Annotated in this window: 58 protein-coding genes; 31 read left to right on the top strand and 27 right to left on the bottom strand. The window is 35.9% G+C overall.

Annotation, left to right across the window (positions count from 1 at the left end; translation table 11 throughout):
• Positions 1 to 18: 18 nt before the first annotated feature.
• The 18 genes from EGH73_RS04795 (at position 19) to EGH73_RS04710 (ending at position 17,943) form a co-directional block, all read left to right on the top strand.
• Positions 19 to 1,149: a GNAT family N-acetyltransferase gene (locus EGH73_RS04795; protein WP_123280905.1), complete on the top strand. Its 1,131-nt coding sequence runs from the start codon at positions 19 to 21 to the stop codon at positions 1,147 to 1,149.
• Positions 1,150 to 1,216: 67 nt separating this feature from the next.
• On the top strand, positions 1,217 to 1,402 hold the full coding sequence (locus EGH73_RS04790; RefSeq protein WP_089767659.1) for a hypothetical protein: 186 nt from the start codon (positions 1,217 to 1,219) through the stop codon (positions 1,400 to 1,402).
• A 119-nt stretch (positions 1,403 to 1,521) separates the two neighbouring features.
• On the top strand, positions 1,522 to 1,893 hold the full coding sequence (locus tag EGH73_RS04785) for an NADH-quinone oxidoreductase subunit A (RefSeq protein WP_072996407.1): 372 nt from the start codon (positions 1,522 to 1,524) through the stop codon (positions 1,891 to 1,893).
• A gap of 80 nt (positions 1,894 to 1,973) precedes the next feature.
• Positions 1,974 to 2,534, top strand: a complete 561-nt coding sequence (locus EGH73_RS04780; RefSeq protein WP_089767657.1) for an NADH-quinone oxidoreductase subunit B — start codon at positions 1,974 to 1,976, stop codon at positions 2,532 to 2,534.
• Between the two features lie 35 nt (positions 2,535 to 2,569).
• A complete protein-coding gene (locus tag EGH73_RS04775; protein WP_089767656.1) occupies positions 2,570 to 3,064 on the top strand; it encodes an NADH-quinone oxidoreductase subunit C in 495 nt (164 codons plus the stop codon).
• A gap of 75 nt (positions 3,065 to 3,139) precedes the next feature.
• Positions 3,140 to 4,363, top strand: coding sequence for an NADH dehydrogenase (quinone) subunit D (nuoD, locus tag EGH73_RS04770; protein ID WP_089767654.1), 1,224 nt, complete (start codon positions 3,140 to 3,142; stop codon positions 4,361 to 4,363).
• Between the two features lie 138 nt (positions 4,364 to 4,501).
• Entirely contained in the window at positions 4,502 to 5,011 is a 510-nt protein-coding gene (locus EGH73_RS04765; protein WP_089767652.1) for an NADH-quinone oxidoreductase subunit NuoE family protein, read from the top strand.
• A 64-nt stretch (positions 5,012 to 5,075) separates the two neighbouring features.
• A complete protein-coding gene (gene nuoF / locus EGH73_RS04760) occupies positions 5,076 to 6,431 on the top strand; it encodes an NADH-quinone oxidoreductase subunit NuoF (protein WP_123280904.1) in 1,356 nt (451 codons plus the stop codon).
• A 44-nt stretch (positions 6,432 to 6,475) separates the two neighbouring features.
• Entirely contained in the window at positions 6,476 to 7,324 is an 849-nt protein-coding gene (locus tag EGH73_RS04755) for a hypothetical protein (RefSeq protein WP_123280903.1), read from the top strand.
• A 42-nt stretch (positions 7,325 to 7,366) separates the two neighbouring features.
• Positions 7,367 to 8,395, top strand: coding sequence for a 2Fe-2S iron-sulfur cluster-binding protein (locus EGH73_RS04750; protein ID WP_089767647.1), 1,029 nt, complete (start codon positions 7,367 to 7,369; stop codon positions 8,393 to 8,395).
• Between the two features lie 34 nt (positions 8,396 to 8,429).
• Positions 8,430 to 9,491, top strand: a complete 1,062-nt coding sequence (gene nuoH / locus EGH73_RS04745; protein WP_089767645.1) for an NADH-quinone oxidoreductase subunit NuoH — start codon at positions 8,430 to 8,432, stop codon at positions 9,489 to 9,491.
• Positions 9,492 to 9,566: 75 nt separating this feature from the next.
• Complete coding sequence (locus EGH73_RS04740; RefSeq protein ID WP_123280902.1) at positions 9,567 to 10,121, top strand: NuoI/complex I 23 kDa subunit family protein; 555 nt, start codon at positions 9,567 to 9,569, stop codon at positions 10,119 to 10,121.
• On the top strand, positions 10,121 to 10,618 hold the full coding sequence (locus EGH73_RS04735) for an NADH-quinone oxidoreductase subunit J family protein (protein ID WP_089767642.1): 498 nt from the start codon (positions 10,121 to 10,123) through the stop codon (positions 10,616 to 10,618). Before EGH73_RS04740 ends, EGH73_RS04735 begins: the two co-directional genes overlap by 1 nt.
• A 3-nt stretch (positions 10,619 to 10,621) precedes the next feature.
• Positions 10,622 to 10,942: an NADH-quinone oxidoreductase subunit NuoK gene (gene nuoK, locus EGH73_RS04730; RefSeq protein ID WP_089767640.1), complete on the top strand. Its 321-nt coding sequence runs from the start codon at positions 10,622 to 10,624 to the stop codon at positions 10,940 to 10,942.
• A 6-nt stretch (positions 10,943 to 10,948) separates the two neighbouring features.
• Positions 10,949 to 12,862, top strand: a complete 1,914-nt coding sequence (gene nuoL / locus EGH73_RS04725) for an NADH-quinone oxidoreductase subunit L (protein WP_123280901.1) — start codon at positions 10,949 to 10,951, stop codon at positions 12,860 to 12,862.
• Positions 12,863 to 12,865: 3 nt separating this feature from the next.
• The gene (locus EGH73_RS04720) at positions 12,866 to 14,365 is read left to right on the top strand and encodes a complex I subunit 4 family protein (RefSeq protein WP_123280900.1); all 1,500 of its coding nucleotides are present in this window, start codon (positions 12,866 to 12,868) and stop codon (positions 14,363 to 14,365) included.
• Between the two features lie 83 nt (positions 14,366 to 14,448).
• On the top strand, positions 14,449 to 15,831 hold the full coding sequence (locus tag EGH73_RS04715) for an NADH-quinone oxidoreductase subunit N (RefSeq protein ID WP_123280899.1): 1,383 nt from the start codon (positions 14,449 to 14,451) through the stop codon (positions 15,829 to 15,831).
• 258 nt (positions 15,832 to 16,089) lie between these two features.
• Positions 16,090 to 17,943, top strand: a complete 1,854-nt coding sequence (locus EGH73_RS04710) for a CocE/NonD family hydrolase (RefSeq protein WP_123280997.1) — start codon at positions 16,090 to 16,092, stop codon at positions 17,941 to 17,943.
• A gap of 37 nt (positions 17,944 to 17,980) precedes the next feature.
• Here EGH73_RS04710 and EGH73_RS04705 read toward each other — a convergent pair whose 3' ends face one another.
• Positions 17,981 to 18,973 carry an LLM class flavin-dependent oxidoreductase gene (locus tag EGH73_RS04705; RefSeq protein WP_123280898.1) on the bottom strand — a complete coding sequence of 331 codons (993 nt, stop codon included), beginning with the start codon at positions 18,971 to 18,973 and terminating at the stop codon, positions 17,981 to 17,983.
• A gap of 166 nt (positions 18,974 to 19,139) precedes the next feature.
• Here EGH73_RS04705 and aqpZ point away from each other — a divergent pair, with 166 nt between their 5' ends.
• Positions 19,140 to 19,853: an aquaporin Z gene (gene aqpZ, locus EGH73_RS04700; protein ID WP_123280897.1), complete on the top strand. Its 714-nt coding sequence runs from the start codon at positions 19,140 to 19,142 to the stop codon at positions 19,851 to 19,853.
• A gap of 47 nt (positions 19,854 to 19,900) precedes the next feature.
• Here the strand turns inward: aqpZ and EGH73_RS04695 are convergent, their stop codons facing one another.
• From EGH73_RS04695 to EGH73_RS04665, 7 genes are all read right to left on the bottom strand, one after another.
• The gene (locus tag EGH73_RS04695; protein WP_123280896.1) at positions 19,901 to 20,446 is read right to left on the bottom strand and encodes a hypothetical protein; all 546 of its coding nucleotides are present in this window, start codon (positions 20,444 to 20,446) and stop codon (positions 19,901 to 19,903) included.
• Between the two features lie 11 nt (positions 20,447 to 20,457).
• Positions 20,458 to 21,051 carry a DUF5715 family protein gene (locus tag EGH73_RS04690; RefSeq protein WP_089767627.1) on the bottom strand — a complete coding sequence of 198 codons (594 nt, stop codon included), beginning with the start codon at positions 21,049 to 21,051 and terminating at the stop codon, positions 20,458 to 20,460.
• A gap of 73 nt (positions 21,052 to 21,124) precedes the next feature.
• Complete coding sequence (locus EGH73_RS04685) at positions 21,125 to 22,108, bottom strand: LuxE/PaaK family acyltransferase (protein ID WP_123280895.1); 984 nt, start codon at positions 22,106 to 22,108, stop codon at positions 21,125 to 21,127.
• 21 nt (positions 22,109 to 22,129) lie between these two features.
• On the bottom strand, positions 22,130 to 22,894 hold the full coding sequence (locus EGH73_RS04680) for a UDP-2,3-diacylglucosamine diphosphatase (protein ID WP_123280894.1): 765 nt from the start codon (positions 22,892 to 22,894) through the stop codon (positions 22,130 to 22,132).
• A gap of 14 nt (positions 22,895 to 22,908) precedes the next feature.
• Positions 22,909 to 23,112 (bottom strand): hypothetical protein, encoded by a 204-nt coding sequence (locus EGH73_RS04675; RefSeq protein ID WP_089767622.1) that lies wholly within the window; start codon positions 23,110 to 23,112, stop codon positions 22,909 to 22,911.
• A gap of 4 nt (positions 23,113 to 23,116) precedes the next feature.
• Positions 23,117 to 23,740 (bottom strand): DUF3575 domain-containing protein, encoded by a 624-nt coding sequence (locus EGH73_RS04670; protein WP_245985419.1) that lies wholly within the window; start codon positions 23,738 to 23,740, stop codon positions 23,117 to 23,119.
• Positions 23,740 to 24,909, bottom strand: a complete 1,170-nt coding sequence (locus tag EGH73_RS04665) for a thioredoxin family protein (protein ID WP_123280893.1) — start codon at positions 24,907 to 24,909, stop codon at positions 23,740 to 23,742. Before EGH73_RS04665 ends, EGH73_RS04670 begins: the two co-directional genes overlap by 1 nt.
• 318 nt (positions 24,910 to 25,227) lie before the next feature.
• On the opposite strand from EGH73_RS04665, the gene EGH73_RS04660 reads away from it, so the two are divergent.
• From EGH73_RS04660 to EGH73_RS04650, 3 genes are all read left to right on the top strand, one after another.
• Positions 25,228 to 25,944, top strand: coding sequence for a DUF3822 family protein (locus EGH73_RS04660; RefSeq protein WP_123280892.1), 717 nt, complete (start codon positions 25,228 to 25,230; stop codon positions 25,942 to 25,944).
• 139 nt (positions 25,945 to 26,083) lie between these two features.
• On the top strand, positions 26,084 to 26,650 hold the full coding sequence (locus EGH73_RS04655; RefSeq protein ID WP_123280891.1) for an RsmD family RNA methyltransferase: 567 nt from the start codon (positions 26,084 to 26,086) through the stop codon (positions 26,648 to 26,650).
• 13 nt (positions 26,651 to 26,663) lie between these two features.
• Complete coding sequence (locus EGH73_RS04650; protein ID WP_089767615.1) at positions 26,664 to 27,107, top strand: glucosaminidase domain-containing protein; 444 nt, start codon at positions 26,664 to 26,666, stop codon at positions 27,105 to 27,107.
• A 126-nt stretch (positions 27,108 to 27,233) separates the two neighbouring features.
• On the opposite strand, the gene murI is transcribed toward EGH73_RS04650, so the two are convergent.
• The 5 genes from murI to EGH73_RS04625 all read right to left on the bottom strand — a co-directional run bounded on the left by murI (position 27,234) and on the right by EGH73_RS04625 (position 32,650).
• The gene (gene murI, locus EGH73_RS04645; protein WP_123280890.1) at positions 27,234 to 28,064 is read right to left on the bottom strand and encodes a glutamate racemase; all 831 of its coding nucleotides are present in this window, start codon (positions 28,062 to 28,064) and stop codon (positions 27,234 to 27,236) included.
• Positions 28,065 to 28,295: 231 nt separating this feature from the next.
• Positions 28,296 to 29,405: a radical SAM family heme chaperone HemW gene (gene hemW, locus EGH73_RS04640; protein WP_245985436.1), complete on the bottom strand. Its 1,110-nt coding sequence runs from the start codon at positions 29,403 to 29,405 to the stop codon at positions 28,296 to 28,298.
• 97 nt (positions 29,406 to 29,502) lie between these two features.
• The gene (locus EGH73_RS04635) at positions 29,503 to 30,471 is read right to left on the bottom strand and encodes a PorP/SprF family type IX secretion system membrane protein (protein ID WP_184808073.1); all 969 of its coding nucleotides are present in this window, start codon (positions 30,469 to 30,471) and stop codon (positions 29,503 to 29,505) included.
• 19 nt (positions 30,472 to 30,490) lie between these two features.
• Entirely contained in the window at positions 30,491 to 31,555 is a 1,065-nt protein-coding gene (locus EGH73_RS04630) for an RluA family pseudouridine synthase (protein ID WP_123280887.1), read from the bottom strand.
• Positions 31,556 to 31,603: 48 nt separating this feature from the next.
• Positions 31,604 to 32,650: a PASTA domain-containing protein gene (locus tag EGH73_RS04625; RefSeq protein ID WP_123280886.1), complete on the bottom strand. Its 1,047-nt coding sequence runs from the start codon at positions 32,648 to 32,650 to the stop codon at positions 31,604 to 31,606.
• A gap of 129 nt (positions 32,651 to 32,779) precedes the next feature.
• On the opposite strand from EGH73_RS04625, the gene hpt reads away from it, so the two are divergent.
• From hpt to EGH73_RS04605, 4 genes are all read left to right on the top strand, one after another.
• Positions 32,780 to 33,334 (top strand): hypoxanthine phosphoribosyltransferase, encoded by a 555-nt coding sequence (gene hpt / locus EGH73_RS04620; protein ID WP_089767605.1) that lies wholly within the window; start codon positions 32,780 to 32,782, stop codon positions 33,332 to 33,334.
• A 40-nt stretch (positions 33,335 to 33,374) separates the two neighbouring features.
• Positions 33,375 to 33,953 carry an adenylate kinase gene (locus EGH73_RS04615; protein ID WP_089767604.1) on the top strand — a complete coding sequence of 193 codons (579 nt, stop codon included), beginning with the start codon at positions 33,375 to 33,377 and terminating at the stop codon, positions 33,951 to 33,953.
• A 73-nt stretch (positions 33,954 to 34,026) separates the two neighbouring features.
• On the top strand, positions 34,027 to 35,010 hold the full coding sequence (obgE, locus tag EGH73_RS04610; protein ID WP_089767602.1) for a GTPase ObgE: 984 nt from the start codon (positions 34,027 to 34,029) through the stop codon (positions 35,008 to 35,010).
• A gap of 181 nt (positions 35,011 to 35,191) precedes the next feature.
• Complete coding sequence (locus tag EGH73_RS04605; protein ID WP_123280885.1) at positions 35,192 to 36,442, top strand: DEAD/DEAH box helicase; 1,251 nt, start codon at positions 35,192 to 35,194, stop codon at positions 36,440 to 36,442.
• Positions 36,443 to 36,471: 29 nt separating this feature from the next.
• On the opposite strand, the gene EGH73_RS04600 is transcribed toward EGH73_RS04605, so the two are convergent.
• From EGH73_RS04600 to EGH73_RS04550, 10 genes are all read right to left on the bottom strand, one after another.
• A complete protein-coding gene (locus tag EGH73_RS04600) occupies positions 36,472 to 37,236 on the bottom strand; it encodes a TatD family hydrolase (RefSeq protein WP_123280884.1) in 765 nt (254 codons plus the stop codon).
• Between the two features lie 69 nt (positions 37,237 to 37,305).
• On the bottom strand, positions 37,306 to 38,256 hold the full coding sequence (locus EGH73_RS04595; protein ID WP_123280883.1) for a GSCFA domain-containing protein: 951 nt from the start codon (positions 38,254 to 38,256) through the stop codon (positions 37,306 to 37,308).
• An 88-nt stretch (positions 38,257 to 38,344) separates the two neighbouring features.
• Positions 38,345 to 39,316, bottom strand: coding sequence for a polyprenyl synthetase family protein (locus tag EGH73_RS04590; protein ID WP_123280882.1), 972 nt, complete (start codon positions 39,314 to 39,316; stop codon positions 38,345 to 38,347).
• 303 nt (positions 39,317 to 39,619) lie between these two features.
• A complete protein-coding gene (locus EGH73_RS04585; protein WP_123280881.1) occupies positions 39,620 to 40,762 on the bottom strand; it encodes an inorganic phosphate transporter in 1,143 nt (380 codons plus the stop codon).
• Between the two features lie 28 nt (positions 40,763 to 40,790).
• Positions 40,791 to 41,429: a DUF47 domain-containing protein gene (locus EGH73_RS04580; protein WP_123280880.1), complete on the bottom strand. Its 639-nt coding sequence runs from the start codon at positions 41,427 to 41,429 to the stop codon at positions 40,791 to 40,793.
• A gap of 149 nt (positions 41,430 to 41,578) precedes the next feature.
• The gene (locus EGH73_RS04575; RefSeq protein WP_123280879.1) at positions 41,579 to 43,273 is read right to left on the bottom strand and encodes a DEAD/DEAH box helicase; all 1,695 of its coding nucleotides are present in this window, start codon (positions 43,271 to 43,273) and stop codon (positions 41,579 to 41,581) included.
• A 244-nt stretch (positions 43,274 to 43,517) separates the two neighbouring features.
• Positions 43,518 to 44,936 (bottom strand): L-serine ammonia-lyase, encoded by a 1,419-nt coding sequence (locus EGH73_RS04570; protein ID WP_123280878.1) that lies wholly within the window; start codon positions 44,934 to 44,936, stop codon positions 43,518 to 43,520.
• 308 nt (positions 44,937 to 45,244) lie between these two features.
• A complete protein-coding gene (locus EGH73_RS04560) occupies positions 45,245 to 45,886 on the bottom strand; it encodes an alpha/beta hydrolase (protein WP_123280876.1) in 642 nt (213 codons plus the stop codon).
• A gap of 172 nt (positions 45,887 to 46,058) precedes the next feature.
• On the bottom strand, positions 46,059 to 46,625 hold the full coding sequence (locus EGH73_RS04555) for a YceI family protein (RefSeq protein ID WP_123280875.1): 567 nt from the start codon (positions 46,623 to 46,625) through the stop codon (positions 46,059 to 46,061).
• Positions 46,626 to 46,789: 164 nt separating this feature from the next.
• A complete protein-coding gene (locus EGH73_RS04550; RefSeq protein ID WP_123280874.1) occupies positions 46,790 to 47,377 on the bottom strand; it encodes a hypothetical protein in 588 nt (195 codons plus the stop codon).
• A gap of 414 nt (positions 47,378 to 47,791) precedes the next feature.
• Between EGH73_RS04550 and EGH73_RS04545 the strand changes: the two genes are divergently transcribed.
• Both EGH73_RS04545 and EGH73_RS04540 read left to right on the top strand, forming a co-directional pair.
• Positions 47,792 to 48,214: an organic hydroperoxide resistance protein gene (locus EGH73_RS04545; RefSeq protein ID WP_123280996.1), complete on the top strand. Its 423-nt coding sequence runs from the start codon at positions 47,792 to 47,794 to the stop codon at positions 48,212 to 48,214.
• A 72-nt stretch (positions 48,215 to 48,286) separates the two neighbouring features.
• Positions 48,287 to 48,715 carry a MarR family winged helix-turn-helix transcriptional regulator gene (locus EGH73_RS04540; RefSeq protein ID WP_123280873.1) on the top strand — a complete coding sequence of 143 codons (429 nt, stop codon included), beginning with the start codon at positions 48,287 to 48,289 and terminating at the stop codon, positions 48,713 to 48,715.
• A 153-nt stretch (positions 48,716 to 48,868) separates the two neighbouring features.
• On the opposite strand, the gene EGH73_RS04535 is transcribed toward EGH73_RS04540, so the two are convergent.
• Positions 48,869 to 49,891: a 3-oxoacyl-ACP synthase III family protein gene (locus EGH73_RS04535; protein WP_123280872.1), complete on the bottom strand. Its 1,023-nt coding sequence runs from the start codon at positions 49,889 to 49,891 to the stop codon at positions 48,869 to 48,871.
• A gap of 322 nt (positions 49,892 to 50,213) precedes the next feature.
• Here EGH73_RS04535 and EGH73_RS04530 point away from each other — a divergent pair, with 322 nt between their 5' ends.
• The 3 genes from EGH73_RS04530 to EGH73_RS04520 all read left to right on the top strand — a co-directional run bounded on the left by EGH73_RS04530 (position 50,214) and on the right by EGH73_RS04520 (position 52,263).
• Positions 50,214 to 51,116, top strand: coding sequence for a magnesium transporter CorA family protein (locus tag EGH73_RS04530; protein ID WP_123280871.1), 903 nt, complete (start codon positions 50,214 to 50,216; stop codon positions 51,114 to 51,116).
• Between the two features lie 9 nt (positions 51,117 to 51,125).
• Positions 51,126 to 52,016, top strand: coding sequence for an endonuclease/exonuclease/phosphatase family protein (locus EGH73_RS04525; protein WP_123280870.1), 891 nt, complete (start codon positions 51,126 to 51,128; stop codon positions 52,014 to 52,016).
• Between the two features lie 76 nt (positions 52,017 to 52,092).
• Positions 52,093 to 52,263, top strand: a complete 171-nt coding sequence (locus tag EGH73_RS04520; RefSeq protein WP_123280869.1) for a lmo0937 family membrane protein — start codon at positions 52,093 to 52,095, stop codon at positions 52,261 to 52,263.
• 737 nt (positions 52,264 to 53,000) lie between these two features.
• Here the strand turns inward: EGH73_RS04520 and cas2 are convergent.
• From cas2 to cas9, 3 genes are all read right to left on the bottom strand, one after another.
• Positions 53,001 to 53,339: a CRISPR-associated endonuclease Cas2 gene (gene cas2, locus EGH73_RS04515; protein ID WP_007842732.1), complete on the bottom strand. Its 339-nt coding sequence runs from the start codon at positions 53,337 to 53,339 to the stop codon at positions 53,001 to 53,003.
• A gap of 108 nt (positions 53,340 to 53,447) precedes the next feature.
• Positions 53,448 to 54,341 carry a type II CRISPR-associated endonuclease Cas1 gene (cas1, locus tag EGH73_RS04510; protein WP_123280868.1) on the bottom strand — a complete coding sequence of 298 codons (894 nt, stop codon included), beginning with the start codon at positions 54,339 to 54,341 and terminating at the stop codon, positions 53,448 to 53,450.
• Position 54,342: 1 nt separating this feature from the next.
• Positions 54,343 to 57,330 carry a type II CRISPR RNA-guided endonuclease Cas9 gene (cas9, locus tag EGH73_RS04505; protein WP_245985417.1) on the bottom strand — a complete coding sequence of 996 codons (2,988 nt, stop codon included), beginning with the start codon at positions 57,328 to 57,330 and terminating at the stop codon, positions 54,343 to 54,345.
• Positions 57,331 to 57,671 lie beyond the last annotated feature (341 nt).

Here is a 57,671-nt window from a genome sequence, read left to right as displayed (position 1 = left end):
CTCTTGATACGCAAGAATATGGAAAATGTAATCATAAAGCAAGTTCTTAACGAAAAAGACTTAATAAAGTTCATCAAGTTCCCAATGGAATTGTACCGGAATAATCCGAATTATGTTCCACCGTTAATAAACGAAGAAAAGAACATTTGGAAAAAAGAAGAGAATCCGGCATTATCCTATTCAGAAGCCAAACAGTTTCTGGCATATAAAAATACTAAAATCGTTGGTAGAATTGCTGTTATCATTAATCATAAAGAAGAAAATGAATTAGGAATCAAAAAAGTTCGTTTTGGCTGGTTAGATTTTATAGACGACGAAGCAGTCTCCAAAGCTTTAATTGAAGAAGCAATAAAATTTGCAAGAGCGCATCACATTGAAAAAATTGAAGGCCCAATGGGTTTCACAAATCTTGATAAAGCCGGAATGCTTACGATGGGTTTTGACAAACTCGCAACGATGATTGGACTTTATAATGATGCCTACTATCCAAAACATCTAGAAAATCTAGGACTTGTGAAAGAAAAAGAATGGGTAGAGTTTGAACTTCAATTTCCAGACAAATTACCTGAAAAAGTAGAAAAATTCAGCAGTCTCATTGCTCAAAAATATAAACTGAAAACATTAAAATTCAATAATAAAAAGGAAATATTACCTTACGTTGAACCCATGTTCAAACTTCTGGATGAGACCTATAAACACCTATCAACATACACGCCTATTTCCGACGAACAAATCAAAACTTATAAGGAAAAATATTTTGGTTTTATAGATAAAGATTACATCACGTGTGTAGCAGATGAAAATAATCAGCTTGTCGCATTTGCAATCACAATGCCTTCTTATTCAAAAGCGCTTCAAAAAGCCAAGGGTAAGCTTTTTCCTTTTGCCTGGTGGCATTTTTTACAGGCGGGGAAGAAAAACGATAGAGCAAACTTTTATTTAATAGGAATACATCCGGAATATCAGAGACGTGGCGTTACTTCCATAATTTTCAAAGCGATCGAGATGAATCTTAAAGATAAAGGAATCAAGTTTTTGGAAACCAATCCAGAACTGGAAGAAAATAAGAATGTACAGGTGCTCTGGCAGGATTACAATCCAGTGAACCACAAAAGAAGAAGAACATACTCTCTAGAAATCAAAGCTTAATAAAATCAAACAACCGTTTAACATTATTACATTGATTCGCATCTCAAACTTTTAAAAAATTAAGAATTTGAAAAAACAACTTATCATTTACGGTGTACTGATTTTAGCATTTGTTCTTTACAATTTCTTGGAACCCGTGAAAAACGCAAAAACAGACACCTTAATCAACATACTGTTTGCCAGCATCTTATTTCTTTATATTGCATACATTGCCTACCTAGTACTGAGAAAGATGGGCAAAAAAGACAAATAAAGCTTATTTATAATTATTCTAAATTTATTAAAAGAGACTTTTCTTGTCTTTTGAGCAGGTGAATAATTTAATATATTAAATCTTTATTTAGTACTTTTGCATAGTTAAATTTAGACTTTATGAATTTACCTGAAAATTATATCCCTATACTAATTCAGGCCGCAGTCGGTCTTGGATTTGTAGCTATCTCTTTATTAGGCGCTCATTTTTTGGGACCTAAGCAGAAGAAAGGGAATTCTGTAAAAAACTCAAGCTGGGAATGTGGTATTCCTGTAGAAGGAAATGCCAGAACACCATTTTCCATCAAATATTTCTTAACAGCGGTATTGTTCGTGTTGTTCGATATCGAAATCGTATTTTTTTATCCTTATGCTGTTAATTTTAGAGAATTTGGGATGCAGGGCTTCTTAGCAGTTCTGACTTTCGTAGCGATTTTCTTTGTTGCGTTTTTCTATGTGTGGAAAAGAGGCGCTTTGGATTGGGATAAATAAAATTAATTATTAATGGTAAATGATTAATTTTTTCTGAAAATCATTTATCACTAATCATTCATAATTTATAATTAAAGAAAATGTCAGACAAAAAACCAGTAATAATTACAGACGCCCCTGCTCCGGAAGGTTATGAAGGAGAAGGATTTTTTGCAACTAAGCTGAGCAGCGTCATCGGGATGGCAAGAAAATATTCGCTATGGCCATTACCATTTGCTACATCTTGCTGTGGTATCGAGTTTATGGCGACACTAAACCCGACTTACGATGCATCAAGATTCGGAATGGAAAGAAACTCTTTCTCACCGAGACAAGCAGATATGCTGATGGTTTGCGGAACTATATCTAAGAAATTAGGTCCGGTTTTGAAAGAAGTTTACACCCAGATGGCTGAGCCAAAATGGGTTGTCGCTGTTGGTGCTTGCGCTTCGAGCGGTGGGATTTTCGATACATATTCGGTTCTTCAGGGAATTGATAAAATCATACCTGTCGATGTTTACGTGCCAGGATGCCCGCCAAGACCAGAGCAAATCATCGAAGGTGTGATGCAGGTACAGGCACTTGCGGAAAGTGAAAGTATCAGAAGAAGAGACACACCAGAATATCGTGCGCTCTTGGACTCTTATGATATTAGTTATTAAAATCTAATTTCGGGATTTTAAATTTTGAATTAATTATGACGAACGAATTTGTATTAGAAGCGCTAACAAGAGAATTCCCGGATTCTGTGATTTCCAGTTCTGAGCCTTACGGAATGCTTACGGTGGAAATCAAGAAGGATGACATCAAGAAAGTGATTCATTATCTTAAAGATTCTACACTAGAATTCAATTTCCTAACAGACATTTGTGGGATTCATTATCCTGAAACGCAAGATAAAGAAATCGGTGTGATTTATCATCTTCATAATATGATGGCAAATTTCAGAATCCGACTTAAGGTGTTTATGACAAGAGAGAACATCGAGGTAGATTCTATTGTGGATTTGTACGCAGGAGCTAACTGGATGGAAAGAGAAACCTATGATTTCTACGGCATCAAATTCAAAGGACATCCTGACCTGAGACCAATCCTTAATATGGAAGACCTTGGTTATCATCCGATGCTGAAAGAATATAAACTGGAAGACGGAACAAGGACGGATAAGAATGATGCAATGTTCGGAAGATAAAATCAATATAAATGATGAATGATGATAGATAAATGATTATCGATTATCAAATATCAATTATCAATTATAATAAATATGAAAGATAACTCATTATCTAATATACTAAACCAATACGAAAGCAAGGAACAGATCGACGGACAGCTATATACGTTGAATCTTGGTCCTACGCACCCGGCTACGCACGGGATTTTTCAGAATGTTCTTACAATGGACGGTGAAAGAATTCTGCACTCCGAGCAAACGGTTGGTTACATTCACAGGGCATTTGAAAAGATTTCCGAAAGAAGAAACTTTGCTCAGATCACTACGCTCACAGACCGTATGAACTATTGCTCGGCTCCAATCAATAATCTTGGATGGCACATGACTGTTGAAAAACTGATTGGTGTAGAAGTCCCAAAGCGTGTAGATTATATGCGTGTGATCTTGATGGAATTAGCCAGAATTGGTGACCATTTGATTTGTAATGGTGTAACAGGAATGGACTCGGGCGCAATCACAGGCCTTACTTATATGTTCATCGAGAGAGAGCGCATCTACGATATGTACGAGCAAATCTGTGGTGCAAGGATGACGACCAATATGGGAAGAATCGGTGGTTTTGAAAGAGACTTGACCCCGAAGTTCCACGAACTTATCAAAGATTTCCTTAAAACTTTCCCACCAAGATTTCAAGAATTCTGTAATCTTTTAGAAAGAAACAGAATTTTTATGGACAGAACCATTGGCACGGGTGCCATTTCTGCGGAAAGAGCTTTAAACTATGGTTTTACAGGTCCTAACCTACGTGCTGCTGGTGTAGATTATGATGTGAGAGTGGCGCAACCTTATTCTTCTTACCAGGATTTTGATTTCATCATTCCTGTTGGAACTGCAGGTGATACGTATGACCGTTTTATGGTTCGTCAGCAGGAAGTTTGGGAATCAATTAAAATTATCAAACAAGCTTACGAAAACTTACCGGAAGGTCCGTTCCACGCAGATGTCCCTGAGTTTTATTTGCCAGAAAAGGCCGATGTTTATCAAAAAATGGAAGCTTTGATTTACCATTTCAAAATCGTAATGGGAGAAACTGATGTTCCTAAAGGAGAAGTTTACCACGCTGTTGAGGGTGGAAACGGAGAATTAGGATTCTACCTTGTTAGCGATGGGGGAAGAAGTCCTTACAGACTACATTTCAGAAGACCTTGTTTCATCTACTATCAGGCATATCCGGAAATGATTACCGGTTCTGTAATCTCTGATGCGATTGTAACTATGTGTAGTATGAACATCATTGCGGGAGAATTAGATGCATAAATGAAATTATAGATTTTGGATTATAAATTTTAAATTAATCTAAAATCTTTAAATATAAATTAATATCAAAATTGATAAGATTTTTAGAACTACGATTTTCATCTAAAATCTAAAATCTAAAATCTAAAATCTTTAAATATGAGCGAAACAATTGCTTTTAAACCTGAAAGCTTAGAACAGGTTCATAAAATAATTGCAAGATATCCAGAAGGCAGACAAAAATCTGCTTTGATTCCGGTATTGCATATTGCACAGAAAGAATTTGGAGGCTGGTTGGCTGTTCCAGTTATGGATTATGTAGCTGAACTGTTAAACATTACTCCGATTGAAGTGTATGAAGTGGCAACATTCTATACGATGTTTAATATGAAGCCAGTTGGCAAATATGTTTTGGAAGTATGCAGAACTGGACCTTGTATGTTAAATGGAAGCGATAATATCCTTAACCACATTCGCACAAAACTAAACATCAAAGACGGTGGAACTTCTGAAGACGGATTATTTACTTTGAAGCCTGCCGAATGTCTAGGAGCTTGCGGATATGCACCAATGATGCAGTTGGGGAAATTCTACCACGAAAATTTGACAATAGAAAAAGTTGACGAAATTATCGATCTCTGCAGACAAGGAGCGATTGATTTAGGTTAATAATTAATTGAGATAATAACTAAGCAAAAAGCCATAAGCCAATTGCTATAAGCTTTTATAAACGATGAGTAAAAAACTTTTACTTAAAAATGCACATATAGAGGGAATTCGTTATTTCGAGACTTACCGTAAACACGGTGGTTACGAAGCAGCGGAAAAAGCTCTTAAAATGAAACCTGCAGAAATCTTGGAAGAAGTTAAAACTTCCGGACTTCGTGGTCGTGGAGGCGCTGGTTTCCCGACAGGAATGAAGTGGAGTTTCCTCGCTAAGCCAGAAGGTGTTCCAAGACATTTGGTAGTGAATGCTGATGAATCTGAACCAGGGACTTTCAAAGACAGATATCTAATGGAGTTTCTTCCTCATCTTTTGATTGAAGGAATGTTAATTTCATCTTACACTTTAGGTTCCAATACATCCTATATATATATAAGAGGAGAATATTCTTGGATTCCGGATATTTTGGAAGAAGCCATCGAAGAAGCGAAAGCTGCAGGATTTCTTGGAAAAAATATCTTAGGAACTGGTTTCGATTTGGAGATTTATGTCCAGAGAGGTGCTGGTGCTTACATTTGCGGTGAAGAAACGGCTCTTCTTGAATCTCTTGAAGGAAGAAGAGGAAATCCAAGATTGAAGCCACCTTTCCCAGCTGTAAAAGGACTTTGGGAAAGACCAACGGTTGTTAATAATGTAGAGTCTATCGCTGCGGTTGTTCCAATCATCGAAATTGGTGGTGCTGAATATGCCAAAATTGGTGTAGGAAGGTCAACAGGAACTAAATTGATTTCTGCTTGTGGTAATATCAACAAACCAGGCGTTTATGAAATTGATATGACGATTACGGTTGAAGAATTTATTTATTCTGATGAATATTGTGGCGGAATCCCAAATGGTAAAAAGCTGAAAGCTTGTATTCCTGGTGGAAGTTCTGTTCCAATTGTCCCAGCCAATTTATTACTAAAAACCATCAATGGTGAACCAAGATATATGAATTATGAATCTCTTGCTGACGGTGGTTTTGCTACCGGAACAATGATGGGTTCAGGAGGATTTATTGTTTTGGATGAAGATCAATGTGTGGTCAATCATACAATGACTCTTGCAAGATTCTATAACCACGAGAGTTGTGGACAATGTACACCTTGCCGTGAAGGAACGGGTTGGATGTATAAAATCTTGAAAAAAATAGAAAAAGGAGAAGGAAAAATGGAAGACATCGATTTGCTTTGGGACATCCAGCGAAAAATCGAAGGTAATACTATTTGTCCTTTGGGAGACGCAGCAGCTTGGCCGGTTGCGGCAGCCATCAGACACTTCAGAGATGAGTTCGAATGGCATGTTAACAATCCTGAGTTGAGCCAGACTCAAAATTATGGAATAGCAAATTATGCAGACCCTATTCCGGTTGTTAGTAACAGTTAAATAAAGATTGAATAGAATTTGTTTTTTCAAATTCACTAGAAATAATGAAGAAGTTCTTTGAAATAGTTTTTGTATTTTTTGTAGGAACAACAATGTTGTTTGGACAAAATCAAGACACAGTTGATAATTCCGGATATAACCAATCTAAGCTTTCCAAGGGAACAATGTTCGTATATTGGGGTTGGAACAGAGCCGGATTTAGCGATTCTGATATTAGATTTAAAGGAAACGGTTATGACTTTACATTGAACAATGTGGTAGCTCACGACAGACCTTCCGAGTTAAGTATGGCTTACATCGATCCAACCAGACTTTCGATTCCGCAGTTCAATTTTAGATTGGCTTATTTTATTAAGGATAATTGGGCTCTTGTAATCGCACAAGACCATATGAAATATGTAATGGACCAGAATCAGACGGTAAATATTGATGGACATATTTCAGACCCAACTTATGCAGGAATGGTTCAAAACGGTCAGGTTGATTTATCGGATGAGCAATTTTTGACATTTGAACATACCGATGGACTTAATTATATCAATCTAGGTCTGGAAAAATACAAAAACGTATTATCCAAAAAAGATTTTAATATGTTTTGGGCTTACGGAGGCGGAATTGGTGCTCTGATGCCTAAAAGTAATGTTAAACTTTTTGGAAACGAAAGAAGTGACAGATACCATTTAGCAGGATTCGGATTGGATGCGAGGACTAGTATTAATGCTGTTTTCTGGAATCATTGGATGGCAAGAGTAGAAGGAAAATTCGGGTATATCAATATGCCGGATATCAAGACTACTCTTAATAATAAACCTGATAAAGCCAGCCAGGACTTTGTATTCTACCAAATCAATTTTGGAATCGGATACGTATTTAATAGAAAAATAAAAAATTAAAAATAGACTATTGCTGAATGCATATAGCCAAAAGCATAAGATATGAGCGAAGAAGTCAAAAAATTTAAAGTAACCATAGACGGACACACTACCGAAGTTTTGCCTGGCACTTCTATCTTGGAAGCGGCAAGACAAATCGGAGGAAAATCTGTTCCACCTGCAATGTGCTATTACAGCAAATTGGAAACAAGTGGCGGTAGATGTAGAACTTGTCTTGTAGAGGTTTCTAAAGGTTCTGAAGCGGATCCGAGACCAATGCCAAAATTGGTTGCTAGCTGTAGAACCGGTGTTATGGACGGAATGGAAGTGAAAAACCTGACTTCTGAAAAAGCACAGGAAGGTAGAAAGGCGGTTACAGAATTCCTTTTGGTAAATCACCCATTGGATTGTCCTATTTGTGATCAGGCTGGAGAATGTCATCTTCAAGATCTTGGTTATGAGCACGGAGTTGCCTATACAAGAACTGAATTCGAAAGAAATACTTACGATGCAGACGACATCGGTCCAAACATCAAACTGAATATGAACCGTTGCATTCTTTGCGCAAGATGTGTATTGGTTGCCAATCAGTTGACTGAAAAGAGAGAACACGGAATTCTTTACAGAGGAGATCACGCAGAAATATCAACAATGTTGAACAAAGCTCTTGATAATGAATTTATTGGAAACGTGATTGATGTTTGTCCTGTTGGTGCTTTGACGGACAGAACTGCGAGATTCGCAAGCAGAGTTTGGTTTACTAAACCTTACAATGCGACTTGTACTTGTACAAAATGTAGCGGAAAAGCCGTACTTTGGATGAAGGGAGACGAAGTGGTAAGAGTAACTGCTAGAAAAGACCAATATGGTGAAGTTGAAGATTGGATTTGCAACGAATGTCGTTTTGAGAAAAAAGATACTGCTCTTTGGAACATTGAAGGCCCAAGACATATCGATAGACATTCTGTAATCTCGCTGAATCATTACGAGAAAAAAACGGACAGTTACAATGTTCTGGAAAATCCTGAAGCTAAAGAAATCGGTTTAAAAGACGAAATAGAAATTGAAAAATTAGATAACGAAATTATTTAGAATTCATTTGTCTGATTAAATTCAAATAACAATTATGGAATTAATTACTTTCAAAATTATATTGGTACTTGCCCTATTTTTACTGGCGTTAACCATCGCAGCCTACTCCACTTGGGCAGAGAGAAAAGTAGCAGCCGTGATGCAGGACAGGATCGGACCAAGCAAAGCCGGACCATTCGGATTGCTACAGCCACTTGCTGATGGTGGTAAGTTTTTCTTTAAGGAAGATTTCACACCGGCAAATGCAGAAAAGTTTCTTTTTATCCTCGGACCATCATTGGTAATGTTCATTTCACTCATTACAGGTGCTGTGATTCCTTGGGGAAAAAGCCTGAATATTGGTGGAACTTCATTTGACCTTCAAGTAGCCAATATCGATGTTGGTGTCCTTTACATTATCGGAATGGCTTCCATCGGAGTTTATGGGATTATGATCGGTGGTTGGGCTTCTAATAATAAGTATTCATTATTAGGGGCGATCCGAGCATCTTCTCAAATGATCTCGTATGAATTGGCGATGGGACTTGCATTGCTTTCTATCATTATGATGAATGGAAGTCTTGACCTAAAAGTCATTACAGAATCGCAGGCCACAGGAAAACTGTGGGGACTGATTTCTCTGGACGGAATGAACTGGAATATCTTCTACCAACCATTGGCATTTTTAATCTTCATCATTGCAGCATTAGCAGAAACCAACCGTCACCCTTTTGACCTACCAGAATGTGAATCCGAATTGGTAACAGGATATTCCACCGAATATTCCTCAATGAAATTAGGATTGTATATGTTTGGGGAATATGTCAATATGTTTATCTCCAACGCATTTATGGTTGCATTATTTTTCGGAGGTTACAACTATCCCGGGATCGAATGGGTTACACAAAACTGGGGAGAAAACGCCGCTGGAATATTAAGCATCGTTGCATTCCTGACAAAAACAATTATCGGAATCCTGATTTTTATGTGGATCAGATGGACGCTTCCAAGATTTCGATACGACCAGTTAATGCATCTAGGATGGAAAACATTGATTCCACTAGCTTTGGTTAATTTGATGATTACCGGCGCGTTGATTTTAGCATTCGGAAATTAATATTGAATATAAAATTTAAGATAAAGACAAGATTAGTCTAAAATCTAATGTCTAACATCTAACATCTATAATTAAATGAAACTTACTAACAGATCAAAAGTTGTTTCGAACAAGGAAATGACCCTTGCAGAGAAAATCTACCTTCCGGCGGTATTCAAAGGGATGGGGATTACCCTCAAGCACGCTGTGAGAAATATCGTAAAAGGCCCGCCAATTTATCCTTATCCTGAGGTAGATAAGCCTAGGGCAGAAATTTGGAGAGGTCAGCACGTTCTTAAAAGAGACGAAGAAGGCCGTGAAAGATGTACTGCCTGCGGACTATGTGCTGTTGCCTGTCCTGCCGAAGCGATTACTATGGTTGCTGCCGAAAGAACTAAAGAGGAAAAACATCTTTATCGCGAAGAAAAATACGCTGAGAGCTACGAAATCAATATGTTGAGATGTATCTTCTGTGGAATGTGTGAAGAAGCCTGTCCAAAATCTGCTATTTATCTTACAGACAGATTAGTAGATGTAGAAACCAACAGAGGTTCTTTTATCTACGGAAAAGATAAGTTAGTAGAGAAAATAAATGAAAGGATTGATATCACACCAAGACAGTCCGAAAAACAAAAAAATGCAGTAAAGTAATGGATCAGATTTTATTTTTCTTTGTAGCATTTTTAGCCATTGCAAGTGCCGTTTATTTTGTTTTTGCAAAAAATCCATTGTATGCGATCTTGTCACTGATTGTGACGATGTTTTCTATTGCCGGGATGTATATTCTTCTTAACGCCCAGTTTTTAGGAATCGTACAAATCATTGTTTACGCAGGTGCGATTATGGTTCTTTTCCTTTACATTTTGATGATGCTCAACCTCAATAAAGAAGACGAAAGCAAGAAGGCTAGCCTTCCAAAATTCATTGGAGTTTTTTCAGCTAGTATTCTTTTCATCGGGATGTTGGGTGCTTATAAAGGTCTTACTGGAAATACAACAGTTACTAACAATGTAGACCAGTCAGTAGGTCTGACCAAAAACTTGGGAAGATTGTTGTTTAACGAATATGTATTGCCGTTTGAACTGGCATCTGTGCTTATCCTTGCGGGTATTGTGGGAGCAGTTCTGATTGGTAAAAAAGATTTATAGGATATGAATACATTTATACAACAAGTTCCTTTGGAATACTTTATCATTCTGAGCACGATTCTTTTCTGCCTCGGAGTTTTAGGAGTTTTGGTGCGCAAAAACGCTATCGTGATTTTGGGCTGTGTAGAATTGATGCTTAATTCCGTAAATCTTTTGCTGGCTGCATTTTCGGCTTACAAAGGTGATGGTCACGGACAGCTTTTAGTATTTTTCATAATGGTAGTTGCCGCTGCAGAAGTAGCTGTAGGATTGGCAATTATTGCGATGATGTATAGAAATACAAAGTCTGTCGATGTTAGTATTTTTAATAAATTAAGAGGATAATAAAGGATGGAGAATTTAGTTTACGCAATTGTACTTTTACCACTTGCCGGGTTTCTGATCAACGGACTTTTTGGAAAACATCTTCCTAAAATTTTCGTTGGTGGATTGGCAACTTTGGTAGTTTTCGCTTCGTTTATTATCACAACAAGTGTATTTCTGAATTTCAATAGTGAGAGTGCTCCTGTCATCGTAAAAGCATTCGAATGGTTCAGAGTTGCAGGAATTCAGGTTAATTTTGGTTTCCAGGTAGATCAGCTGTCATTAATGATGGTGATGATTATTACCGGAATCGGTTCACTGATACACCTTTACTCCATTGGATATATGAGCCACGATAAGGGTTTCTACAAGTTTTTCACTTATCTGAACCTGTTCATCTTCTCGATGTTGTTGTTAGTTCTAGGAAGCAATTATCTGATCTTATTCATCGGCTGGGAAGGTGTAGGACTTTGTTCTTACCTGTTGATTGGATTTTGGTATCAGAATGAAGATTACGGAAAAGCAGCAAGAAAAGCTTTCATTATGAACCGTATCGGAGACCTTGGTTTGCTAATCGGGATTTTCGCCATCGCTGCGAACGTTAATGCAATTGATTATCTTTCTGTAGCTCAAAACGCTTCTATCTTCGAATTGGATGGAACAACAATTATTTTTATCACCGCAGCCTTATTCATTGGAGCTACAGGTAAATCCGCACAGGTTCCGTTATACACCTGGTTGCCGGACGCAATGGCCGGACCAACGCCGGTTTCTGCTTTGATTCACGCGGCAACGATGGTTACCGCTGGAGTTTATCTAGTTGTAAGGTCTAATTTCTTATTCACATTAGCACCAACAGTTCAAGACGGTATTTTATTCATCGGATTCCTCACTGCAGCATTAGCTGGCTTCTATGCACTCAGACAAAACGACATCAAAAAAGTATTGGCATACTCCACAGTTTCACAACTTGGATTTATGTTCATTGCTTTAGGATTAGGTGCTTATACCACAGCAATGTTTCACGTAATGACACACGCTTTCTTCAAAGCTTTGTTATTCTTGGGTGCTGGTTCTGTAATCCACGCAATGAGCAACGAACAGGATATGCGTTTTATGGGCGGCTTGAAAAAATATATTCCCATTACCCACGCTACATTCCTTATCGGAACGTTGGCAATCTCTGGTTTCCCTTTACTTTCCGGGATGATTTCCAAAGATGAAATTTTGGTTGCAGCATTTGCTAAGAATCCGATTTATTGGGTGATGCTATTCATTTTGGCTGCTATCACAGCAATTTATATGTTCAGATTGTATTATCTAACATTTCACGGAGAATTCAGAGGGACAGAAGAGCAAAAACATCACTTGCACGAGAGTCCTGCCAACATGACTTTACCTTTAATCGTTTTGGCTGTTCTTTCCGTAGTTGGAGGTTTTATCAATCTTCCGCACTTTATCGGTCACGGACATTATGCTAAATTGATGGAATGGCTGAAGCCTGTTCTGACACCAGAAAGTTTTAAACAGATGGAAGCTACTTTATCAGGCGTTCCATTTGGTACAGAAATGATTCTTTTAGTCGCAACAATTCTAATGGTTTTTACGGTTTGGTTCTTTGTTAGAAACATCTATGTAAATAAGAAAAAAATGGCTCTTCCTGAAGATAAATATACTGGTTGGGAAAAACTGTCGGCAAAGAAATTGTTTGTGGATGAGATTTATAACGCCTGCATCGTAAGACCTTTTGAAGAAGCTGGAAAAGCTGCAGCAATGTTTGATAAAGCAGTTTTAGATCCCATTGTAAACTTCATTGGATTGGGTGCTCAGGATTCCGGAAGAGCTGCAAAGCGTCTGCAAAATGGAAATGTGGAAAACTATGTGCTGATTATGTCATTGGCCATAGGAATTGTATTGATTGTTAACTTTTTATTGAAATAGATAATGTCGTATTTACTATTAACATTATTACTATTACCTCTAGTAGGTTCGGGTTTACTATTTTTCTGGAACAATAAGTCCAGTAAATATATAGCGTTGGTTTTTGGCTTCGCACAAATGCTGATTGCATTTTATATGTTGGGAAATTTCGATTTCACGCCAACTGTAGATGCTCCTTTGCAATACGAAATCGCCTATCCTTGGTCCAATTATATCAAAAGCAGTGTTAATTTCGGCGTTGACGGAATGAGTATGCTAATGGTTTTATTGACCAACATTTTGGTTCCGATTATCATTCTGTCTTCATTCAATGATAAAAAAGGTTTCCCGAATTCCTTCTATGCTTTGATTTTGCTGATGCAGTTTGGATTGTTAGGCGTTTTCACCTCATTGGACGGACTGTTGTTCTACATTTTCTGGGAAGTCACTTTGATTCCAATCTGGTTCATCGCCGGCATCTGGGGACAGGAAGACAAAAGAATCAAGTTTACAACAAAGTTTTTTGTTTACACATTCGTAGGGTCTCTATTTATGTTGTTTGGTTTGATATATGTTTATAACCAAGGACAGGCAGCTTCTTTTGCCCTAACAGACTTGTACAATGCCCAGCTTAGTGTAACAGAGCAAAATTTTGTCTTCTGGTTTATCTTCTTTGCTTTTGCCGTAAAGCTACCAGTCTTTCCTTTTCACACTTGGCAGCCTGACACTTATACTTATTCGCCTACACAAGGATCTATGTTGCTATCAGGGATTATGCTAAAAATGGCAGTTTACGGTGTGATGCGTTATTTATTGCCTATTACGCCACAAGCCATTGGCGGAGTTTCTGGAGAAATTGTAATCATCCTTTCGGTGATAGGTATTATTTACGGTGCTCTTATCGCAATGATTTCCACAGACAGCAAAAGATTAATTGCTTACTCTTCCCTTTCTCACGTTGGACTGATTGTAGCTGGGATTTTCTCATCAGCAGTAGTAACAATGAGAACCGGGCTGACGTTTGAAGGCGGACTAGGTGCAATGATACAGAGTTTTGCACATGGTATCAATGTCGTTGGATTGTTCTATTGTGCGGATATTCTTTATAAGAGATTCAAAACAAGAGATATCCGTCAGATGGGCGGACTTGCTAAAGTTGCTCCTAAATTTGCGATACTTTTTATGATTATTCTTCTTGGATCAACAGGTGTACCTTTGACCAACGGATTCATTGGTGAATTTATCTTATTGAAATCAGTTTACAGCTATAACTTCATTATGACAGTAATGGCAGGACTTACATTGATTCTGGCAGCAGCTTATATGCTGAGATTCTATGGAAAAACAATGTTCGGAAAAGGTGATGATGCGGTTTTGGCTACAACAAAAGATATTAGTTCAGTTGAGTTTTCTGTATTGGCTAGTTTATCTGTTTTCGTTATCGTACTTGGGGTTTATCCGCAGCCGGTAATAGAAATGGTGACGAGCTCTATACAGTTCATCTATGCATCGATGTTAAATTAATCTTGACACAAGATAAAAGAGAAATTAAATAAAATTCAAAACGGACATCGGTACTTCCCGATTCCGACGAAACAAATAAAGAAATGAGTGTTTTTATAATTTTATTCCTCACGGCAGTGCTTGTACTTTTTTCCGGTGTATTGGAAAAAGGAAAATACGCAAGATACATTGGGATTTTGGGATTAATCATCGGTTTGTATGTGAGTTTTCTTCCCGAATGTGAATTCTATGATCAGTATAAAGCGATGTATGAATACAGTAGTAATGCCGCCTTATTTACAAAGATTTCCATTATCATCACATTATTATTGTTCTTTTTGGGAGGATTTGCATTCAGCAATCACAGAAGCCATCAGTCCGAATTATACGCTTTGATGCTATTTGCATTAAGTGGTGGATTGGTTCTTTTCGGATTTCAAAATCTGGTAACGTTATTCATCGGGATTGAGATTTTATCCATTCCATTATATGTGATGGCCGGCTCTAACAAAACAGACCTTCGCTCTACTGAAGCGTCTATGAAGTATTTCCTTATGGGAGCCTTCGCTACAGGATTTCTGATGTTTGGTGTGGCATTAGTCTACGGAAGTGTGGGAAGTTTTGATATGTATGTGATCCACGATTTCGCCATCAGCAATCCAAAAAATCTGATGCTGATTATGGGTTCTATCCTGATGCTGTCTGCGCTTGCTTTCAAAGTATCATTAGCACCATTCCATATGTGGAGTCCTGATGTTTACCAAGGGTCGCCATCGCTTATCACTGGTTTTATGGCATCTGTAGTTAAGATTTCCGGTTTCTTTGCATTATTCAAATTAATGACCTTAGGATTTGGCGGTATTGCAGGAGAATGGATTAATATTTTAGGCGTTTTTGTGATTATTACTTTATTACTTGCTAACGTAATGGCATTAGTTCAGACCAATGCAAAAAGGATGCTCGCCTACTCTTCTGTATCACACGCAGGATATATTTCGTTGATATTTTTTGGACTTAATAATTTTTCCACATCTATTTTAGGATTTTATTTATTTGCTTATTCATTGGCAACGGTTGGTGTTTTCATCAGTCTGATTTGGGTAGAAAAAATAAAGAAAGAAACATCATTTGCAGCCTTCAATGGATTGGGTAAAAAAGAACCGCTTTTAGCAGTTGTTGCTACTGTTTCTATGTTGTCAATGGCTGGTATTCCTTTAACAGCTGGTTTTATAGGAAAGTTAAGCATTTTTAATCAGGCGATTGGAGGTGGTTCAAGCTTCCTAGTTCTGGTTGCAGTTTTGGGTTCAGCTTTAAGTATTGCTTATTATCTTAGACTGATTATCGCCATGTTTTTTTATAAGGAAGATAACTTCCACAATACGGAAAAAGCTAGTATCACGTATAACATTGTTTCCATTGTTATTATTCTAGCATTATTTTCTATGGGAATTGTTCCAGATTTATTTGCCAAGATTCTTGGATTATAAATTACATTAAAAATATTACTGAGCCTGATTCTGATGAGTCAGGCTTTTTTATGTCTGTATTTAAAATAATTTGGGCGCCTTTATCCGTCTTCCGCTCCCAATCTTTTCACTTCACTTTGTTGCGTAAAAAGGATTTCCGCTCAAGCCGGGGCGCAGATTTCAGTACAAAATAAACATTCTATTTAACAATAAACTTTTGTTTAATTTTCAATGTCAATTCCTTCAAAAACCCTAATTTTATTCAAATATTTATTTTCAATGAAAAAGTTCTTAGTGTTATTCTGTGTTATAACAGTTAGTTTCGGTTTTGCACAAACCAATCCCATCGAAGACAACTTCACAAAAAAAGAAGTTTATATCCCAATGCGAGACGGAACTAAATTGTTCACCATTATCTATACTCCAAAGGATATTTCTAAGGGAAAAAAATACCCGTTTATCATGAACAGAACATGTTACAGCATCGCGCCTTATGGAGAGAACAACTTTAGAAAAAAACTGAATCCCAACAAATTTATTGAAAAGGAAAAATACATCTTCGTTTTTCAGGACGTTCGTGGCAGATATATGAGTGAAGGAACTTTCACGAATATGACACCGCAAGTAGATCACAAAACTAAAAAAGATGTGGACGAAAGTACTGATACGTATGACACCGTAGACTGGCTGGTAAAAAATGTTCAAAACAACAATGGTAAAGTGGGACAATATGGTACTTCTTATCCAGGATTTTATACAGCTGTAGGAACTTTGGCAAATCATCCAGCATTGGTTGCTTCTTCCCCGCAAGCACCAATTTCCGATTTTTGGTTCGATGATTTCCACCATAATGGTGCATTTTTAATGGGTTATTTCAAAACATTTCCTGTCTTTGGCGTGCAGAAAACCAAGCCGGAAAAAGAATCTTGGTTTGCAGATAAAATGATAAAACCGACTTCTGACGACGGATATCTTTTCTATAAAAATATGGGAACGCTAAAAGATGGTGTGGACAAATATTATAAAGACAACTTCTTTATGCAGGAGGTGGTAAATCATCCTAATTATGATGAGTTCTGGCAAAAAAGAAATCTGCTGCCTCATCTTAAAAACATCAGTCACGCAGTAATGACTGTTGGCGGTTGGTTCGATGCGGAGGATCTGGCTGGACCACTCAACATTTATAAAACTATTGAAAAAAATAATCCTAAAGCCAAAAATACGATTGTGATGGGTCCTTTTTCTCACGGCGGATGGAACTATGACAGCGGAAAGCATTTTCATAACGACATCTATTTTGGCGACAGCATATCCACATTTTATCAAAGGAATATTGAGCAACCATTCTTTCATCATTATCTAAAAGAAGATTCGAAAACTGCAGCAAAACTTCCGGAAGCTTATATGTTTGACACGGGAAAAAAACAATGGGAACAGTTTGAAACTTGGCCTCCGAAACAAAGTCAGAAAGTGACTTTTTATCTTGATAACTCAGGAACATTAGCTAAGAATATTCTTAATCAAGTAGCCTACTCGGAATATACTTCTGATCCTAACAAACCGGTTCTAAGCAGCGAGAATTATAAAGATATGAATGGCTTTACTCCAAGAAATTATATGAGCGAAGATCAGAGATTTGCAGCATACAGACCAGACGTCTTAACTTTTACAACCGATGTTCTTGAAAATGATATAACGCTGGCTGGAGAAATCCTTACCAAATTAAATATCGTGACCTCTGCTACGGATCTTGATTTCATTGTAAAATTAATCGATATCTATCCATCGGACGAAAAAGCAAATCCTGACAAACCAGGCGTTGTATATGCCAATTATCACCAGATGGTAAGAAGCGAAATTATGCCGGCAAGATTCAGAAATAGTTTTGAAAAACCTGAGCCACTGACACCTAACAAAAGTGCGACCGTGAATGTGAAACTTCAGGATGTTCTGCACACTTTTAAAAAAGGACACAGAATTCAGGTTCAAGTTCAAAGTACTTGGTTTCCATTGATGGCAATTAATCCGCAAAAATTTCTAAATAATCCTTATATGGCGACTAAAGACGATTATCAAAAGGCGGAAATCAAAGTTTCCAGTGGTAGTTCCATAGAATTTGATGTTCTAAAATAAAAAATTAAAAGCACAAACTGCGGTTTGTGCTTTTTAATTATAGTGATTTGATAACTTCTGAAGCTATCTCGTAAGACCTTTGTTTTTTATCAAAATCATAGATATTTCCTGAAACGATAATCTCATCTGGTTTGTAATCTTTTACAAATTTGCCAAGTTTTTCTTTCAAAGTTTCTTTATCTCCTACAAAAGTTTTGGCAGCCATTCTATTCAGATGAACAGCTACTTCATCAGAAATATCAGCCAATTCGGTTTCATCTGGTGGTGAAAGAGGCTGTCTTTGATCGGTCAAAATATTGACGAACGCCTGGAAATGCGATGTTGAAAGATAATGAGCTTCATCTACAGTTTCGCCAGCAATGATATTGACACAAACCAAAACATAAGGTTCCTGCAAAAACTCAGACGGCTGAAAATGTTCCCGGTAAATTTCCAGGGCAACCTCTAACTGCGAAGGTGCAAAATGCGCTGCAAAAGCATATGGTAAACCTAACTTAGCCGCTAAAAAAGCAGAATCTGTGGAACTTCCAAGAATGTAAATCGGAACATCTGCGCCTTCTCCAGGAATCGCTCTTACTTTTGCTTCAGAATTTTCATTAGACAAATATTTTTGAAGTTCTTTGATATAGAATTCAAAATTGTAATTTGGATTGAAGTTGTTTCCTCTTAATGCAGTTGCCGTCAACATATCTGTTCCAGGTGCTCTTCCCAAACCAAGGTCTATTCTCCCCGGAAATAATCCGTCCAAAGTTCCAAACTGTTCTGCAACAGACAAAGTGGAATGATTTGGTAACATAATTCCACCAGAGCCAACTCGTAAAGTTGTAGTTTGTGAAGCAATATGACCTATTAAAATGGAAGTTGAAGCACTCGCTACATTCGGGAAATTATGATGCTCAGAGAACCAATATCTGGTAAATCCAAGCTTTTCTGCGTGTTGTGCAGATTTCACAGACTTCTGAAATGTTTTATTAATATCATCGCCTTTGACAATAGTTGCCAAATCAAGAATTGAATATTTTAAAGCCATAATTTTAAAAATTTATATAAATGTTTAGCTCAAAAAACAAACCATTGCAAGAATGTCAAAAATAATTGGAAATTTTGTCAGTCAACAAATATTTTTTGAATTATTCACAATCAATAAAAAATTTTATTAGATTTGTTTCAATAAAAAATTAAAAAAAACAAAACAAATGGTATCAACAACTTCAAAAATTGTTGCCGAAATGATCGGCACAATGGTTCTTGTATTAATGGGCTGCGGAAGTGCAGTTATCGCTGGCGCTGATGGAACAACGGGTGTCGGACTTCTGGGAATTTCTTTTGCGTTTGGTTTAAGTGTGGTCGCAATGGCATACGCTATCGGACACATCTCTGGATGTCACATTAATCCTGCTATTTCTCTCGCAATGGTTGCGGCTGGCAGAATGAAATTAGGAGAAGCTCTGTATTACATTGTTGCTCAGGTAATCGGAGCTATTATTGGTGCAGGAATTCTGTATGTTATTTTCACCAATCATCCAGGTGCTGAATTAGGTCCTTGGGCTTTAGGCTCTAATGGCTGGGGAACCGGTTATCTTGATGAATACACCACTCTGGCTGCTCTTGTTGCTGAGTTTGTTTTCACATTCATCTTTTTGATGGTGATTCTGGGTTCCACTTCTACTAAGAACATACACGGCGGTTTTGCCGGTTTAGCCATTGGTCTTTCATTGGTGTTGATTCACATTGTTGGAATTAAAATAACAGGTGTTTCCGTGAATCCTGCAAGAAGTATTGGTCCTGCAATTTTCGCACAAGGAGAAGCACTTTCACAACTTTGGTTGTTTATTGTAGCTCCAATTTTAGGTGGAGTTTTTGCAGCTTTTACTTATAATTTACTTATAGAGAAACCTGAACAAGCATAATTAGAAATAATCAAAAAAATAAATCCTGCCAGTTGTTTTGGTAGGATTTATTTTTTGTTTTTTATATCAAAAGGATTTTTAAAAATTAGCTCTTCTTTTTTACCTTTCAATTCAAATTTTTTGATGAGAAGACTTCGGGCCATATTTCTCAGGAAATAATCTTTATCACACAATTTCCAATAAGAATCTTTGTGAATAATTTTTGGTTCCCGAATATTATAAAAACTTGTTTCCCAATGATCCTCGTCGTGATAAAATTCTATAATCCCGCAATGTTCCGGGATATCTTGATGATTAATCATTCCCATTGGAAGAAGAAAACTGAATGAATTACAAATATAGTCACCACAACCAATCTTATCATGTTTCAGAAATTTTTCTCCAGATTTTTGATTGGTATAGAATTTTTTAAAATCGTTTTTAAAATCAGATTTAGATAATTTGATTTCAATTTCGTGGCTGTAACCTTCATTATTAATCAATAAAATATCAGCCTCCCAATCAGAATGAAAAAAATTAGTTAAAACAATTTCTTTATCAAAATCACAATTTGTATTGATATAATTGTGAACCAGTTCCTCAATTTTCAGCATCACGTTTAGATTTAAAAATTACGCACCGTTACGTGATAACAACTCTGCTGCTTTTCTTTAATGTAGAAAATCTTCCCCAAATTTTTATATTCTTCCAAAACTTTTTCCAATTCTTTTTCCAGCTTTGTATTGATTTTTAGTTGATGGTCAAAACGAACATAAGAAATGTCGAAAGCTGCACCATAGTTATGAGAACTGATCCCGAGAGATGCATTGGTATTGACTTTTCTTAATCTACACTGATCTTCCAAAGTTCTTGTAACTGAAGAGACAACAAAAAAACTTTTGGTTTCTGTCGCAAATCTATTAGCCATTTTTTCTAGTGTAGTCCTGGCTTTTTTGGCAAGGTAAGGACGACTGTATTCTAAAGTCTGTAATCTATATCCTCTTGATTTTACTTTTACCTTTACCAATTTGGCTTTCGCAATATACCGATCCACTGTTTTCGTGTTTTCCAGAAGATTAACTCCGAAATTCTGCGCAGCAAGCAGATGTGGCTTATAAAGTTCTGTTGGTTCAACTTTCAGCACAGCGCTCAGATCATAACATTTCTGAGATTTGAACAGAGAAAAAGAGCATAATAGAATGATTAATAAAAATCTCATTTAGTACATTTAGGAATTATTGGACTTTTGATACAATTTTTAATTGTGTTTTTAAAATTAAATTTATTAAAAATTAGGAAACCAAAAGACTACAACCACGGATATCGGAATGGTCTATCCGCCCCAACACCTGAAAAGAGCCATTCTCAGACTTGCCAAGATCTTGCGTTGCAAGGAATGCGCAAGAATGCCGGTTAGCCAGATCTATAATGTTAATTGCGCCAGTCCTACCCTCTTCAACATAAGAAAAAGGATCTTCTGTATTTCTAACAAGGATTTTCATCCAGTTTGGGCTTTTATAGATATTTTCACCTAAAGAATACGCCTGCGACAACAACTCTGTCATCGAATATTCTGAGTAAATCTTATCCGTTTTGAAGCCATTTTGAAAGATTTTCAGCAATTCGTCTTTCGTCATTTCTTCTTTTCTTCCTTTCATTCCGCCGGTTTCGATAACTGTGAGAGTTTGTGAAAATTGGAGAGTTTGAGAATTTGCGTGGCAATAATCTAAGAAATCCAGTAAGGCGAATGATACACCAAAAAGAATTACTTTTTTATCTGATAGAGTTTGTAGCAAATTAAACAATTCCTGATGATTGTAAAGAAAATAGCCATTCTCTGGTTTGTTTGACTTTTTTATCAAAAAATCAATCATATAAATCAATGAAGAATGTGGATTTTCTGAATAATTAGGTAATAATCCTAAAAAAATATAATCTTCCGGTTTTCCAATGAATTGCTCAAAACTTTTGTAAATGCTTTCTTCATAAAGAGAAAAATCAGCGATATAATGCTTGGAACGATTCATTTGTGTGGTTCCAGAACTTTGAAAATAATTTTCGGCTTCAGCATTTTTATCCAAAACCAAATGATTTTTGAACATCTCAATTGGTAGAAATGGAATATCAGAAACTTGATTAATCGACGAAGGATTGATATTCAAATAATCTACAAACTTCCTATAAACTTTTAGATTTTCGTATTGATAACGGAATGTTTCCAAACATGCTGTTCGGAAATCTTCTTCTGTTTTAATATCAAAAATATTCTGCTTCATTTTTCAATTCAATACTTGAATTTAATCTTCAAATTTTTTCAGATCAAATTGTTCTCCATCAAAAACGCCATAAGTGAAGTAAGAAATCCAATCGCCGAGATTGATATATTTAGCTCCTTTTTGCAAATCCAAAACCATTGGCAAATGGCGATGACCGTAAACAAAATAGTCTATCTTTTCTGTCTTCAACTTTTCCTTAGAATAGAGAATCAGGAACTCTTTATCTTCCCCTAAAAATTTTTGATCTTCAACTCCAGAAATCATCTTATTTTTCTGAGACATATAGTTGGCAATTTTCATTGCAATGTCTGGATGCAACCATCTAAAAGCCCATTGGGCAAAGGGATTCGTAAAGACTTTTTTCATTCTTTTATAGCCTTTATCTCCAGGACCAAGTCCATCTCCGTGCGCTAAAAGTAATTTTTTACTATTGATTTCGTAATATTTTTTTTCAAAGAAGACAGGAATTCCTAATTCTACTTCGAAGTAATTTTTCATCCACAAATCGTGATTCCCAACAAAAAAATAGATGTCGATACCACAATCTTTCAATTCTGCAATTTTCCCTAAAACTCTGATATAGCCTTTTGGAACAACATATTTCCACTCGTGCCAAAAATCAAAAAGGTCGCCCATCAAGAAAAGAACTTGTGCGTTTTTCTTGATAGAATCCATCCACCGTATAAATTTTTCTTCCCGTATTCTGCTTTGTTGTAAATCCGGAACTCCAAAATGCTGGTCGGAAGCGAAATATATTTTTTTGCCCGATTGTAAATCGATCTGCATAAAAATCAGTTTAATTAATCAAAATTGTTACGTTCGTCATTTTGGTCACGTTTGCTGTAAATCCACATCCCTATTCCCAAACCTATTACCGCTGAAAAAGCAGTTAATAAAGCTCTATAAAGCTTGTCTGGAGAATCATTTCCAATATAATTCATCAGAAAAATAATGATGAAAGTGATAGCTGCAATTAAAATGTATTTTGGATTCTTTATCATCATAATTTTACAATTTATACGAAATCATTACTCCACCTTTATAAGGCAAGAACTCACCGCTTCTGTTGGTTTCTCTACCCATAGAGTCACCGTTATTGTCATATCTATCACCACTCAGCTTGTCATAGCCTTTATAAAAACTTTGCATTGTACCGAATCCTAAATAAAGGTCGAGATTCCAGCGATCAGCTAACGTAAACTGGTAACCCGCTAGACCTCCTAACATAAATGAATATCCTTTCTGGTACAAGTTAGAATTAATGTAAGGTGTCGTAACGCCGTTTTTGTGGACATAGAAATTATCATTCCAATAACCCCACTTTTGAATATTAAACTGTGCCAACGAAAAGTCTACTCCAACATAAAACTTTTTAAAAGTCTCATTAAAATAATATCTCCCGTTAAAACCCAACATATAAACTTGAGCGTGTTTTCCCGCAAAAGATTTCCAGGGTGAGATAAACAAATCTGCTTGTCCCGTTATATGCTCCGCGAAACTACGTTCTACTCCCACGTTTAGGATGCCGATCGGAAGAAAAAGAGCATTCGCTTTTACGTATGTTTCATTTTTTTGCGCAAAACTGGAAGTGATAACACTAATGAAACTCAGTAAAAAAAGTTTTTTCATCATTATTTTTTGTTCAGGATTTCAATCATTTTTGCTGCGTCCCTATTTTCCTCTTTTGCGAAGTTAGCTGCCATACCGGCGAACATTTTCGCTTCCTCTTTTTTGCCTAATTTATCATACAAAGTTGCCAAAATACTTGTTGAATCAAAATTTTCTGACGACATCACCACTTTTTCTGCCCATCTTGCTGCCATCTGCAGGGATTTTGGATCCGATGACTTTTCACCTATAGTGCTAGCTGCTGCCAGTAATTCTGAACTATTAAATTCCTCTGGGTTTTTATAGTGTTCCAAAGCTGTTTTTTCGTAAGCTGGAAAATTATCGTGAGCAGAATAATAATTGAGTTTATACACACTTAGACTTTTTGTCAGTTCATCTTTTGGGAATAAGCCTTCGCCTTTTTTTAAAACCTTGGCATCATCGATTGTTTTTGTTTTATCATCCGTTGCCTCACTTACAATTTTCATCAATTTCAGATAATTATTAAACTGAGTGTAATTTTTTTCAGGTAAAAACTCAGTAATTGCAGCTTTGTTAGCTATAAAAATCTTATAATTATCATCATCTACAGATTGCGTAAAACTCAAAAGAACATTAATCTCTTCTCCGCTAAATGATTTGTCTTTTTTATTAGTAAAATATTTTTCCGAAGCTTTTTTTGCTAAAATCGGATCTTTGCTAGCGTACAACTTAATGAAATTGAGCAATCCATCCTGATCCAGCTTTCCTTTTAGAAATTCTTCTGCAAGATTAGTATTGACCAGTTGCGGATTATTATTTTTCTGTCCTAGTTCCAAAAATTCTTTGGATTGGATGTACCCTAATTCTTTGCCCACAACGTCACCTTCACCATTTAGGAATAAGAAAGTAGGATAACTTCTCACACCATATTTTATGGCAAGGTCTCTACCCTCCCCTTTTTCCATATCTATTCGTGCATTCACAAAATTTTTATTATAAAAATCAGCAACATTCTTATCTGTGAACACGTTTTTTTCCATAAGCTTACAAGGCCCGCACCAAGAAGCATAAGCATCCATAAAAACAAGTTTTTTTTCTGCTTTTGCTTTGGCTAGAATTGATGCAAAACTGGACTCTTCGAACTTAATAGAATACTGGGAAAATGCCTGCTGAGAAATAATTAATATAAGTAAAAGTGATATTTTTTTCATTGTGAAAATAAATCGAATTATCTTGCGAAGATAACCATAATATAAGAATTGAAGGGTTAGAAGACGGAAAGTTTTAATTTTTTAACTTTGCAAATCTCTGGGAAGACTTTGAGATAATAAACTGAAAAAAATTTGACTGTTAAAAGTTGGTTTCTATTGGTACTGCAAGGTGGCTAATTTACTGACATTTTCAACTTTACGATGCGCAGCCCGACTTGAACGGAGCTCATTTTTGTACTGGAAAAGCGAGGGCAAAAAATAGCGGGAGTGGAAGGCGGATTAAGTTGCCCAAAAAATTAATTTTATTGATATTAAAATATGAGGAAATTATCCTTACTTTTCACGAAAGATGGTTTGCAATGGCAGATTTCTAAGTCCAGAAAAGTGCTGGAAGAAAAAATCTTTCTTAAAGATGAAGACACACCAAAAAATCTGGTTGAGGAAAATCTGAATGAAGTTTTGGCTTCGGAAAAGTTTTCTGAAATCTCTGTGATTTCTTCAATCAATCATTTTTCCATCGTGGAAGAAGGTTTTGACCAGCACGATTTGGGATATAATTTGATTTCTTACAATGCTGATGTAAAAAGGGATTCTGAGGAACTGATGTTATCTGTGAACAAGAAATTTGGGATTCAGTTTTATTATAGTTTTCCTAAAGATTTTTATCAGAAAATTAAAGCTTTGGAAATCCCAGTTCATTTCAATTTTTCGGGCGAAAAGTTCCTGAATGCTTTGAATGTGAAAAATCGAAAAGAAATCCACGTCAATCTTTATCATCAGCAGGCAGAATTCTTTGCCATTGAGAATAAAAAAGTGGTTCTATATAATAATCTGGATGCGGCTTCGGAAGTAGATTTTCTTTATTTCATAATGTTTACTCTGAGTAAAATTGATTTCGGAATCTCTGAAACTCATTTTTATATTTATGGAGAAACAACTGAGAATGAGACTTTCATCTCAGAAATGCAGAAGTTTGTTCCAAATCTGAAAATCGTTTTCGATAATCTACATAAGAAGAGTTTTATATTGAATTAATTTGTAAAGAATAATATTAGCTCAAGATATAAAGTTCTCAAAGGCATAAAACTCAGCGTTGCGAAGAAGCTTTGCGAAATTTAATATATTTTTAATCATTTAAAAAATCTTTGCGCTTTTTGCGTTAAAAAAATTATTTATGTTCCGAATCATATCAGGAAAATGGAAAGCCAAAAGAATTGCGGCTCCAAAAAATTTCGATGTAAGACCAACGACAGACTTCGCTAAGGAAGCGCTGTTCAGCATCATTGACAACCAATATGACCTTGAGTTTTGCTCGGTTTTAGACCTATTTGCAGGCATCGGCTCCATTACTTTGGAGTTTGCTTCCCGCGACTGCAAAGACATCACTTCCGTTGAACTGAATCCAAAACACGCGGGATTTATCAATTCTACAGCGAACGAATTGGATATGGGATTACAAGTGAATGTTCAGCGAGCTGATGTTTTTGATTGGCTGAAAAGGAAAAGAAATCACGAAAAAAAATATGAAATCATTTTTGCTGATGCACCTTTCGAAACGGAAGAAAATAAGTACAACGAAATGATTGATTTGGTTCTTAATAACGAATTGCTAAAACCAAACGGCATTTTCATTCTGGAACATCAGAGCAGAATAAAATTCACTCATCCGAATCTAAAAGACACCAGAAAATACGGAAATGTAAGTTTCTCATTCTTCCAAAGCGAACCGATTTCTAAATAAAATTGATTACAATATGAGGAATTTCATCAGATTATTAATGATTTTCATTCTGTTTTTCAGTTTAAAAATTTCTGCACAGAATTCTTACATCAGTCAGTATAAAGCTTTTGCAACGGAACTTTCTCAGGAGTTTGGAATTCCCACAGTGGTGATTCTTTCCATCGCTTATATGGAAACCGGCGGTGGTACAAGTTCCGCTTGCAAGGTTCTGAACAACCATTTTGGAATGACTGGAAAAAACGACATCAATAGTTCCAGATTCAAAAGTTTTGCTGATTCCAAAGCTTCTTATCGTGCATTTTGTGAATGGGTTTCCAAAAGGAAATTCTATGAAAAGTTAAAAGGTTCGCAAGATCATAATAATTGGTTTATGGCTATCGCATCTTCCGGATACTCTACAAAACCTGCGGAGTGGAAGCAAAAACTGAATCTTGTAAGAAAGAAAGTTGGTCTCTGAAGCCTTAGATTGTTGATCGAAGATAGAATAAACAAGTTTCTAAGCTGCAAAATCCAAACTACACGCTGTTTAATTGGGAATTGAGGATCTTTTATAGTTTCGAATTTTCTGTGCAAAAAAAGAAAATCAGAGAACTTTCAAATCTAAATCAATTGATTTTCCAAAGAATTTTTTCGAAATTTTTTCGAAATTTTTGGTAATATCTGACAGGAAAAATTGATAAGTAGATTGGTGATTTTCCTCGTTCAGAAGATTGTGTTTATCCAAAATTATTTTTAATTGACTGGCAACGATGTTTGGAGAATCGATGACACGAACGCGGTTTCCGTAATATTGTTTGATTTCGTCTATCAACAACGGATAATGCGTACAGCCGAGAATCAAGGTTTCAATATTTTTCAGTTTACTATTACTCAGATAATTATAAATAATAGAATGTGTAATCGGGTGATTTTTAAAACCTTCTTCAATCGCCGGAACCAAAAGTGGTGTCGCCAATTCATCCACTTTGATGAACTTATTATGCTTTCGGATTGATTTTTTGTAAAGCCCAGAGTTGACCGTTGCTTTAGTTGCAATCACGCCAACATTATTGTGAATTTCGTAAGATACTTTTTCTGCAACCGGATTAATTACATCAATCACAGGAACCCTGTCTGCGACTAATTCTTGAACTTCCTGAAGTGCATTAGCTGTCGCAGAGTTGCATGCAATCACAATCGCTTTACAGTTTTTTTCTAAAAGGAACTCGGTAATTTTTGTACAGTAACCAACAATAGCTTCACGGGATTTTTCGCCGTAAGGAAGATGTTTGGTATCACCGAAATAAATTAAATCTTCATTAGGCAATAATCTTTTAATTTCCTTTGCAACCGTTAATCCACCAACGCCGGAATCAAAAATCCCGATTGGCTGATTGGCTGAAAGATGCGTATAGTCGGCTTTTTTCTTTTTCAAGAGATAATCTTTTATCTTTTATTTTGAACGCAAATCTTGCATTTTTTTTGACCATTACAATGTTTTTAAGTTCGCAAAGGTACTTCGACAGGCTCAGCATAAACTTAAAACTCAGCAAAGATTTAGCTTTACAAAAATAGTGAAATTTTTATTCTGAAAAACATTTCGACAAGCTCAATGTGACAACTTTGATAGTAATTGTGCATTGTCTGACTGAGCTTATCGAAGTCTTTAAACTATAAATAAATCGCTCGCAATTCCGTCTGCTAAAAACCAATGTTTTTCGGGAATTTTAAGGTAATTATTTTCTATTTCCAAAATTCCAGATTCTATTTTTGACTTGATTTCTTGATTGAGATAATCGATTACTTCTGAGGAAAAATTTTGATTGAATTTATTCAAATCTACACCCCAAATTGTCCTTAACCCAATCATAATCATTTCGTTGAATCTGTCTTTTTCCGTGAGTATTTCCTTTTCTATTGGAAGAATATTTTGGTTTAGATTTTTAATGTAAATGGGATTATTGGCGATGTTCCAGCTTCTTTCCAAATGTCCGTTGTAAGAATGCGCCGACGGTCCAATTCCTAAATAAGGTTCAGATTTCCAATATGCAGAATTATGTTTGGAATGAAATCCCGGCTTTCCAAAATTTGAAATCTCATAATGATCGAATCCATTATCTTTCAGGAAATCTTTCATATAATAAAATTCCTGGTTCTGTTCCGTTTCTTCGGGAGAACGGATTTTTCCATTTTCAATCCATTTTTCCAAAGCTGTTTTTGGTTCAACAGTAAGAGCGTACGACGAAACGTGAGGAACTTGCAGTTCAATGGTTTTACTGAGATTGTCTTTCCAGATTTCGAAATTTGAAGTCGGCGAACCATAAATCAGATCGATGCTGATATTTTCCAAACCAAAATCTTGCGCTCTTTTAATCGAGCTTTCTGCTTCGGACGCATTGTGCGCTCGGTTCATCAATTTCAAATCTTCATCAAAAAAACTTTGGGTTCCAATTGACAAACGATTGATTTCGGTTTGAGATAATTCTTCCAGGAAATTTTTATTCAAATCATCTGGATTGGATTCCAATGTAATTTCAATATTGTTATCAAAACTGAAATATTTCTGAATTTCATCAATCAACGATTTGATTTCATCAACACTGAGAACAGAAGGTGTTCCGCCACCGAAATAAAGGGATTTCAGGGTTTTATTTTCGAGTTCGTTGTGTCTGAGTTGGATTTCTTTTTTGATAGCAGATAACATCTCGTCTTTCAAACTAAAGGAAGTCGAAAAATGAAAATTGCAATAACTGCATTTCTGCTTGCAAAAAGGAATATGGAGGTAAATCAAGCTGAATTATAAATGATTAATTATGAATTGTTTGTTATAAATTGAAAATCATTAACAATTAACCATTGACAATTTAATAAAACTATCTATAACGGAAACCTCTGGAATTAATAAAGTTTTCTATATTAAATCCAAGTGACAACATAAAACTATTACCGAAATTTTCTGTCAGTTCTGAAACTCCCATATTGTAAACGGCACCAAAAGTTAGAAATCCTACTTTCCCTTTGATGACAGGTGAAAGCCCAAGGTTCTGGCTACCAACCGCACTTTTGGCACTTCTGAAACTGATTCCTGCGGAAATATTACTTTTCTCTCCGAAAGCTGTGGCCATCACGTTATAATCTATGATTCTTGAAGAATTGGTGTTAAGGTTCATCATCATAGAAGGTGTCAGGTAAAGCCCGTCTACAAAATGCCAGTCATATCCTAAATTGAAGTAAAATTTAGTTGGTGACGGTTCAATCCCGTTCACAATAGGAATATCATTGCTCAAGGGTATATCAACCACAGAAACACCTGCGAAAAAGTCCCTATATTTAATCGCTGTTCCCAGATTGGCATAAGCAATAAAAATATCATTGGTATTCTCTCCTAGCACCTGATCACCCGGCTGCTCTGGATTGAGCTGCGTGTAATCGATATTCATATTGTAAAGATTGGTTCCTATACCGAAAGAAAACTGATCCTGCCTGTCTTCTTCATCTGTAATGGGAATAAAATAGGAAGCACCAAGCATCAAACCATTAGACGAAATAGGTCCATTCTGATCTCTAAAAAACGAAATCCCAGCTCCCACTCTGTCAAAAACATTGGCATGCAGGCCTAAAGACTGAACATTTGGGGACTCACTGAGTTGTGAAAATTGTTTCTGATAATTGATATTAAGAACCACATCATCTGTTTTACCTAATAATGCCGGGTTAAAAAGGAAATCTCCATCCACCAGATACTGCTGATAGAACGGCAAAGTCTCCTGAGATTTTACACTAATCATTGCTCCCGAAGCTAGAAGAACAATGATTTTATATAGTAAGTAACTTTTCTTCACGACACAAATATATAAAACTCTAGTTATTTCCCAGATATTTCCTCCAACGTTCTGAAGCTTCCTGCATATCTTTTGGCATCGGACTTTCAAAATACAATTCTTTTTTGGTGACAGGATGTATGAAGCCAAGAGTATGTGCATGCAAGGCGTGTCTTGGCAATACTTCGAAAACATTTTGAACGAATTGTTTATATTTCGGAAGGTTAACGCCACGCATTATTATATTGCCTTCATACCGCTCATCATTAAACAAAGTGTGTCCGATATGTTTCATATGCGCACGGATCTGATGCGTCCTTCCTGTTTCCAGTTTACACTCTACCCAAGTCATATAACGGAATCTTTCCAAAACCTTATAATGAGTCACTGCGTGTTTTCCATGGCTTCCGTCCACATAAGTGTACATTTGCATCCTGTTTTTTGGGTGTCTCCCGATGTGACCAGTAACCGTACCTACATCATGCTGAACATTGCCCCAAACAAAAGCCCAATAAAGCCTTTTCGTTTTCCTATCAAAAAACTGTTTTGCCAGGTGACTGAGTGCGTATTCGTTTTTAGCAATTACCAGTAATCCTGATGTATCTTTATCAATCCTGTGAACCAGACCGACTCTGTCCAGATCGGAATTATAATTCGGATCTTTTGAAAAATGAAAAGCCAAAGCATTCACCAGTGTTCCGTCCCAATTCCCAAATCCAGGGTGAACCACCATTCCGGGATCTTTATCCACTACAACCAGATCATCATCTTCATATACGATATTAATAGGAATATCTTGTGGGATGATCACATTTTCTCTTGGCGGGTGAGCAAGGAGCACACTGATTTCATCGCCTGGTTTTACTCTGTAGTTTTGCTTTACGGGATTTCCATTCACCACGACATTACCCGCTCTGCAAGTCTGAGAAATTTTATTTCGGGAAGAGTTCTGACGGTGTATCAGCAAAAATTTATCAATCCTAAGGGGTTCCTGATTTTTATCCACCTTAATATTAAGATGCTCAAAAAGTCCACTGTTTTCATCAGCAGAACTGTCATCCTCAGTGAATTCGTTTTCCAGAAAATCTTCGTTTTCGTCCAGCATATTTTAATTTTAAAAGGCTCCAACTAATCGCTGAAGCCTTTATAATTTTTATTCTATTACAACTTTTTTGGGTTTAGGCTTTTCCGCAGGTTTAGAATTTTGCGGTGTTGCAGAATTATTAGTTTTTACAGTAGCTTGTGGAGAACCGACTGAAGGACTGGAATTCGTATTCGCAGGTTTTGGTTTCGGTACTGCTGTAGCAGTAGTGGCTGCAGGTGGATTTTTGGTTACCGGTGCAGGCCTCTCTTCTGCTGTAGGTATTTCTCGGTATTCAATAGGAGCTAATGCTGTATCTATCTTAGGACGATACATCTCATCCAGCTGCTTAATCTTGTTCTGGAGTTCGGCAGGTGTTTTTTTACTGGCCCAGAGGTCAATCTGCATTCCCTGATCCCGCAAGGCACCAAACTCCGGATCCTGATAATATACAATATCTGAATCATCCTTTCCGCCATCTTCGTGTTCCACAATACCAACTTCAAATAACGCCTGAGCAATAATTTTTTTAGCTTCCTGAACTGTTCTACCGACAACGTTCGGGATGGATACATTTCTAAGCGGACCAGAACCTATAACCAGGTCCACGGCAGAAAATCGCGGAATCTGCGTTCCAGGCTTCACGCTGGTTCCATTATAAAGAATCCTGAGTACGGCATCTCTTTGAATACTCGGTTCATAAAGCGTGTCCCCCACCTTCAGTCCTACGAGATTCAGCTGGTTAAACGCTAAACCTTTATATCTGTCTATAATATCTGGAATAGCCACCTTTGCCCAAGTTCTTGGATTAACTTTCAATGTGATAATTCTTCCATTTTTCACATTAGAACCAGGATTCGGGTTAACGGCCAAAACCTGAAAAGGACGGAATTTCGGATCGTACTTAAAGCTATCTACTTCATATTCCAGACCGGAATCGTCCAGTATTTTAATAGCGTCGTGTACAGTCATATTCATAACATTAGGTACAGGAACTTCTTCTCCGTGATTCGTATGAAACTCCAGCCATCGGAATGTGAGCCATACCAAACCGGCAAAAAGAGCCATTGCCAAAACTATATTAACTAATACTTTCCAGTGGAAAAGTGACTTGAACATAATTATTCTTTTTCAGAAATAGTAACGCAAAGATAGATAATTAAATTGTATTATTCTTTCATAGAACTGTTACAAAAAGAAAATCGGTCAATTGCTATAAAAACCTTATTTTTGTACTTTGAAATACTTATGGAGTCAATTACAATTCACGACAAAAATTTCGTACCCTACCTGAAACACGATGAAATTCAGGAAATTATAAAAAAATTAGCGCTTAAAGTTTACGAAGATTACAAAGACGAAACCCCAATTTTTGTGGGTGTTTTGAATGGTGTTATCATGTTTTTTTCCGATTTTCTAAAATACTATCCCGGAAAATGTGAAATTGCTTTTCTGCAAGTTAGTTCTTATTCCGGAACCCAATCTACAGGAATAGTGTATAAAAAAATGGATCTCACAAAAGATGTGGTAGATAGGCATATTATATTGATGGAAGACATCGTAGATACAGGTAATACACTGGAAAATCTTTTTGAATATTTTAAAAACACACAGCGTCCAAAGTCTCTGAAAGTGGCTTCTCTGCTGCTAAAACCTGATGTTTTCCAAAAAGACTTCACGATTGATTATGTGGCAAAAGAGATCCCTAATAAATTCGTTTTGGGATATGGTTTGGATTATGATGAACTTGGGAGAAATCTGCCGGATCTTTATCAATTGGAAGAAGGCAGAATCAACCACTAACCGAATAAGAAATAATTATCTAATAAATAAAAAAACCATTATGATCAATATCGTTCTCTTTGGTCCACCGGGAAGTGGAAAAGGAACTCAAGCTCAACTACTTATTGACAAATTCAATCTGAAGCAGATTTCAACTGGAGATCTTTTCAGATACAATATGAAAAATGATACAAACCTTGGTAAACTTGCAAAATCATACATTGATAAAGGAGAGTTGGTTCCGGACCAAGTGACTATTGATATGCTTGTTGATGAGCTTAGAAAACCTACAAATACCAACGGATTCATTTTCGACGGATTTCCAAGAACAGCACACCAGACCGATGCTTTGGAAAACATTGTGAAAGATGAGCTAGGAACAGAAATCAGTGTTTGCCTTTCATTGGTAGTGGATGATGAAGCTTTGGTACAAAGGCTTTTGAAACGTGGCGAGACAAGTGGAAGAACAGATGATTCTAATGAAGATATTATCCGAAATAGAATCAAGGAATACTATGCAAAGACAGCAGAAGTTGCTGAACTTTATAAAAAACAAGGCAAATATGTAGAGGTAAACGGGATTGGAGACATTTCCGAAATATCAGAAAAATTATTTGCTGAAGTAGAAAAAATTAAATAAAAGCAGGAAGATGGAAGTGTGAAGCGGGAATTTTTCCATCTTCGGACTTCCATCTTCCATCAATAAAAACATTATGTCCAATTTTGTAGATTACGTAAAAATTCATTGTAAAAGTGGCCATGGCGGAGCCGGATCCGCACACCTGCGAAGAGAAAAATATATACCAAAAGGTGGTCCGGACGGAGGAGACGGCGGGCGTGGCGGTCACGTAATTATGAAAGGTAATGCTAATGAATGGACACTACTCCCACTGCGGTACACACGACACGTGAAAGCGGAACGCGGTCAGAATGGAGGTAAAAATCAATTAACCGGAGCTTATGGAGCCGATGTTTATATCAATGTTCCTCTAGGTACGATTGCTAAAAATGAAGACGGAGAAATCATCGGTGAAATAATGGAAGACGGTCAGGAGATTATTCTAATGGAAGGTGGAAAAGGCGGTCTTGGAAACGAAAACTTCAAATCATCCACCAACCAAACACCGAGATATGCACAACCCGGAATGGAAGGTCAGGAAGGTTATGTGATTTTCGAGTTGAAGATCTTAGCAGATGTTGGTCTGGTAGGATTTCCAAACGCAGGGAAATCAACCTTATTATCATCCGTCTCCGCAGCCAAACCAAAAATTGCAGATTACGCTTTTACAACGCTTACACCCAATCTGGGAATCGTGGAATGGCGAAATTACAAATCCTTCGTAATGGCTGATATTCCTGGAATTATTGAAGGGGCAGCAGAAGGAAAAGGACTCGGACACCGATTTTTAAGACATATCGAGCGTAATTCTATTTTATTATTTTTAATTCCTGCAGATTCTGAAGATCATTTTCAGGAGTTTAAAATCCTTGAAAACGAACTAAAAGAATACAATCCTGAACTGGTGGATAAAGATTTTATCTTATCTGTTTCAAAATCTGATCTTTTGGATGATGAATTAAAACGAGAAATCTCTGCAGAATTCCCAGAAAATAGACAGCCATTATTTTTCTCCGGCGTTACAGGTGAAGGTCTACAGGAACTAAAAGATGCAATCTGGAAGAAACTTCACGGATAGTTTTCTGAATAATTATTGTGAGAGATTCCGAAAAAAAAATGTCATCAGAATAACGGATGCTGTAAGGTCCGAGCTCAAAATTATTTTCTCAGACGGACTTTATTTTAAATAAGCTACCTTTGCAAAATATTATCAATTCCTTCCATTAGAAGGAATTTTTCTTTAATTTAAAATATTATAATTGAAATTTGAACAATTAGGCTTGATCAAGCCAATATTAGACGCACTGAGTTCTCAAGGTTACGAACAACCTACACCCATTCAGGAAAAAGCAATTCCCTCCATTTTACAGGGAAAAGATTTATTAGGAAGCGCACAGACAGGAACAGGAAAAACTGCAGCATTTGCAATCCCCATATTACAGAATTTATCTGACAAAAACCAGCCAAAAAATCATATAAAAGCATTGATTCTTACACCGACAAGAGAATTGGCGATTCAGATTCAGGAAAATTTCCAAGCCTATGGAAAACATCTTAAGCTGAAATCACTTGTTATTTTTGGGGGTGTGAAACAACATCACCAGGAAAATGACCTTAGAAACGGTGTTGATATCTTGGTAGCTACGCCCGGCAGATTGCTAGATTTTATTTCCCAAGGAATTATTAAATTAAACCAACTGGAAATATTTGTTTTAGATGAAGCAGACCGAATGCTCGATATGGGATTTGTTCACGATGTAAAAAGAATTCTGAAATTACTTCCACCGAAAAGACAAAACCTTTTCTTCTCTGCAACGATGCCGAAAGAGATTGCTAATTTGGCGTCAGATATTCTGGTGAATCCAGTAAAAGTAGAAGTTGCTCCGGTTTCTTCTACCGCAGACACAATCCAGCAAAGTATTTATTTTGTGGACAAAGATGATAAAACCGATCTTTTAGTCCATCTGTTGCAAGACCCGAAGCTGGATCAAGTTTTGGTATTTTCTAGAACCAAACACGGTGCAGATAAAATCGCGAGAAAATTGCATCAGTCCAAAATTTCGGCAGAAGCAATACACGGAAATAAGTCTCAAAACGCAAGACAAAATGCACTTAACAATTTCAAAACGAAGAAAACAAGAGTTTTGGTGGCTACAGATATTGCTGCAAGAGGAATTGATATTGACGAGCTGAAATATGTAGTGAATTACGAACTTTCCGATGTTTCAGAAACTTATGTTCACAGAATCGGAAGAACTGGTAGAGCCGGTTCAGAAGGAACTTCTTTTTCGTTTGTTGATGGATTGGATTTGGCAAATCTTAGAAGCACAGAAAAATTGATTGGGAAAAAGATTCCTGTCGTAAAAGATCACCCTTATCATACTGATAATTTGGTTGAACAGAAAAGAGACAGTAATAACAAGCCTTTTACACCTAGGCAAAAACCTCAGGCAAAGACCGAAATAGGTTTCAAGAAACCTAAAAACAAAGGATTTTTTAGAAAGAAATAAAAAAGAAAACCGGAAGTAATTTCCGGTTTTTATATTTCAAATAGCTTCAAAGCATTCTCTGTAGTGATTCTATCAATCTCTGCGAAATCAGTTTTGTAAATATCTACCAATTTTCCGGCAACCAATTTGACATAAGCACTTTCATTTCGTTTTCCTCGGAAAGGAACGGGAGCCAGATAAGGTGAGTCTGTTTCCAAAACGATTTTATCTAACGGAATTTCATTCAGAAATTGGTCTATTTTTCCGTTTTTAAAGGTCACTACTCCACCGATTCCTAAAATAAATTGAAGGTCGATAGCATGCTGTGCTTGTTCCAAATTTCCAGAAAAACAATGAAAAATCCCACGGAGTTTCGGGTGTTTTTTTCTTTCCAGAACTTCAAAAGTTTCTTCGAAGCTTTCTCTTGTATGGATGACAATTGGTAAATCTCTTTCTATCGCCCAATCAATCTGTTGTTCAAAAGCTTTTACCTGAATATCCAAAGTTGATTTGTCCCAATATAAATCAATCCCAATTTCTCCGATCGCTACAAAATCTCTTTGATCCAAATAATTTTTAACTAATTGTAATTCATTTTCCCAAGATTCTGGCTGTACTGAACAAGGATGCAATCCCATCATCGAGAAAATTTTTCCGGGATATTCGGTTTCCAAAAGCAACATTTTCTGATGAGTTTCCGAATCGATTGCGGGAAGAAAAAATTTTTCCACGCCTTGATCTAAAGCCCGTTGAATCATCTCAGAACGGTCATCATCAAATTGGTCGGAATATAAATGGGTGTGAGTGTCTATCATAATTAATTATCAATGGTTAATTATTAATGATTAATCAAAATTCAATTAATCATTGACAATTAATAATTACTAAAATATTTTATGTTTAACTTTTTTTTGTTGTTCAATCTTTTTCTGATTGATTTTATCCAAAAACTCCTGATATTTTGGATTTTTGTCGTCGTTGGTTTTGTGATTCAGAGCAGTTAAGATTTTATTATTTTCATTGATAAAAACCTTAGCTTCATCAGAAAAATAAGCATTCCCGAATTTCTCCCAAATATACTGAACCGCTTGAGAATTAGGGTGAATCAAATCATCTTTGTAAAAACGATAATCGCGAAGATCATCCATCAAAATCTCATAAACAGGTAGATAACTGCAATTTTCTTTTCCAGAAATAGATTCGTGAATTGCTGTAAGCAACTTAGATTTACTCAATTGATTTTCTACAATGCCGTCTTTGGTATGACGAACCGGCGAAACCGTAAACAAAATCTGAACATCATCTTTACAAATGTCTTTCAGAATTTCAATCGTTTTATTGATAGAATCCGTCAGTTCATGATGTGATAAAAATCGTTTTTCAAAAAACTTTTGTGGTATCTTATGACAATTCGCCACCAATCTGTTTTGCGGCAAAAACTCATAAATATAAGAAGTTCCAAATGTGATAATTACAAAATTTGTGCTTTGCAAAAACTGATTGGCTTCTTCTATATTTTGATTGATTTTATCCAAAGATTTGTGTGCATATCTGGAGTCAAACGACGAATGATGATCAAGACTGATGTAATTTTCGTTAGCTAAAATCAAATCTTTTTCCTGATATTCTTTCGCATCATAAATCTGCTGAATAGCCTGAAAAATGGAAAACGGATTGAAAATAGTCCCGAAAGGATTGTTAAGAGATTGAATTTGACCTTGAGAAAATTTTTCGTGCATTTCCGTCGCAAAACAAGAACCAATCGAAAATATACAATCTTCAATACCTATTTTTTTCCTACTCTCATTAATCTCTACTTCTGTCCTGAATTTCATTTTGTTTTTGTTGAATTGTTGATTGGTAAAACCGCTTTTAATGCAACAATCGATTCTACAATTTCACGATTTTACAGTTTTTAATTTTCTAGCTTTCTCTTCTCAAAAGATAATTTGCTAATTCTCGGAAAGGTAATTTACTCTCGTCTGGAAGATTGATTTTATCCAAATAAGATTGTCCAATCTCATTATGTTTTTGGATTAATCTCAAAACTTTGTCATCTACTTTAGTTCTTCTGAAGATTTTCTCAACACTATAAACCTTATCAACATTATCTGTTTTTTTAGAATACCAATAATTCAGTTCAGATAATTCTTCTTCGTTGGCGTGTTGTAAAGCCAGCAGATAAAGAATGGTTTTTTTATTCTCATAAATATCTCCGGCGTGTTTTTTCCCAAACTGTTCCTGATTTCCGAAAACATCCAAATAATCATCCATAATTTGGAACGCAATACCAATATGTTTACCGAAGTTATACATCGCTTCTGCATCTTCTTCTGACGCACCAGCAATCAAAGCTCCGATTTGGAACGATGATGCGCTTAGAACACCTGTTTTAAAAGTAATCATCTGAATATAATCTTCATAACTTACATCCGACCTGTTTTCAAAATTGATATCAAACTGTTGACCTTCACAAAGAACAGCTCCTGTTTCAGAAAATATTTTGATACATTTTTTGAATAATTCTGGCTCCAGATCTTCAAAAAACTGATAAGCTTTAATTAACAAAGCATCACCAGAAAGAATTCCAACGTTGATCCCGTGAAGGGTATGAATTGTAGGCTTGTTTCTTCTTAGTGGCGCTTCATCCATAATATCATCATGAATCAAAGTAAAATTGTGGAAGAATTCTATTGCCAACGAGGGTTTTAAAGCTTTTTCCAAATCACCCTTGAAAAGATCACAAGCCATCAATAACATTATCGGACGAAGTCTTTTCCCACCGTGAGAAATGATGTAGTTCATTGGTTGATACAATTCATCCGGCTTGTTGGTGAAAGTATGTTTTTCGATAGCGTCTGCTACAATTTTCTGATACTGATCTAGAAATTCCATTTGAAAACTTGTTTAAGGCAAAAATACGATTTTTAAGCGTTTTCAGAAACCGGATTTGACAATAATCTGAAAAGATTTCAAAGCAAAATGATTAAAAAAATACTACCATGACAAACCGTAAAATTACGTTCTCGCTGCGTAAGGGTGAAGGCAAATGTTGGAACCTCTGTGCGCCATAGGTACAGAGCGACTTGCCGAAGACCGACCCGCTTGGGTTTCTACGCTAAAAAAAACCTCATAGATTCTGGAATCTATGAGGTTTTTTAGTCTTGGGAGCAATCCAAGGGGATACGCCCTAATATTTTATTTTATAAGAATTACCAAAAGATAGGTGACACCTGCAATAATTGCGCTGATAGGAATTGTAAGCACCCAAGCCCACAATAAACTTACGGTAACGCCCCATCTCACAGCTGATACTCTTTTTGTAAGACCTACTCCTATAATTGAACCTGTAATGGTATGCGTAGTAGAAACAGGAATTCCTAAGTGATCTGTTATAAAAAGTGTCACAGCTCCGGCTGTTTCTGCACTCACACCTTCCAGAGGGGTCACTTTGGTAATTCTGGTTCCCATTGTTTTGATAATTTTCCAGCCACCACTCATTGTTCCCAAACCAATAGCCAGGAATGAAACAAATGGCACCCAAAGGTAATGTTGAGCAAAATATGTAAATCTTCCCGCTTCCGGAATGTTTAGATATTGAGGATCCTGAAGTACATTAACATGATAATAAATCATAGCTGCACCGATAATTCCCATAACCTTCTGAGCATCATTGGTTCCGTGACCAAGACTAAACAAGGCGGATGATACCAACTGAAGCTTTTTGAAAGCGCGTTCTGCTTTGTGCGGATTGGTTCTTTTGCAAATATTTACGATAATCAATGTTATGATAATAGAGACAAACATCCCGATAAAAGGTGCCAAAAATATGAACAGAAAAATTGGGATGACTACCTTATACTTCACAACACTCTGTGAAAAAAGTTGTTTAAATGCCTGATAAACATTCTCAAAGAAAGACTTGTCTGGATTACTGATAACCACATTATGGTAATCTGAGGTAAAAGCATACATCAGTGCTGCACCTATGAAACCACCAATCAGAGTATGAGAGGAAGAAGACGGAATACCAAACCACCAAGTGAAAAGATTCCAGGTAATTGCAGCAATTAGTCCCGCAAAGATAACCTCCAGATTAATAAAGTTTTCGTCTACAGTTTTGGCAATCGTATTACCAATTTTAAATTCGCCGATAACATAAGCTGCCAGAAAAAATGCTGCAAAGTTCCAGAGTGCTGCCCAAAGTACAGCCTGAAAAGGTGTAAGCACCTTTGTAGAAACAATGGTTGCAATGGAGTTGGCTGCATCGTGAAAACCATTGATATAATCGAAAATCAGCGCCAATGCGATGATGATGATAAGTAGAATTGGAAAATCCATTCGTTTTTTTTGTTTTGTAAAAACCCGTTTATGCGTATTTAATAACGATGCTTTCCATCGTATTAGCAACATCTTCTGCTTTGTCTGTTACCACTTCCAGATAATCCAAGATGGATTTTTGTTTAATGATAAGGATAGCATCGTTGGTTTCAAATAATTTTACAATGGCCTGGCTAAGAACATCGTCCGCAATATTTTCGTAAGAATTGATCTTGATACAAGATTCTCTTACTTCATCAGGATTCTTAAAATCTTTCAGGTTTTCCAAAGCTTTTTTAATTTCAAGACAAGACTTGTAAATCAAAAGTGAAAACTCCGTGTAGGCTTTATTTTCACCAGCTTTGTAAAGGTAGATGTATTTTGCAGATGCATAGATATAGTCCGCAATATCATCTAAACCTGTTGCCAGATAATTAATATCTTCTCTGTCAAACGGTGTGATGAAATTCTCTCCTAACTGTACAAAGATCTCGTGGGTGATGTCATCCATCTTGTGTTCATAATCACTCATCTGGTTTAGAAGTGCTTCGTCATTGATGTCGAATTCTAATAATCCATCGTGAAAAGTTTTGGACATTTCTACTAATGTTTCCGCAACGCGAAGGAACAAATCAAAGAAAATTTTGTCTTTTGGCTGGAATGCCCTGAAAATATTACCTATTCCCATTTTTATTGTTAATTTGTGCAAATATGATAAAAAAGAAAAGGTCACGGAAATTTTTATATTAAATAATTATTAAGATTCGAAACAAGAAAAACCTGCTGATTAGCAGGTTGTTATAATTTATCTTAAGCGTTAAAATTAATATTTAAGCATTAATTTGCAACTTCAGCGCGCATTTCTTTTCCCCGAAATTTCATAGTAGTCAATCCATCTAAAACTTCATTCTTGTATGACTTCTCTATTTCGAAGAAACTGAATTTATCTAAAATTTCGATGTTACCGATATCAGCTCTTTTTTTGGACTTAGAAGTCGCTTTATTGATGATGTCCAACATATCCACTTTTTTCAGTTGGTCTCTTTTCCCAAGATTGAAGAAGAATCTTACCATATCTTCATTTTTTCTTCTTGGTTTTCCACCTCTGTCATTTCTATCGTTACGTTCTCTTCTTTCTCTTGGCTCTCCGTTTCTTTCACGCTCTCTTCCTCTCTCCCTTCTGCTTCCTCTGTCATCTCCTCTACTACTAAGCTCTTGCTGTTGGATATCGTTTCTATCCTTATAATAAGTTGCAAGATCTTTCAATTGGAATTGCAATAATTGATGAACCAATTCTTCTTTGGTAAAGTTAGAAAGGTCTGGAATCAAACTATTATCAAATTGGAAGAAATCTTCGTGCTCTGTCAATAATTTTTCGAAAACACCACCCACCTGAGCTTTGATAATATCTTTTCCAGTTGGAATTTTTTTCTCCTCGATATCGATTTTAGTTTCAGATTTGATTTGCTTCAATTTTCTAGACTCTTCTGGTTTAATCAAAGCCATAGAAATTCCGTCTTTACCTGCACGTCCTGTTCTTCCGCTTCTGTGAACAAAAACTTCTGGATCATCTGGTAAAGAGAAATGGATAACGTGCGTCAAAGAATCCACATCCAAACCTCTCGCTGCAACATCTGTTGCCACCAAAATATCGATGTTTTTCAGTCTGAATTTTTTCATTACTGTATCTCTCTGTGCTTGAGAAAGATCACCATGAAGTGCATCTGCTGCGTAACCATTTTGCATCAAGAAATCTGCAATTTCCTGAGTTTCCATTCTTGTTCTACAGAAAATGATTGAATATTGATTCGGATTTGCATCTATCAATCTCTTCAAAGCTTCTTTTTTCTGTCTGTAACCAACCACATAATATTCGTGCTTGATGTTTTTCTTAACTGCATTGATAGATCCAACAGAAATTCTGTGAGGATTGGTCAAATAGTTTTTAGAAATACGCTCTACTTCTTTGTTCATCGTTGCAGAGAACAAGAAAGTTTGCTTAGTTTCCGGTGTTTCGCTAAGAATAGTTTCCAAATCATCTTTGAAACCCATTGATAACATTTCGTCTGCCTCATCCAAAACCACCCACTGCACTTCAGAAAAGTCAAGTGCTTTTCTTCCGATCATATCGATCACACGACCCGGAGTTCCCACAATAATTTGCGGTTTGTCTCTCAAAGATCGGATTTGATCCATAATGCTACTACCACCATAAACTGCTGTAGTTTTGATGTCTTTTAGGTATTTTGTATAATTTTTGATGTCTTTGGTAATCTGAAGGCAAAGTTCACGAGTAGGGCAAAGCACCAATAATTGGATTTTACGACTATTGTCGTCTATCATATCCAAAATCGGAAGCGAAAATGCTGCTGTTTTGCCTGTTCCTGTTGCCGCAAGTGCGATAAGATCGCGAGTATCTGTAGAGATAAAAGGAATAGTCTGTTTTTGGATTTCTGTCGGCTCTACGAAGCCGAGGTCGCCAATCGCCTGAAGAACTTCAGCGCTAAGATTGGATTCCGTAAATAAATTCATTTAAAAAGATCGTCTAATTTGCTGCAAAGATACGAATTTTATTTTTGCTAACAAAATGACTTCTTTTTTAACGATTCTTTATTACATAAAATTAATATTGGAAAGATAAATATTAGAAGCTAGATATTAGAAAATTAGAATCGAAGTATCATATTAAAAGAATCGGCTTATTTGAAAAAGCTTCGATTATTTTTTGTAGGTCTTCGGAATTTATAGACAGACCATTCTTCATACTCGTTTACTGTTAACATTCGGCAACATTCACTGCGACAGCCAGTCCGCCTTCAGAAGTTTCTTTATATTTTGAATTCATATCCAAAGCAGTTTCCCACATCGATTTGATAACACTGTCAAGAGACACTTTTGCTTTTGTTGGATCGCCATCCAAAGCTAAAGAAGCTGCTGTGATGGCTTTCATTGCGCCCATAGAATTTCGTTCTATACAAGGAATTTGAACCAATCCGCCTATTGGATCACAAGTCAGTCCAAGGTGATGTTCCATCGCTATTTCTGCCGCCATCAAGACTTGTCCAGGCGTTCCTCCAGAAATCTCAGTCAGTCCTGCCGCTGCCATTGCTGAAGAAACGCCAACCTCTGCCTGACAACCGCCCATTGCTGCAGAAATCGTTGCATTCTTTTTAAAAATAGTTCCGATTTCACCTGCAACCAAAAGAAATCTGATAATATCTTCTTCTGAATTAAAGTCCGTAAAAGTTTGTGCATACATCAAAACGGCAGGAATCACACCACTTGCTCCGTTAGTTGGCGCAGTAATAATTCTTCCGAAAGAAGCATTTTCTTCATTAACAGCGAGAGCAAAACACGAAACCCATTTGGTAACAGAACTGAAAGTTTTCTGTTCATTCTTTACCATTTCGAACCATTCATTTTTATTTTTGTAAATCTGAGTTCCTAGAAGTTTTTCATTCATTTCAGAAGCCCGTCTTGTAACGTTCAGTCCACCTGGCAGAATTCCTTTTTTGTTGATGCTTTTATAAACGCAGTCTTTTATATTATCCCAGATTTCAAGTGCTTTCTGACGTGTTTCTTCGTGCGTTCTCCAAGATTCTTCGTTTAGGAAAACTAAATCGGAAATTTTATCAAGATTTAGTTTTTCACAATATTTCAGAATATCGCTGCCGTGATGACAAGGATACAGCGTTCTCACACATCTGTCCTCCATAGAATTATCTTCTCTGGTTGCTACAAAGCCACCTCCAACTGAATAATAATCTTGACTAAACTCTTCTCCATTTTGGAAAATAACTTTGAAAATCATGCCGTTTGGATGGAAATCTAGAGATTTTTCTTTGTTAAGAATCAAATGATGCCCATAGATAAACGGCAACCAAACTTCTCCTCCAAGATGGATTTTTTGTTCTGATTTTATTTTTTCAATCTTTGCGTCAATCGTATTGGTATCAATGGTTCGGAAATTTTCTCCGCTGAGACCGAGCATTCCTGCGATGTCGGTTCCGTGGCCGATTCCTGTTTTTGCCAATGAGCCAAAGAATTCTACAAAAACTTCTTTCACATCTTGTAAAGAATGATTTCGCTGTACCAAATCCAAAAACATTTTCGCGGCGTTCCAAGGTCCCATTGTGTGGGAAGATGAAGGTCCGATTCCGATTTTTATAATATCAAAAACACTGATAGATTCCATTAAATTGTAAAAAATTATCGGTTGTAAAAGTAATTGATTTTTACAAATTATCTACATATGAAATATTATTTTGTTAAATCCTGATATTGAGACCAATGTTGATTCTGGCGAAGCGCAGCCCGACTGATCTCATTTTCTTTATTTCCCTTTTTGAATCGATGAATCTCGTTCCTCGATTTGAGTGGAGTTCACTGTTTGCGGATTACTCCGTTTCTTTTTGGATTGTAAACTTCTGGCAAAAAATAGCGAGAGCCCTTCGACAAGCTCAGGATAAACTACTGGCGGATTAAGCTGCCCAAATAAAAATTCTATACAAAAATGGTCTTTAAAATGTCGGAAACTTCTTTCGATTTGGTAACTGGAAAAAGATGTGTGGCATTTTCTATCACGAAATCTGGTTTGGAATTTTTGATGGGAAAAACAATGTCTTTGTCTGCCAAAATCTGAATGACATCCGGCAATTTATCGAATTTCCACTTGGTAATTTTATCCATAGACCATTTGAGATAATACGGGTCTCTTACTCGGAAATATTGGGTAAGTTTTGGATTTTTTGGGTCAAATAATTTTCTAAAAAATGAATAAAACAATGTTGTATTTCCATTGAAAACTCTGAGTGGGATATATTTTACGGCATTAGTTTTTTGTCCTGCGAGAATCAGTTTTGATTTTTCAGCATCGCAACGGATACTTCCTAAAATGACAATTCTTTTTGCTGGCTTTAATTTGTGAATTTCTTGAACGATGATTCCACCGAAAGAATATCCCAAAAGGTAAAATGGCTCAGAATGATCAATTGTATTTGCCATTCTATTAACATAATGATGAAAATCTTCACTTTCTTCCGGAATGAGCCAGGGAATGTGAACGACTTCTATTTCTGGATTGAAAGTCAATTTTTCGAGCACTTTCTCATCAGCCCCGAGCCCGCTTATGGTGTAGAGTTTCATTAACTTGATTTTTGAACACAAAGTCAGCAAAGATTTTTCGAATTAATTGAAAACATTTTTAAGGTTCGCAAAGACGTAAAACTTAGCCATGACTTGAAATAACATTCAAATTTAAAATAAAAAAAAGAGCAGAAAAAATTCTGCTCTTGGTATTTCTGTATTACTGTGGTAATTATTTTACGCTGATTTTCACTTTCAAATCAACATCGTCTTTTACCAAAACGTCTTGCATTGTAGATTTGTAAGCCACATCGAATTTTTGTCTGTCAAAAGAAAACTTATCAGACTCCAAAGTTACCACCCCATTCTTTGCAGTAATTTTTGCAGGGAAAGAAACAGGATTTGTTTTTCCTTTTACTGTAAGATTCCCGTTTACAACAAAATTGTAATCTTTGCTCGCGTTTTTCTTAACAGAAGTGATTTTGTAAGTAGCTGTAGGATATTTTTCAACTTCGAAAAAATCACCGTTTTTTAAGTGACCATTCAGTTTTCCTTGATATTCACCAGAAAGATCTGTTGCGTTGATGGTTGTCATATCCAAGACAAATTGTCCTCCTACAACAGAACCATTTTTAAGAACAAGATTTCCAGATTTTACATTCACAGTTCCATCGTGTGAAGATGCTTCTGTTTTTGCAATTTTATAACCCCACCAGTGTACATCAGAACTTGCCAATTTTTTGGTCTGTCCAAACGCTAATCCACTGATCAAAACGCCTAATAATAATGCTTTTTTCATTTTTTAAATTTAACAATGCAAATGTAAATAGAATCATCTACAATTGGTATTGATGTATGATAAGTTTTTAAAAAAATTAACGCCCACAAGTTAATGCAGGCGTTAATTAAGTCATAGTTTAATTGCTCTATTATAAAAAGCAGTATGCTTTTCTAAATAAATGATTATTTTCCTAAAGGAATGTTGTAGCTGAATCCAACACCAATTGCTCCAGCATTGTAATCCTGATCTGCTATTTGTCCTTTGTCTCCAGTGAAAGTTTTATTATACTGTACAAAGAAGTTCCAGTCACGATTATGGTATCCAATTTCTGGTCTGATATAGAAACCACCGTCTGGTCTATCTACATTAGCATAAGCTGCATTAGAACTTGTTGCTACCTTATCATCACCTACGATGAAACCGTAACCTAGATCTGCACCAAAATAAATTCCTGTCTGTTTAGGATAAACTCTAAACAATGCTGCAACAGGAATTACTCCGAAGTCATTATTATCTACTTTTACGTTATTAATTGTAGCGTTTTTACCGAAATAATGGTTATAACCCGTTGCGATACCAAGACCAAAACCTGGCGTAATCAGATTCTGATAAGAAAGATCTACTCCTAGATTTGCAGATGTATTACCACCTGTAGATACACCTCCATTAAGTCCTACTTTGAACATATTGGTCATATCAGCACTTTGAGCTGAAACTACTCCACCAGCCAAAATTCCTAGACCTAATACCAATTGCTTTAAAGTTTTCATATTTTTAAATTTTACATAGGAGACATTGTAAATTCCGTGCCAAAAAAATATTTTGTTTCATCCTTCTAACAAAAGAAACATTAAAATTCTAATTTTCAATTATTTAAAATTTTAAAAAAAATATTTAAGTCAAGATTAAAAACTGCCATTTTATCAATCTTGATTTATTCAATGGGCAAAATTTTTGCAAAAGACAAATATATTTTAGAGATAACTTCCTGCAAAATAAATGTAATCGCCAAAAATCCTTGGAAAGGATTATAGTTATTATGATTTTATCTAAAATTGAATTTAAAAAACACATTATAGCTTACATCAATGATTGATTTTGATGTAAACTTCAATTTATATTGTGAACAATATAATATTACACCATACATTTGTCTCATCAAAAAATATTTAAACATCAACAAAATGAAAACATTGTACAGCATTGGCGCTACAGCCAAAGGAGGAAGAAACGGAAACGTAAAAAGCGATAACGGAATTTTGGATTTGGAAGTGAGAATGCCAAAAGGTCTTGGTGGAGCAAATGATGATTTTGCTAATCCTGAAATGCTTTTTGCTGCAGGATATGCAGCTTGTTTTGACAGCGCATTGAACTTGGTTATCAAACAAAGCAAAATCGAAACTGGCGAAACAACCGTAACTGCCAAAGTCGGAATTGGTCAAATCGAGAATGGTGGATTTGGTCTAGAAGCAGAATTGCACGCTAATATCCCTGGAGTTTCTTTGGAACAAGCTCAGGAATTGATTGAGAAAGCACATCAAGTCTGTCCTTATTCTAATGCAACAAGAGGAAATATCGAAGTTAAGCTGACTGTGAGCAACGACTAAATTTGTTTTCCCAACACTAAAGGGAGCAAAATTACTTATCTTTGAATAGAGGACTTCAATCTAAAACTCAATATGGAAGATTTATTAAAATTAGACAAACAACTTTGCTTTTCTGTTTATGTTTTACATCGCGAAATCATGCAGTGTTATCGTCCTATTCTTAAAAATATTGGGTTGACTTATCCGCAATACATCACGATGATGACGCTTTGGGAAAAAGATGATGTGACGGTGAATCAAGTTGGGGAAATTTTACAATTGGACAACGGCACTTTGACACCACTTTTGAAAAGATTAGAATCAAAAGGTTATCTGGAACGAAAACGAAGCAAGGAAGATGAGCGTGTTGTCAAAATTAATTTAACCGAAAAAGGTGTAAAACTCAAAGAAAATGCAAGTTACATCCCAATTGAATTAGCAAAAGCAATGAATCTCAATCTCGAAGAAATGGAGCAATTGAAAACATTGTCTGACAAAGTTGTTCAGAAAATTAATCAATAAGAAAAGAGCTATTCCGAAACGAATAGCTCTTTTTATTTCTCGCTGATTGTACAGATTTAGCTGAATATAAATCCTTAGAAATTAATCTGCTTAATCAGCAAACTCTGCGAGATATTTTTTTTATTAAATAAGTGTAAAAATATTCTTATCGAATTAATACTCAAATAAAACACTCCCCCAAGTGAAACCACTTCCGAAAGCCGACATACAAACCAAATCGCCACGTTTCATTCTACCTTCCTGAATCGCTTCGCTCAAAGCAATCGGAATTGACGCTGCGGTTGTATTGCCATATTTTTGGATATTAAAGAAAACTTTTTCATCTGGTAACCCCAATAGTTGATGAACATATTGTGCTATTCTAATATTGGCCTGATGAGGAATCAGCAAATCTAAATCTTCAATTGATTTTCCTGCTTTTTGGAGCGCTTCCATAATCGTTTCCGGGAAGCGTGTTACAGCGTGTTTGAAAACAAAATTTCCATTCATTACTGGATAGATATCTTCAGCTGCGATAGAATCCGGATTAGTAATCAGTACATCACTCCAGCCGAGCTTGGTTCCGGGAAATTTAACCGCCAGTTCTTCGGCATATTTTCCTTCGGAATGCATATTGACAGACAGTATGCCTCTTGCACTATCCCCTTCAGTTGCAGACAGGACAACCGCACCAGCACCATCTCCAAAAATAACGGAAACGCCACGCCCACGATCTGAAAAGTCCAACCCAAACGAATGAATCTCAGCTCCTACAACCAATACATTTTTATATAATCCTGATTTTATGAATGCGTCTGCAACACTCATTGCGTAGACAAAACCAGAACATTGATTCCTTACATCTAAAGCGCCAATAGTATCACATCCAAGCATTTCCTGCAAAAGCACACCAGAACCAGGAAAAAAATAGTCCGGAGAGAGTGTTGCAAAAACGATATAATCTATATCTTTAGCGGTAAGATTTGCATTTTTCAGAGCAATTTCAGACGCTTTGAAACCATAGAAAGACGTTGTTTCTTCCGAGTCTATACGGTTTTTCCTGTGTCTTCGTTCTTTTATACCCGTTCTTTCCGTAATCCACTCGTCATTGGTTGTCATTAGCTTAGAAAGATCATCATTGGTAACGGTATTTTCTGGCACATAATGCCCAACACCAGCAATCACACTTTTAAACATTTTTATGAATTAAAATTTTCCGCAAAAGTAATTATTTTATTTATTACATAACTATATGCAAGAAATCACAGATCAAACATAATTTTATCCAATAAAATACTCAATATCAAGCATTTATTTTCCGGCAATGTGAATTATAAAATAGGCAGAATTGTACGCAGCCCGGCCTGAATGGAGCTCTTTTTCTGTTATTGCGATGGATAAAATGTCTGCAAAATGTACAAAGATGTTAGCAATAACTGAAAAAAGCGGGAATGGAGGACGGAATAGCTGCCCCAATAAAAATTTGAATTGATAGGAAGATTTTATTTAGTTTTGTTTTATGCCAATTGAACAAAAATATAAGACTGCGCAATGGGAATGGATCGATGTGACTGCGCCTACGGATGAAGATCTCCGTTTTCTGCACGAGCGTTATCATATTAATTACCTTTTATTGGAAGATACGATAGATCCGAACCATCTTCCAAAGTTTGAAGAAGTGGGCGATGTGAAATTTTTCCTGGCAAGGGAATCTACGGATCTTGAAAGAAGAACGCTGAACAACATCAGCGACATCAGTAGTAAGCTAGGCATTTTCCTGCTTCCTAAACTCATCATCACTACACACCGGTCAAAAAGCAAAAGCATTTACGAGGTTTGCGACGAGTTGAAAAAAGAAAATCCGGAGAACATATCCAGAGATCATCTGGCGCTGAGGCTGGCTCTGAAAATTATCAAAACTTTTGATGATGAAAGCCGCAATCTGCTGGAAATTATGGATGCAATCGAGAATGAAATTTTTCTTAAAAACACCAACCAAAGCAACCAGATAAGACGCCTTTATAAGCTGAAAAGAAAATCTGGACTCAACACAAGAATCCTGAATATATCCGGAGAATGGATCTCTAAGTTCAAAACGCTGGATCTGGAAGAGGTAGAAGTGATGGATCTTCTGGACAAGCAAAAGGATGTGATCGCAGATTTTGACCACGTGAATGCGCAGACAGTAAACCTAATTTCTATGTTTCTGGCTCTGTCTGACCAGAAAGCCAACCAGGTGATGAAACTTTTGGCTATCTATTCTGTTTATTTCCTTCCAATTACCTTTATTGCTGGCGTTTACGGCATGAACTTCGACAATATGCCGGAACTGCATCATAAAAACGGCTATTATTTTACTTTGGGTTTAATGGTTCTGATTGTAGTGATTACCTTTATCTACACACGCCGGAAAAAATGGTAACAATCACTGATGAACAAAGAAATATTCCTGTTTTATAATGTCGAGAATTTTTTTCCTCCTAATGACAGCCAGAATCCCGTTCTTTACAATTGGGATGATTATAAGTATGAACTCAAGGTCAGGAAAATAAGTCAGGCTTTTCGTTTTATAAAAGACGATCTAGGTCAGTTGCCTGCAATTATTGGCTTAGCTGAAATTGGCGACCTGCGGGTTTTGGAAGATTTGACCAAGGAACATTCTCCATTGCAGAGCTATGCAATTATTTATCAAAAATCCGACGACTCTCGCGGTTTAAGCGTTGCATTGTTACTAAATCCTGACAAGTGCATTTTGCGAAGTTTCAGCTTTTTAAAGTTTCCTCTGGACGATAATCCGGAGTTCGATTCCAGAGATGTTTTGCAGGCTGAGGTAATGGTTAGTAATGAAAAATTCCAAGTATTTGTATTGCATCTTCCTTCAAAAAGAAATCTTGATATCAAGAAAAATCTCCGAAATCATATCCTGAAAAAATTAAGGTCGATCTTTGTTGAACTACATAAGAAAGGTGAAAAAATCATTATTATGGGAGACTTCAACGAAAATCCTGACCAAAATATAATTAAGGAAATCTGCAAAGACGATGAAAATAATACTGTAGTTAAAAATCCTTTTGAAATACTTTTTGATCACAACGTATTTTCTACATTTCACGGTAAAAAAGGCGTTTTGTTTGACCAAATTCTCATTTCTGAGATAGAAAAATCCTCTCACAAAGCCCTAATTTTCAATAGCGCCAAACTTTGCAACAAAGACAGAAAAAACAGTCAATTCCCTTTGAGAACCTACTCCGGATCAAGATATATCGGTGGTTACAGCGATCATTTTCCGGTGGCTCTCCTTTTAGAATATTCTCAACAATAAAATATTTTTTTTACAACTGAGACAAAAAGGCACAGTATGTGATAGTATCCCATCAATCACACTAAAAAATAAAATTATGAGAAGTCTATTATGGTTAGTCGCTGCTATTTGTATTGTAGTATGGCTATTAGGAATGCTGGGCGTAGTACCAGGAATGAGTACAGGTTATCTGGTTCATATATTATTGGTAATCGCTGTTGTAGTGGTATTGTTTAATATTATCTCTGGCAGAAAACCTCTTGACTAAGTTTTCTTTCCACTGAATAAATAAAAACAGCTTGTAAATATTTACAGGCTGTTTTTTATGTAAGTCAAGGCTGATTATGGATGTTATTAAAATTGGATTTAATTAAATAAAATGAAAAAAATAATACCGCAAAAAACAGTTTTCAATCATTTCAAGTTATTTTTAATGGCTAATAGTTAGCATTTATTTAAACACTACTACCTTCCTCACATGATATAACTTCCTTCCGCATCAAAACTTACAATCCATTTTTGAATTGCTTTCAAAAATTATTATCTTCGTGATGAAGGACAACTGTGGATGCTAAATTAAGATTCACGAATAAGTTGTGAATTGCTTTCAAAAATTATTATCTTCGTGATGAAGGACAACGACAACATTGTTAATGATTTTCATTGCTGTGTTGTGAATTGCTTTCAAAAATTATTATCTTCGTGATGAAGGACAACGACAACTCAAAACTCAACTGATGATTGGTTGTTGTGAATTGCTTTCAAAAATTATTATCTTCGTGATGAAGGACAACTCTGATAGATTCAGAACACACACCGAGTTAGTTGTGAATTGCTTTCAAAAATTATTATCTTCGTGATGAAGGACAACGTAACGGCAAAGATGTCGTTACCATTTTTAGTTGTGAATTGCTTTCAAAAATTATTATCTTCGTGATGAAGGACAACCTCAAAAAATAATCTACTGATTTTCAGTAGATTATTTTTGTTCTCAGGATTTAAAATTCAGAACAATTCGAGCTGTTGAAAGGTCGGTGGCGGTTCTTCTTTATTTCTGGCAAAAAAGATTTCGATATCTCCAAACTGTTTATCGGTAATGCACATAATGGCAACCTTTCCGGCTTTCGGAAGCATAAATTTTACTCTTTTGATATGAACTTCTGCATTTTCGCGGCTTGGACAATGACGCACATACATCGAAAACTGGAATAAAGTAAATCCGTCATCAATCAAAGCCTTCCGAAAACGGTTTGCATCTTTCATATTGGCTTTCGTTTCGGTCGGGAGGTCATATAATACTAAAACCCACATAATTCGATATGCATTAAACCTTTCGGCGTTCATTTTTGGTGACTATTGTTTGTTTGTCATAACGTTTGCAGCCCGACCTGAGTGGAATCCTTCGACTCCGCTCAGGATAAACTACAGGCGGATAAAGCTGCCATAAAAAAATTACATCAATTCCGGATAAGAAACCTGTCGTTTTTCTCCTGTGTAACATTTGTAAAGCGACGAAGCCGTAGTTTTTACTGCAACCAGCAACGGTCTTGTTTTGTCATCAATAAGTACATCTTTGGTCGCAATCTGGAGAATATAAGCTTTAAATTCCTTCGTCAGTTCTTCAGTATCCGGATAAATCTTCAGCCACTGCATCACGAGTAAATCAACAAACGGACGATAAGGCTCCATTAAATCATCGGCAAGGCAATAAGGATTGTATTTATTTTTATGAAAAATGCCGAGAACAGGCAAGAGTCCGGTTTCTACAATGGCTCTTGCCACAATACTTCTGAGCACGGCATATCCAAAATTGAAAAACTGATTGGGTGAATCTCCAAAACGCTGCCTCAAAAAATCCAGACTGATGAGGTATTTCCAGTAATGCTGCGCCGCAATTCCTTCCATATTCGTTATATCGCCAGATTTCACGTTTCTCTGATATTCAATCATCGGTTCGTAATAATTCCCCAGTTTCATAAGTACATTTTTCTGGTTTTCGATCTTACATTCCACGGTCTGTTTCCAAAGCTGTTTTTTGAGCGGTTCACTGGCTTCCAATTGATCTTTTACCCTATCCGAATGCTCTGTATGACCATACAAAGGCAACATAATCCCATGTGGCAAATGATGTGCGTCGCAACTTACTATCACTACATTGTTTCCCATCATTTTCTGAATCAGGTTGTGCGAAATGGTAATCTGATAATGATCCAGCATTAACAACCCCAAATCTTCCACAGGAACACTCCCCTTTTCCGTTTTGGTTTCCGGACAGAGGATTTTCAACTGCTCGTCTTTGAGCTTAAGATAAGCGGGATTGCCAATGTAGATGGAGCGGGTGATCATATTAAAAATTCCATTTTATCGTTCCATCAATATACATTTCAAAATCTTTTCCTTCTATTGCAAAATTCCATTGTCCTTGTCTTAATCTTAAAAATATTTGTTTCTCATTGAAATTTACAGATGAATATTCAGGATTATCTTTTTTCAATTCAGTATCAATACCTGCTGCCAAATGATGACGGAATTTAATTCTACCATCTTTTTCAAATTGATACATTCTAAACATTCTGTTGGATAATTCAGGTTTCTCTAAATCTTTTAATTCGTGAATACTATCTTTATAAAACAAGACTTTATCGCCGCTTTTTAAAACTGAATAAAGAGGCAGGTTTATTTTATTTTTCCCTTTCCCTGTTTCAAAATTTGAGAACTCCGGCTCAGTAAAAAGATTTTGAACATTTTTTAATTTAATTTCCGCTAAATCTACAATAGAAAGAATTCTCATCGCTTTTCCTGCATCACTTTTGTAAAACAGACAATAAGTATTTTCACCATTAGTTGCCAATGTAGATTTTTTATACTCTTTGTCAGAAACAAAACTGTGATTATGAACCTTAATTGCTGTAGTATATTTTAATCCATTTTCGAAACAACGTATTGTTCTTATTTTATTCACTTTATTACCTTTTTTATCAAGCATATAAACACCTTCAGTCAAAGCTGTTTTAAAATCTGTTTCTTCAACTTGTTTTTTAATTATTTTAAACAAATCTTTATCAACAATTGCTTTTTCAACTTCTTCAAGGCTTTTAAATCCTGGAGAATTTACATCCTTTTTATAAACCAAGGGTTTTCTGACAGCCAGATAAATTTCATCTTTAAGAATCATTTTTTTATTTTCATCAAATAAAATCTTGTTGTCTTCATCTCTTAAAGGCTGTTTGATGGCTCCGTAAAAAGTCTCTCCGTGTAACTGTCCACGAATTGTATCACCTTTTGCAACTCGTTTTTTTCTATTGCCCGCTTGATCTATGTCGTAAACGATTTTTCCTCTTTTTCTTATTGTCTTAGATGTTTGAGTAATCGTTCGGCTATCTGTAAGGTTATTAATCAAAACTTTATCTTTTAATTCCAAAATATAATTTTGAGAAAAGTTATCCCATTCCATAGGAATTTCGTGATAAGTTTTGCCCGTTCTGTTATCAATTTCGTTTTGATAAGCTTTGATAATTCTTTCTCTATGAAAAGCATTTGGAATTAAGGTAAGAATTGCAGCATCCTGCGCGTGATGACTGTGTACGCTTCTGTCTTTTTTAGAATCTTTTGACTGTACTTTATAAACCTTCTTAAAGATATCCGTAACTCCTCCTTTTTCCACAGAAACTCTTTTGAATAAGGTCTTAAAATATGGCAAAGCGTACTTGGTGATAATCTGAGTATCTCTCAACTGATTATTTCTCCATCCTGCTTTATATTCTGTAATAGTAAAAGTGGCTAATTTGGCTTTTAGATAATCCAAATCCATTTTTATGGTGTGATACTTTACAATACAAAAATCTTTGTACTCTTTTGTACTTGCATAAGAAGCCTTCTTTTTCCATTCATCAAATAGTTTTTCGAGCTCCTCAATCTTCTTCCAAGTAACTATTTTCTCTGTTTTACCTTTTAGTTCCTTTTCTTTTACTTTTCTTTCTCCAAACAGAAATTCTATGTTTCTGATTATTGGATTGTAGAATTCACCATTAATAACCTGTTCAATATCATAATTGACTAATTGTGTCGGAAATTTCTTTCCTTTTTGTAAACGGTTATATCCCGAGTCGGCAATGGTGAGATTTTTCAATTCGTTATCAAAACTGATACTTGCAGGAATTGTATGCTCAAAATCATACTTGTTACCAATGAATAAGTCAGAAAAAGAAATTGGCTTGCCTGTATAAAGGCAAATTTTGTTTTGTTCGTGCCACAATCTGATTTTACGGACTAATGTATCTTCATCGATAAGATTCACATTAGGAAACTGTTCCCGATAAACTGCAAGTTCTTTTCTGTAAGCATCATTTTCTTTTTCTCTTTCCTTTTGCCAAATCTCAATTGCTTTTCTTTTATTCTTATCATTAAGTTCTCTTGCAATTTCAATCACCACCTTGGTTTCTTCATCTATTTTTCCTGTCTGCAAGAGATAATTCACCAATTTTTTCAGTTTGTGTAAAGACTTCAATGCCATAGGATTTTTAAATCCTTTACTTAATGGCTCAGGATTGCCTAGTAATTTAATTTCCCGACCTTCAAAATCTGCATCAGGATTTCTTGTTAAAAAACTGCTTCTGTTTTTTTCTTTAACGTAATATTTTTTCTTTCCTACCGAATATTCTAAATAATTTTCAGCTTCAGCATAATTTTCCTGTTCAGACGGATGCCAAAGATATTTCTTCATATCGTCTGAAACGTGATAAGTATCTTTTAAAAAATTAAATATCTTTTCATCAATTCTTTCAGGCTGTACAAAAAGATTTTTCTTATCAAAAAAAGATTTCTTTAAAAACTCAAGGTATTTTCGTGAAACGTATGTAACAATATTTGTTTTACTTTCTTCTTCAAGTTTATCCCAGCTTTCCTGTCCGTAATTATCAATAATGCTTTTTAAGACCAGTTTTTTTTCAGTACTATCCAAATCTCTTTCATCAGTAATATAATAACGGTTTTCATCATTAAGCATTTCCGATATCAAACTATTGACAATCGCTGCATTTTTTCTATTAGCTAAATCCAAATTTAAAATCTTAGAAATCTCTTCGGAAAAATGATTAATCAATGTTTCGGAAATTTCATTTTCTCCAAGCATTTTATATAGATTAGCCATATACACAGCGTGGCTGTATAAAAACCCTTTTTGTAAATAGGGAAGAATTTTCTTAATAGCAGAAAGACTTAAAGTCGCAAAACCTTGTTGCAATTTGATTTTAGAAAATTTAGTCGCTTTTTCCTCATCTAAAATTAGCTTTTCTAAAGCAAATTTCTTAAGATTTTCCTGTCCGTCAAAAGTCATTAGAACGTGCCAAACGTCTTCAAAAGTATATTCGGTGTGAGATTTTTTGACAGGCTGTGAGCTTCTTTCTCCATTAATATCCCATTTTAGTATGTCTTTCCAGTTTACTCCAAATACATCCTGAAATTGTTTAAGTAATTTTACGGAAAGTACTTTTGTTTTTTTGTGATGCTTTGATGTTCTTTTGGCACCGTCTTTCTTTAGTTGTTTATCAATTTCGCTGAGTTCAAAATCAGGTTTTGATTTATAAAATATAGGATAAATCTTAGCTTGGATATATTCCTGTTTATTTTCATCTAAAGGTGGAATAATATTTAAGTTAATGACTACTTGATATTATG

The organism is Epilithonimonas hominis (genome assembly GCF_003730015.1).
Lineage (GTDB): Bacteria > Bacteroidota > Bacteroidia > Flavobacteriales > Weeksellaceae > Epilithonimonas > Epilithonimonas hominis.
This window is presented reverse-complemented; position numbering and strand designations above follow the sequence as displayed.

Excerpts from the sequence above, each read along its gene's own strand:
- EGH73_RS04795 (WP_123280905.1), top strand. The coding sequence starts at position 19 with ATGGAAAATGTAATCATAAAGCAAGTTCTTAACGAAAAAGACTTAATA.
- EGH73_RS04785 (WP_072996407.1), top strand. The coding sequence starts at position 1,522 with ATGAATTTACCTGAAAATTATATCCCTATACTAATTCAGGCCGCAGTC.
- EGH73_RS04780 (WP_089767657.1), top strand. The coding sequence starts at position 1,974 with ATGTCAGACAAAAAACCAGTAATAATTACAGACGCCCCTGCTCCGGAA.
- EGH73_RS04775 (WP_089767656.1), top strand. The coding sequence starts at position 2,570 with ATGACGAACGAATTTGTATTAGAAGCGCTAACAAGAGAATTCCCGGAT.
- nuoD (WP_089767654.1), top strand. The coding sequence starts at position 3,140 with ATGAAAGATAACTCATTATCTAATATACTAAACCAATACGAAAGCAAG.
- EGH73_RS04765 (WP_089767652.1), top strand. The coding sequence starts at position 4,502 with ATGAGCGAAACAATTGCTTTTAAACCTGAAAGCTTAGAACAGGTTCAT.
- nuoF (WP_123280904.1), top strand. The coding sequence starts at position 5,076 with ATGAGTAAAAAACTTTTACTTAAAAATGCACATATAGAGGGAATTCGT.
- EGH73_RS04755 (WP_123280903.1), top strand. The coding sequence starts at position 6,476 with ATGAAGAAGTTCTTTGAAATAGTTTTTGTATTTTTTGTAGGAACAACA.
- EGH73_RS04750 (WP_089767647.1), top strand. The coding sequence starts at position 7,367 with ATGAGCGAAGAAGTCAAAAAATTTAAAGTAACCATAGACGGACACACT.
- nuoH (WP_089767645.1), top strand. The coding sequence starts at position 8,430 with ATGGAATTAATTACTTTCAAAATTATATTGGTACTTGCCCTATTTTTA.
- EGH73_RS04740 (WP_123280902.1), top strand. The coding sequence starts at position 9,567 with ATGAAACTTACTAACAGATCAAAAGTTGTTTCGAACAAGGAAATGACC.
- EGH73_RS04735 (WP_089767642.1), top strand. The coding sequence starts at position 10,121 with ATGGATCAGATTTTATTTTTCTTTGTAGCATTTTTAGCCATTGCAAGT.
- nuoK (WP_089767640.1), top strand. The coding sequence starts at position 10,622 with ATGAATACATTTATACAACAAGTTCCTTTGGAATACTTTATCATTCTG.
- nuoL (WP_123280901.1), top strand. The coding sequence starts at position 10,949 with ATGGAGAATTTAGTTTACGCAATTGTACTTTTACCACTTGCCGGGTTT.
- EGH73_RS04720 (WP_123280900.1), top strand. The coding sequence starts at position 12,866 with ATGTCGTATTTACTATTAACATTATTACTATTACCTCTAGTAGGTTCG.
- EGH73_RS04715 (WP_123280899.1), top strand. The coding sequence starts at position 14,449 with ATGAGTGTTTTTATAATTTTATTCCTCACGGCAGTGCTTGTACTTTTT.
- EGH73_RS04710 (WP_123280997.1), top strand. The coding sequence starts at position 16,090 with ATGAAAAAGTTCTTAGTGTTATTCTGTGTTATAACAGTTAGTTTCGGT.
- EGH73_RS04705 (WP_123280898.1), bottom strand. The coding sequence starts at position 18,973 with ATGGCTTTAAAATATTCAATTCTTGATTTGGCAACTATTGTCAAAGGC.
- aqpZ (WP_123280897.1), top strand. The coding sequence starts at position 19,140 with ATGGTATCAACAACTTCAAAAATTGTTGCCGAAATGATCGGCACAATG.
- EGH73_RS04695 (WP_123280896.1), bottom strand. The coding sequence starts at position 20,446 with ATGCTGAAAATTGAGGAACTGGTTCACAATTATATCAATACAAATTGT.
- EGH73_RS04690 (WP_089767627.1), bottom strand. The coding sequence starts at position 21,051 with ATGAGATTTTTATTAATCATTCTATTATGCTCTTTTTCTCTGTTCAAA.
- EGH73_RS04685 (WP_123280895.1), bottom strand. The coding sequence starts at position 22,108 with ATGAAGCAGAATATTTTTGATATTAAAACAGAAGAAGATTTCCGAACA.
- EGH73_RS04680 (WP_123280894.1), bottom strand. The coding sequence starts at position 22,894 with ATGCAGATCGATTTACAATCGGGCAAAAAAATATATTTCGCTTCCGAC.
- EGH73_RS04675 (WP_089767622.1), bottom strand. The coding sequence starts at position 23,112 with ATGATGATAAAGAATCCAAAATACATTTTAATTGCAGCTATCACTTTC.
- EGH73_RS04670 (WP_245985419.1), bottom strand. The coding sequence starts at position 23,740 with ATGATGAAAAAACTTTTTTTACTGAGTTTCATTAGTGTTATCACTTCC.
- EGH73_RS04665 (WP_123280893.1), bottom strand. The coding sequence starts at position 24,909 with ATGAAAAAAATATCACTTTTACTTATATTAATTATTTCTCAGCAGGCA.
- EGH73_RS04660 (WP_123280892.1), top strand. The coding sequence starts at position 25,228 with ATGAGGAAATTATCCTTACTTTTCACGAAAGATGGTTTGCAATGGCAG.
- EGH73_RS04655 (WP_123280891.1), top strand. The coding sequence starts at position 26,084 with ATGTTCCGAATCATATCAGGAAAATGGAAAGCCAAAAGAATTGCGGCT.
- EGH73_RS04650 (WP_089767615.1), top strand. The coding sequence starts at position 26,664 with ATGAGGAATTTCATCAGATTATTAATGATTTTCATTCTGTTTTTCAGT.
- EGH73_RS04630 (WP_123280887.1), bottom strand. The coding sequence starts at position 31,555 with ATGCTGGACGAAAACGAAGATTTTCTGGAAAACGAATTCACTGAGGAT.
- EGH73_RS04625 (WP_123280886.1), bottom strand. The coding sequence starts at position 32,650 with ATGTTCAAGTCACTTTTCCACTGGAAAGTATTAGTTAATATAGTTTTG.
- hpt (WP_089767605.1), top strand. The coding sequence starts at position 32,780 with ATGGAGTCAATTACAATTCACGACAAAAATTTCGTACCCTACCTGAAA.
- EGH73_RS04615 (WP_089767604.1), top strand. The coding sequence starts at position 33,375 with ATGATCAATATCGTTCTCTTTGGTCCACCGGGAAGTGGAAAAGGAACT.
- obgE (WP_089767602.1), top strand. The coding sequence starts at position 34,027 with ATGTCCAATTTTGTAGATTACGTAAAAATTCATTGTAAAAGTGGCCAT.
- EGH73_RS04600 (WP_123280884.1), bottom strand. The coding sequence starts at position 37,236 with ATGATAGACACTCACACCCATTTATATTCCGACCAATTTGATGATGAC.
- EGH73_RS04595 (WP_123280883.1), bottom strand. The coding sequence starts at position 38,256 with ATGAAATTCAGGACAGAAGTAGAGATTAATGAGAGTAGGAAAAAAATA.
- EGH73_RS04590 (WP_123280882.1), bottom strand. The coding sequence starts at position 39,316 with ATGGAATTTCTAGATCAGTATCAGAAAATTGTAGCAGACGCTATCGAA.
- EGH73_RS04585 (WP_123280881.1), bottom strand. The coding sequence starts at position 40,762 with ATGGATTTTCCAATTCTACTTATCATCATCATCGCATTGGCGCTGATT.
- EGH73_RS04580 (WP_123280880.1), bottom strand. The coding sequence starts at position 41,429 with ATGGGAATAGGTAATATTTTCAGGGCATTCCAGCCAAAAGACAAAATT.
- EGH73_RS04575 (WP_123280879.1), bottom strand. The coding sequence starts at position 43,273 with ATGAATTTATTTACGGAATCCAATCTTAGCGCTGAAGTTCTTCAGGCG.
- EGH73_RS04570 (WP_123280878.1), bottom strand. The coding sequence starts at position 44,936 with ATGGAATCTATCAGTGTTTTTGATATTATAAAAATCGGAATCGGACCT.
- EGH73_RS04560 (WP_123280876.1), bottom strand. The coding sequence starts at position 45,886 with ATGAAACTCTACACCATAAGCGGGCTCGGGGCTGATGAGAAAGTGCTC.
- EGH73_RS04555 (WP_123280875.1), bottom strand. The coding sequence starts at position 46,625 with ATGAAAAAAGCATTATTATTAGGCGTTTTGATCAGTGGATTAGCGTTT.
- EGH73_RS04550 (WP_123280874.1), bottom strand. The coding sequence starts at position 47,377 with ATGAAAACTTTAAAGCAATTGGTATTAGGTCTAGGAATTTTGGCTGGT.
- EGH73_RS04545 (WP_123280996.1), top strand. The coding sequence starts at position 47,792 with ATGAAAACATTGTACAGCATTGGCGCTACAGCCAAAGGAGGAAGAAAC.
- EGH73_RS04540 (WP_123280873.1), top strand. The coding sequence starts at position 48,287 with ATGGAAGATTTATTAAAATTAGACAAACAACTTTGCTTTTCTGTTTAT.
- EGH73_RS04535 (WP_123280872.1), bottom strand. The coding sequence starts at position 49,891 with ATGTTTAAAAGTGTGATTGCTGGTGTTGGGCATTATGTGCCAGAAAAT.
- EGH73_RS04530 (WP_123280871.1), top strand. The coding sequence starts at position 50,214 with ATGCCAATTGAACAAAAATATAAGACTGCGCAATGGGAATGGATCGAT.
- EGH73_RS04525 (WP_123280870.1), top strand. The coding sequence starts at position 51,126 with ATGAACAAAGAAATATTCCTGTTTTATAATGTCGAGAATTTTTTTCCT.
- EGH73_RS04520 (WP_123280869.1), top strand. The coding sequence starts at position 52,093 with ATGAGAAGTCTATTATGGTTAGTCGCTGCTATTTGTATTGTAGTATGG.
- cas2 (WP_007842732.1), bottom strand. The coding sequence starts at position 53,339 with ATGAACGCCGAAAGGTTTAATGCATATCGAATTATGTGGGTTTTAGTA.
- cas1 (WP_123280868.1), bottom strand. The coding sequence starts at position 54,341 with ATGATCACCCGCTCCATCTACATTGGCAATCCCGCTTATCTTAAGCTC.
- cas9 (WP_245985417.1), bottom strand. The coding sequence starts at position 57,330 with ATGACTTTTGACGGACAGGAAAATCTTAAGAAATTTGCTTTAGAAAAG.